Source organism: Rhizomicrobium sp. (assembly GCA_037200385.1).
Lineage (GTDB): Bacteria > Pseudomonadota > Alphaproteobacteria > Micropepsales > Micropepsaceae > Rhizomicrobium.
This window is the reverse complement of record JBBCGL010000001.1, coordinates 3,389,355-3,445,649: the sequence shown is the minus strand read 5'-3', so window position 1 is coordinate 3,445,649 and position 56,295 is coordinate 3,389,355. Positions and strand designations below refer to the sequence as shown.

The 56,295-nt window shown below is 67.1% G+C and carries 55 protein-coding genes (2 of these 55 running past the window's edge); 24 read left to right on the top strand and 31 right to left on the bottom strand.

Features of this window, described 5'->3' with window-relative positions:
• From WDM91_16455 to pssA, 5 genes are all read left to right on the top strand, one after another.
• A protein-coding gene (locus WDM91_16455) for an alcohol dehydrogenase catalytic domain-containing protein (protein ID MEI9996189.1) crosses the window boundary here: on the top strand, positions 1-234 show its end. It extends 792 nt beyond the left edge of the window; only the last 234 of its 1,026 coding nucleotides appear in the window; the start codon falls outside the window, past its left edge; its stop codon occupies positions 232-234.
• 227 nt (positions 235-461) lie between these two features.
• Positions 462-941 carry a PAS domain-containing protein gene (locus WDM91_16450; protein MEI9996188.1) on the top strand — a complete coding sequence of 160 codons (480 nt, stop codon included), beginning with the start codon at positions 462-464 and terminating at the stop codon, positions 939-941.
• A 132-nt stretch (positions 942-1,073) separates the two neighbouring features.
• Entirely contained in the window at positions 1,074-1,370 is a 297-nt protein-coding gene (locus tag WDM91_16445; GenBank protein MEI9996187.1) for a hypothetical protein, read from the top strand.
• A gap of 187 nt (positions 1,371-1,557) precedes the next feature.
• Positions 1,558-2,208 (top strand): phosphatidylserine decarboxylase, encoded by a 651-nt coding sequence (locus WDM91_16440; GenBank protein MEI9996186.1) that lies wholly within the window; start codon positions 1,558-1,560, stop codon positions 2,206-2,208.
• A gap of 31 nt (positions 2,209-2,239) precedes the next feature.
• On the top strand, positions 2,240-3,004 hold the full coding sequence (gene pssA, locus WDM91_16435) for a CDP-diacylglycerol--serine O-phosphatidyltransferase (GenBank protein MEI9996185.1): 765 nt from the start codon (positions 2,240-2,242) through the stop codon (positions 3,002-3,004).
• 3 nt (positions 3,005-3,007) lie between these two features.
• On the opposite strand, the gene WDM91_16430 is transcribed toward pssA, so the two are convergent.
• From WDM91_16430 to WDM91_16400, 7 genes are all read right to left on the bottom strand, one after another.
• Positions 3,008-3,487: a DUF1003 domain-containing protein gene (locus WDM91_16430; protein MEI9996184.1), complete on the bottom strand. Its 480-nt coding sequence runs from the start codon at positions 3,485-3,487 to the stop codon at positions 3,008-3,010.
• A gap of 97 nt (positions 3,488-3,584) precedes the next feature.
• Positions 3,585-4,148, bottom strand: coding sequence for a DUF4337 family protein (locus tag WDM91_16425; protein MEI9996183.1), 564 nt, complete (start codon positions 4,146-4,148; stop codon positions 3,585-3,587).
• Positions 4,149-4,159: 11 nt separating this feature from the next.
• Positions 4,160-5,371, bottom strand: a complete 1,212-nt coding sequence (locus WDM91_16420) for a M20 family metallopeptidase (protein ID MEI9996182.1) — start codon at positions 5,369-5,371, stop codon at positions 4,160-4,162.
• 68 nt (positions 5,372-5,439) lie between these two features.
• Positions 5,440-6,432 carry an alpha/beta fold hydrolase gene (locus WDM91_16415; protein ID MEI9996181.1) on the bottom strand — a complete coding sequence of 331 codons (993 nt, stop codon included), beginning with the start codon at positions 6,430-6,432 and terminating at the stop codon, positions 5,440-5,442.
• 42 nt (positions 6,433-6,474) lie between these two features.
• Positions 6,475-7,176, bottom strand: coding sequence for a uroporphyrinogen-III synthase (locus tag WDM91_16410; GenBank protein ID MEI9996180.1), 702 nt, complete (start codon positions 7,174-7,176; stop codon positions 6,475-6,477).
• A gap of 8 nt (positions 7,177-7,184) precedes the next feature.
• Positions 7,185-8,111: a hydroxymethylbilane synthase gene (hemC, locus tag WDM91_16405; GenBank protein MEI9996179.1), complete on the bottom strand. Its 927-nt coding sequence runs from the start codon at positions 8,109-8,111 to the stop codon at positions 7,185-7,187.
• Positions 8,112-8,381: 270 nt separating this feature from the next.
• Positions 8,382-8,510: a hypothetical protein gene (locus WDM91_16400; GenBank protein MEI9996178.1), complete on the bottom strand. Its 129-nt coding sequence runs from the start codon at positions 8,508-8,510 to the stop codon at positions 8,382-8,384.
• A gap of 241 nt (positions 8,511-8,751) precedes the next feature.
• Here WDM91_16400 and WDM91_16395 point away from each other — a divergent pair, with 241 nt between their 5' ends.
• Positions 8,752-9,546: an exodeoxyribonuclease III gene (locus WDM91_16395; protein MEI9996177.1), complete on the top strand. Its 795-nt coding sequence runs from the start codon at positions 8,752-8,754 to the stop codon at positions 9,544-9,546.
• A 117-nt stretch (positions 9,547-9,663) separates the two neighbouring features.
• Here the strand turns inward: WDM91_16395 and WDM91_16390 are convergent, their stop codons facing one another.
• Positions 9,664-10,203 carry a PAS domain-containing protein gene (locus WDM91_16390; GenBank protein ID MEI9996176.1) on the bottom strand — a complete coding sequence of 180 codons (540 nt, stop codon included), beginning with the start codon at positions 10,201-10,203 and terminating at the stop codon, positions 9,664-9,666.
• 99 nt (positions 10,204-10,302) lie between these two features.
• Positions 10,303-10,773, bottom strand: coding sequence for a PaaI family thioesterase (locus WDM91_16385; GenBank protein ID MEI9996175.1), 471 nt, complete (start codon positions 10,771-10,773; stop codon positions 10,303-10,305).
• Between the two features lie 59 nt (positions 10,774-10,832).
• Here WDM91_16385 and WDM91_16380 point away from each other — a divergent pair, with 59 nt between their 5' ends.
• On the top strand, positions 10,833-11,426 hold the full coding sequence (locus WDM91_16380; GenBank protein ID MEI9996174.1) for a histidine phosphatase family protein: 594 nt from the start codon (positions 10,833-10,835) through the stop codon (positions 11,424-11,426).
• Between the two features lie 41 nt (positions 11,427-11,467).
• Here WDM91_16380 and WDM91_16375 read toward each other — a convergent pair whose 3' ends face one another.
• The 6 genes from WDM91_16375 to WDM91_16350 all read right to left on the bottom strand — a co-directional run bounded on the left by WDM91_16375 (position 11,468) and on the right by WDM91_16350 (position 18,024).
• The gene (locus WDM91_16375; protein ID MEI9996173.1) at positions 11,468-12,400 is read right to left on the bottom strand and encodes a CHAD domain-containing protein; all 933 of its coding nucleotides are present in this window, start codon (positions 12,398-12,400) and stop codon (positions 11,468-11,470) included.
• Positions 12,401-12,414: 14 nt separating this feature from the next.
• On the bottom strand, positions 12,415-13,188 hold the full coding sequence (hisF, locus tag WDM91_16370; GenBank protein MEI9996172.1) for an imidazole glycerol phosphate synthase subunit HisF: 774 nt from the start codon (positions 13,186-13,188) through the stop codon (positions 12,415-12,417).
• A 76-nt stretch (positions 13,189-13,264) separates the two neighbouring features.
• Positions 13,265-14,299, bottom strand: a complete 1,035-nt coding sequence (holA, locus tag WDM91_16365) for a DNA polymerase III subunit delta (protein ID MEI9996171.1) — start codon at positions 14,297-14,299, stop codon at positions 13,265-13,267.
• Positions 14,296-14,793, bottom strand: coding sequence for an LPS assembly lipoprotein LptE (lptE, locus tag WDM91_16360; GenBank protein ID MEI9996170.1), 498 nt, complete (start codon positions 14,791-14,793; stop codon positions 14,296-14,298). Before lptE ends, holA begins: the two co-directional genes overlap by 4 nt.
• 167 nt (positions 14,794-14,960) lie before the next feature.
• Complete coding sequence (leuS, locus tag WDM91_16355) at positions 14,961-17,498, bottom strand: leucine--tRNA ligase (GenBank protein ID MEI9996169.1); 2,538 nt, start codon at positions 17,496-17,498, stop codon at positions 14,961-14,963.
• Between the two features lie 85 nt (positions 17,499-17,583).
• Positions 17,584-18,024, bottom strand: coding sequence for a DUF3576 domain-containing protein (locus WDM91_16350; protein ID MEI9996168.1), 441 nt, complete (start codon positions 18,022-18,024; stop codon positions 17,584-17,586).
• Between the two features lie 225 nt (positions 18,025-18,249).
• Here WDM91_16350 and WDM91_16345 point away from each other — a divergent pair, with 225 nt between their 5' ends.
• Positions 18,250-19,446 carry a hypothetical protein gene (locus tag WDM91_16345; GenBank protein ID MEI9996167.1) on the top strand — a complete coding sequence of 399 codons (1,197 nt, stop codon included), beginning with the start codon at positions 18,250-18,252 and terminating at the stop codon, positions 19,444-19,446.
• A 22-nt stretch (positions 19,447-19,468) separates the two neighbouring features.
• On the opposite strand, the gene WDM91_16340 is transcribed toward WDM91_16345, so the two are convergent.
• Positions 19,469-20,161: a thiamine phosphate synthase gene (locus tag WDM91_16340; GenBank protein ID MEI9996166.1), complete on the bottom strand. Its 693-nt coding sequence runs from the start codon at positions 20,159-20,161 to the stop codon at positions 19,469-19,471.
• On the opposite strand from WDM91_16340, the gene WDM91_16335 reads away from it, so the two are divergent.
• Entirely contained in the window at positions 20,162-20,836 is a 675-nt protein-coding gene (locus WDM91_16335; GenBank protein MEI9996165.1) for a YggS family pyridoxal phosphate-dependent enzyme, read from the top strand.
• On the opposite strand, the gene WDM91_16330 is transcribed toward WDM91_16335, so the two are convergent.
• The 3 genes from WDM91_16330 to WDM91_16320 form a co-directional block, all read right to left on the bottom strand.
• Positions 20,826-21,332: a L,D-transpeptidase family protein gene (locus tag WDM91_16330; GenBank protein ID MEI9996164.1), complete on the bottom strand. Its 507-nt coding sequence runs from the start codon at positions 21,330-21,332 to the stop codon at positions 20,826-20,828. The two genes, WDM91_16335 and WDM91_16330, sit on opposite strands and share 11 nt — an antisense overlap.
• Positions 21,329-21,970, bottom strand: coding sequence for a hypothetical protein (locus WDM91_16325; protein MEI9996163.1), 642 nt, complete (start codon positions 21,968-21,970; stop codon positions 21,329-21,331). The genes WDM91_16330 and WDM91_16325 overlap by 4 nt, the downstream gene beginning before the upstream one ends.
• Before the next feature lie 129 nt (positions 21,971-22,099).
• Complete coding sequence (locus WDM91_16320) at positions 22,100-23,518, bottom strand: M20 family metallopeptidase (protein ID MEI9996162.1); 1,419 nt, start codon at positions 23,516-23,518, stop codon at positions 22,100-22,102.
• Between the two features lie 65 nt (positions 23,519-23,583).
• Here WDM91_16320 and WDM91_16315 point away from each other — a divergent pair, with 65 nt between their 5' ends.
• A complete protein-coding gene (locus WDM91_16315; protein ID MEI9996161.1) occupies positions 23,584-23,823 on the top strand; it encodes an AbrB/MazE/SpoVT family DNA-binding domain-containing protein in 240 nt (79 codons plus the stop codon).
• Between the two features lies 1 nt (position 23,824).
• Complete coding sequence (locus WDM91_16310; protein ID MEI9996160.1) at positions 23,825-24,226, top strand: type II toxin-antitoxin system VapC family toxin; 402 nt, start codon at positions 23,825-23,827, stop codon at positions 24,224-24,226.
• On the opposite strand, the gene WDM91_16305 is transcribed toward WDM91_16310, so the two are convergent.
• Entirely contained in the window at positions 24,223-26,475 is a 2,253-nt protein-coding gene (locus WDM91_16305) for an NADP-dependent malic enzyme (protein MEI9996159.1), read from the bottom strand. The two genes, WDM91_16310 and WDM91_16305, sit on opposite strands and share 4 nt — an antisense overlap.
• A 101-nt stretch (positions 26,476-26,576) precedes the next feature.
• Between WDM91_16305 and mutS the strand changes: the two genes are divergently transcribed.
• Positions 26,577-29,315: a DNA mismatch repair protein MutS gene (gene mutS, locus WDM91_16300; protein ID MEI9996158.1), complete on the top strand. Its 2,739-nt coding sequence runs from the start codon at positions 26,577-26,579 to the stop codon at positions 29,313-29,315.
• Positions 29,316-29,324: 9 nt separating this feature from the next.
• Here the strand turns inward: mutS and WDM91_16295 are convergent, their stop codons facing one another.
• Both WDM91_16295 and WDM91_16290 read right to left on the bottom strand, forming a co-directional pair.
• On the bottom strand, positions 29,325-30,374 hold the full coding sequence (locus WDM91_16295; GenBank protein MEI9996157.1) for a DUF2807 domain-containing protein: 1,050 nt from the start codon (positions 30,372-30,374) through the stop codon (positions 29,325-29,327).
• Positions 30,375-30,512: 138 nt separating this feature from the next.
• Positions 30,513-31,196, bottom strand: a complete 684-nt coding sequence (locus WDM91_16290) for a response regulator transcription factor (GenBank protein MEI9996156.1) — start codon at positions 31,194-31,196, stop codon at positions 30,513-30,515.
• 71 nt (positions 31,197-31,267) lie between these two features.
• On the opposite strand from WDM91_16290, the gene ribA reads away from it, so the two are divergent.
• Both ribA and WDM91_16280 read left to right on the top strand, forming a co-directional pair.
• Entirely contained in the window at positions 31,268-32,365 is a 1,098-nt protein-coding gene (ribA, locus tag WDM91_16285) for a GTP cyclohydrolase II (protein ID MEI9996155.1), read from the top strand.
• A gap of 107 nt (positions 32,366-32,472) precedes the next feature.
• Positions 32,473-32,961: a TspO/MBR family protein gene (locus WDM91_16280; GenBank protein MEI9996154.1), complete on the top strand. Its 489-nt coding sequence runs from the start codon at positions 32,473-32,475 to the stop codon at positions 32,959-32,961.
• A gap of 1 nt (position 32,962) precedes the next feature.
• On the opposite strand, the gene WDM91_16275 is transcribed toward WDM91_16280, so the two are convergent.
• Positions 32,963-33,997 (bottom strand): hypothetical protein, encoded by a 1,035-nt coding sequence (locus WDM91_16275; protein ID MEI9996153.1) that lies wholly within the window; start codon positions 33,995-33,997, stop codon positions 32,963-32,965.
• A 275-nt stretch (positions 33,998-34,272) separates the two neighbouring features.
• On the opposite strand from WDM91_16275, the gene dnaK reads away from it, so the two are divergent.
• Entirely contained in the window at positions 34,273-36,198 is a 1,926-nt protein-coding gene (dnaK, locus tag WDM91_16270) for a molecular chaperone DnaK (GenBank protein ID MEI9996152.1), read from the top strand.
• Between the two features lie 77 nt (positions 36,199-36,275).
• Positions 36,276-37,406, top strand: coding sequence for a molecular chaperone DnaJ (gene dnaJ, locus WDM91_16265; protein ID MEI9996151.1), 1,131 nt, complete (start codon positions 36,276-36,278; stop codon positions 37,404-37,406).
• A gap of 7 nt (positions 37,407-37,413) precedes the next feature.
• On the opposite strand, the gene WDM91_16260 is transcribed toward dnaJ, so the two are convergent.
• Positions 37,414-38,529, bottom strand: coding sequence for an AAA family ATPase (locus WDM91_16260; protein MEI9996150.1), 1,116 nt, complete (start codon positions 38,527-38,529; stop codon positions 37,414-37,416).
• 104 nt (positions 38,530-38,633) lie between these two features.
• Between WDM91_16260 and WDM91_16255 the strand changes: the two genes are divergently transcribed.
• Complete coding sequence (locus tag WDM91_16255; GenBank protein MEI9996149.1) at positions 38,634-39,188, top strand: methyltransferase domain-containing protein; 555 nt, start codon at positions 38,634-38,636, stop codon at positions 39,186-39,188.
• A 40-nt stretch (positions 39,189-39,228) separates the two neighbouring features.
• Entirely contained in the window at positions 39,229-39,849 is a 621-nt protein-coding gene (locus tag WDM91_16250) for a methyltransferase domain-containing protein (protein ID MEI9996148.1), read from the top strand.
• Between the two features lie 54 nt (positions 39,850-39,903).
• On the opposite strand, the gene WDM91_16245 is transcribed toward WDM91_16250, so the two are convergent.
• Positions 39,904-41,514, bottom strand: coding sequence for a phosphoenolpyruvate carboxykinase (locus tag WDM91_16245; GenBank protein MEI9996147.1), 1,611 nt, complete (start codon positions 41,512-41,514; stop codon positions 39,904-39,906).
• A 230-nt stretch (positions 41,515-41,744) separates the two neighbouring features.
• Here WDM91_16245 and moeB point away from each other — a divergent pair, with 230 nt between their 5' ends.
• The 3 genes from moeB to WDM91_16230 are packed head-to-tail and all read left to right on the top strand — an operon-like array spanning position 41,745 to position 44,557.
• On the top strand, positions 41,745-42,530 hold the full coding sequence (gene moeB / locus WDM91_16240) for a molybdopterin-synthase adenylyltransferase MoeB (GenBank protein ID MEI9996146.1): 786 nt from the start codon (positions 41,745-41,747) through the stop codon (positions 42,528-42,530).
• A gap of 59 nt (positions 42,531-42,589) precedes the next feature.
• The gene (locus tag WDM91_16235; protein MEI9996145.1) at positions 42,590-44,317 is read left to right on the top strand and encodes a hypothetical protein; all 1,728 of its coding nucleotides are present in this window, start codon (positions 42,590-42,592) and stop codon (positions 44,315-44,317) included.
• 9 nt (positions 44,318-44,326) lie between these two features.
• The gene (locus tag WDM91_16230; protein MEI9996144.1) at positions 44,327-44,557 is read left to right on the top strand and encodes a hypothetical protein; all 231 of its coding nucleotides are present in this window, start codon (positions 44,327-44,329) and stop codon (positions 44,555-44,557) included.
• 34 nt (positions 44,558-44,591) lie between these two features.
• On the opposite strand, the gene pstB is transcribed toward WDM91_16230, so the two are convergent.
• The 4 genes from pstB to WDM91_16210 all read right to left on the bottom strand — a co-directional run bounded on the left by pstB (position 44,592) and on the right by WDM91_16210 (position 47,808).
• Complete coding sequence (gene pstB, locus WDM91_16225; protein ID MEI9996143.1) at positions 44,592-45,368, bottom strand: phosphate ABC transporter ATP-binding protein PstB; 777 nt, start codon at positions 45,366-45,368, stop codon at positions 44,592-44,594.
• 2 nt (positions 45,369-45,370) lie between these two features.
• On the bottom strand, positions 45,371-46,213 hold the full coding sequence (gene pstA, locus WDM91_16220; GenBank protein ID MEI9996142.1) for a phosphate ABC transporter permease PstA: 843 nt from the start codon (positions 46,211-46,213) through the stop codon (positions 45,371-45,373).
• Positions 46,210-47,202 (bottom strand): phosphate ABC transporter permease subunit PstC, encoded by a 993-nt coding sequence (gene pstC, locus WDM91_16215; GenBank protein MEI9996141.1) that lies wholly within the window; start codon positions 47,200-47,202, stop codon positions 46,210-46,212. The genes pstA and pstC overlap by 4 nt, the downstream gene beginning before the upstream one ends.
• 231 nt (positions 47,203-47,433) lie before the next feature.
• A complete protein-coding gene (locus WDM91_16210) occupies positions 47,434-47,808 on the bottom strand; it encodes a hypothetical protein (protein MEI9996140.1) in 375 nt (124 codons plus the stop codon).
• A gap of 158 nt (positions 47,809-47,966) precedes the next feature.
• On the opposite strand from WDM91_16210, the gene WDM91_16205 reads away from it, so the two are divergent.
• The 3 genes from WDM91_16205 (at position 47,967) to WDM91_16195 (ending at position 52,806) form a co-directional block, all read left to right on the top strand.
• Positions 47,967-50,156: a response regulator gene (locus WDM91_16205; protein ID MEI9996139.1), complete on the top strand. Its 2,190-nt coding sequence runs from the start codon at positions 47,967-47,969 to the stop codon at positions 50,154-50,156.
• Positions 50,153-51,859 carry an MFS transporter gene (locus WDM91_16200; GenBank protein ID MEI9996138.1) on the top strand — a complete coding sequence of 569 codons (1,707 nt, stop codon included), beginning with the start codon at positions 50,153-50,155 and terminating at the stop codon, positions 51,857-51,859. The genes WDM91_16205 and WDM91_16200 overlap by 4 nt, the downstream gene beginning before the upstream one ends.
• A 107-nt stretch (positions 51,860-51,966) precedes the next feature.
• A complete protein-coding gene (locus WDM91_16195; protein ID MEI9996137.1) occupies positions 51,967-52,806 on the top strand; it encodes a GNAT family N-acyltransferase in 840 nt (279 codons plus the stop codon).
• Between the two features lie 691 nt (positions 52,807-53,497).
• On the opposite strand, the gene WDM91_16190 is transcribed toward WDM91_16195, so the two are convergent.
• Positions 53,498-55,438 carry a hypothetical protein gene (locus WDM91_16190; protein MEI9996136.1) on the bottom strand — a complete coding sequence of 647 codons (1,941 nt, stop codon included), beginning with the start codon at positions 55,436-55,438 and terminating at the stop codon, positions 53,498-53,500.
• A 385-nt stretch (positions 55,439-55,823) separates the two neighbouring features.
• Positions 55,824-56,295: the end of a glutathione synthase gene (gshB, locus tag WDM91_16185; GenBank protein ID MEI9996135.1), read on the bottom strand. It continues 476 nt past the right edge of the window; the window shows 472 of its 948 coding nt (coding positions 477-948); its start codon lies off the right edge, out of view; the stop codon is at positions 55,824-55,826.

The following is a 56,295-nucleotide window of genomic DNA, read 5'->3' as shown; positions in this document are numbered from 1 at the left end:
TGCCAGCAGCCCGATACGATCATGCCGCTGATGGGCATCATGAAGGAGCTGGAGATTCAATTCGTGCTCGGCTACCGCCCCGCCGATTTCGATTATGTCATCGCGATGATCGCTTCGGACCGGATCGATGTCGGGCACATGGTGACGGACATCGTCGACCTCGACGGACTCCCGGCCGCCTTCGAGGCGCTGCGCAAGCCTTCGCATCAATGCAAGGTGATGCTGGAGAACTAAGCTGCCCGCTGTTGCGGGCCGCGACGCGTCCGGAAATTGGCGACCGAGCCCGGGCACAATTTGTCCAACAATTATATCGGCCCGTCATAGCGGGGCGTTCAGTCGCAGCGCGCCGAGTCGACGAACTGTTACAAGCGCCACCGCGATTTGCCTCTTGGCAGGGAGTCGCCCTTTTCCGCATAGCTCGAAAGGACACTGCGCGCTTTCGCGCGCGCCCGTGAAGGCCGATGAATGAGACCGGTAACGTCTGCGCCTTGAAGCCCGCCAGCGAGCGGCTCGCCGCCGCCTATGGCGTGTGGTGCGATCTGGCCGCGGGACGCGTCGGACCCAGGCGCGAGGAGATCACGCCGGCGCGCCTGCGCAGCGCGATCGCTGCGACCTTCGTGGTCGACGTGCTCGATGGCGGCAAGGATTTCCGCTTCCGCTTCGCCGGCGACCGCATCATCCAGTTCATGGGACGGCGCCTGGCCGGCAAGCTGCTGTCGGAGCAGCGCGGGACGCCGTTCTTCGACGGCATGCACGGCATGTACACGCATTGCGTCGCGGCGCGTGAGCCGATCCTGGCCGGCCCGATGCCGGTGACCTATCCGGGCAAGGAATTCCTCGAGATCGAAGTGCTCGCCATGCCGCTCAGCGATGACGGGCAGGCGATCACCGCGCTGTTCGGCGCTTTCGACACCTGGCAGCTGGGCACGCACCGGGTGTAGCCGGCGCTATGGAATTGATCCCAAACGGGATTTTCCCGGTACCGTCGCTTTACGTGACGTTATCGTCACCAAAAGCTTGCCTAACGCCGCGCCCCTCTCTTAGATGCGCGGCACATTCAAGGGAGGACAGGCATGTCCGTCGACGGCAAGTGGAACATCACGATCAATTCGCCCATGGGCGCACAGAAGGCGACGCTCGACCTTAAGGCCGAGGGCGGCACGCTGACCGGCACGCAGGCGGCGCAGCAGGGTTCGATGGCGATCGCGAACGGCAAGGCGGACGGCAACAACGTCTCCTGGTCCGTCTCGATCACCTCGCCGATGCCGATGACGCTGGAATTCTCCGGCGCGGTGGACGGCGACAAGATCTCGGGCAATGTGAAGGCTGGCGCGTTCGGCTCCTTCCCGTTCTCGGGCGAGCGCGGTTAAGTTTGCGCGAATGGCTTGGAAGGGGCGGTGCAGGTCGCGCCGCCCTTTTTTCTTTGGGGCGGTGCTGTTCGAGACGCGAACCCTTCGACAAGCTCGGGATGAAGGATAGAGTGGCGCCCGCTCCCGGCTGAGGCCCTCGCCCGAGCTTGTCGGAGGGTGAGTTCGCAGGATCGCAGGACAGACCGTTTTGAGAATTCCCATCCATCGCGAAGGCTGGCGGTTCATCGCGATTTTCGCGCTCTTCAATGCCCTGCTTCTCTGGGTCTGGCCGTGGGCGGCGCTGGGCTTTGCGCCGCTGACGCTGTGGTGCATCGCCTTCTTCCGCGACCCCGAGCGGACGCCGCCGCCGGGCGAGAACCGTATCGTCAGTCCCGCCGACGGCGTGCTGCTGCCGATCGTCGAGGCGGTGCCGCCGGAGGAGCTGGGCCTGGGACCGGCGCCGCGGCGGCGCCTCTCCATCTTCATGAATGTGTTCAACGTCCATGTGAACCGCATGCCGGTGCGCGGCACGGTGATCGCGCTGGGCTATCGGCCCGGCAAGTTCTTCAATGCCTCGTTCGACAAGGCCAGCGTCCACAATGAGCGGATGTCGATGCGGGTGCGGCCCGAAGGCGGCCGCGATCCCGAAGCCGACCTCGCCGTGGTGCAGATCGCCGGGCTGGTGGCGCGGCGAATTGTCTGCGACCTGCGGGAGGGCGAGAAAATCGCCCGCGGGGCCCGTTACGGCATCATCCGCTTCGGCAGCCGCCTGGACGTATATTTGCCCCCCGCGGCCAAGATCGTGGTACAAGACAATTCCGTGACGGTGGCCGGCGAGACGGTCCTGGCGGAACTCTAAGTTCGGGTACGCATCCTTGGCATATCGTAGAATGGATCCGCGCCGCATGGCGGAGCGGCTGGAAGAGCTTTCCGTCGGACGGATCGTGCCCAGCATCCTCACGCTGCTGGGCCTGTGCAGCGGCATCACCGCGATCAAATTCGCCATCGAGTCGGAATGGAGCGCCTCGGTCGCGGCGATCCTCTGCGCCATGGTGTTCGACATGCTGGACGGCCGCGCCGCCCGCTTCCTGGGCGCCGACACGCGGTTCGGGGCGCAGCTCGACTCCCTTGCCGACCTCGTGAGCTTCGGCGTCGCGCCCGGCGTGCTCGTCTATATGTGGAGCCTGGCGCGGATGGGCGATGCGGGCTGGATCGCGGCACTGATCTTCTGCGCCTGCTCGGCGATCCGCCTGGCGCGCTTCAATGTGCAGAGCGTGCGCGACGAAGGCTCGTCGGAGCACAACCCCTATTTCACCGGCCTGCCCACGCCGGCCGCCGCGGGCCTGCTCATGCTGCCGATGCTGGTGAGCTTCCAGATCGGGCATGCATGGCTGCGCGACCCGCTGGTCAGCGGCGCGACGATCATGATCGCGGCCAGCCTGATGGTCAGCCGGCTGCCGACGCCCTCGATCAAATATATGCGTCCCGCGCGGCAGCACCGCCTTCTGGTATGGGGCTTCGTCGGCCTGCTGGCCGGCTTCATGCTGACCTGGCCCTGGCTGACCATGACGATCGGGATGGTGATCTATCTCACCGCGATCCCGCTCGGAATCGCGATGCAGGCAAGACGCGCCCGGCTGCACGCCGCGGATTAGGGCCTAGCCCTGGCTGGCCGCCACGATCTCGTCGATCTTCACGCCCTGGCTCTGCAGCATGGCGAGCAGCATCTCGTTCTGCCGCTCGAGATGGCGCAGGATCACCTCGATCTCCGCCTCCGCCTTGATGTTGACCTCGAGGTCGTGCTCGGCGCGCGCCTCGGAGGCGCGGCCCTGGATGTTCTGGCCGATCATCAGCAGCGGCATCAGCATGATCTGGATCAGGTTCGAGATGAACAGCCAGAACACGAAGCCCATCGGCGGATCGAATTGCAGCGCCGGCGGCGCCAGCAGGTTCCAGCCGAGCCAGAAAACCGTCCAGATCAGGATGAGCAGGAAGAAGGTCATGGTGCCGACATGGTCGGTGATCCAGATCGCGACCTTTTCGAGCTTGCCCATCTCCGCCCTGAGCTCGGCATAGGTGTTGCGCAGCGGATGCAGGCGGCGGATTTCCATCAGCTTGGCGAGCGACGTCGATACCATGGCGATCTTCCCCTCAAATCCGGGCGCGACCATCGCGCGGCGCCCGCATCGTGCAACGCGCGGCACGGCCCCGCCGCCTTAACTCGGCGTAATGCGCCTAGAGATAGGCCACGCCGAGCAGCCCCAGGCCGACGGCGCCGAAGCCGAGCGCGGTGTACCACAGCCAGTTGCGATGGGTGATGATCGCCATGGTCGACAGCGCGATGCCGATCTCGAACAGCGTCGCCGCGCCGGTCAGCCAATGATGGCGGCCTTCATGCGTGGCGCTCTCGGCCAGCAGCCGGTCGCGGTCTTTCTCATTGTCCTTGGCGTCGCCGCGCAGCTTGGACTGGGTGTCGCCATATTCCTTGGAACTCTTGCGATAGCGCTCGGCATTGACGCCGCCGGCGTCGGCGGCGATGCCGTAAATGTGCTTCTTGATGCTGTCGGCCTGGAATTCGTCCCATGTGTCGGTGGCGCGGTCCTGCATCAGCACCGCCTCGCTGGTGGCGTTCAGCGCCCGGCCGCCCTCGACCGTCTCGAGGCTGCCCGCGACCGCCGCGAGCACCGCCAGCACCGCGACCGAGATCGCGACGCGGCTGACGAACGGATCGGCGGCATGCGCGGCATGCTCCGCATGCTCGGTGTGCTCATGCGCTTCCAAAGGGGTGTCGTGGCTCAAGCCCGATCTCCTCATACGCCGGCAAGATAGCGGTCGGCGATGGCCGCGTGCAGCGCGATGCCGTTGGCCATCGCGGCCTCGTCCATCATCATGCGGTTGGAATGGCAGGCATGGGCGTGATGGTGCGGGACGCCCTCCGGCGCGACGCCGAGGAACACCATGGCGCCCGGCATCTTCTGCAGCACATAGGAGAAATCCTCCGCCCCCATGATCGGCGCGGGCATCCGCAGGAAGCCCTTTTCGCCGAACAGGTCGGTGGCGACGGCTTCCGCGAAATCGACGAATTTTCCATCATTGATCGTGACGGGATAGCCGGATACGAGGTCGACGATCGCTTCGATGCCGTGCGCGCTCGCGATGCCGTGGGCGATGCGCGCGATCCCCTCGCGGGCGGCGGTGCGGCTGGTCTCCGAGAAGCTCCGCAGCGTACCGAGCAGCCTGGCACTTTCCGGCACGACATTGCTGGTGGTGCCGGCCTCGATCTTGGTGATCGAGAGCACGACGGGATCGAACGCCTCGATCCGGCGGGTGACCAGGCTTTGCAGCGCGGTGACGATCTCGCAGGCCGCCGGGATGGGATCGCGCGTGAAGTGCGGCATCGAGGCATGGCCGCCCTTGCCCTTGATCTCGATGTGGATCGTGTCGGTCGCCGCCATCAGCGGGCCGGAACGGCTCGCGATCACCCCGGTCGGGATGTTGGGCGAGATGTGGATGGCGAAGGCGGCATTGGGCGCCGGCGCCGCGTCGAGCATGCCCTCTTCGATGGCATGGCGGGCGCCGGCATAGCCTTCCTCGCCGGTCTGGAAGAAGAATTTCACATTGCCGTTCAGCCGCTCGCGATGACGGTGCAGCAGATGCACCGCGCCCACCAGCATCGCGGTGTGGGAGTCGTGCCCGCAGGCATGCATGCGGCCTTCGTTCTGCGACTTGAAGTCGACATCGGTGTCTTCCGGCATGGGCAGCGCATCCATGTCGCCGCGCAGCAGGATGGTCGGGCCCTGGCTGGCGCCCTTCAATGTCACCACGAGGCTGGAGGTCGAGGTGCCCTCGGCGATCTCCACATCGAGGCCGGCCAGCGCCTCGCGGGTGCGGCGCGTGGTTTCGGGCAGGTGCAGGCCGAGCTCGGGGAATTTGTGCAGCTCGCGGCGCAGCGCCACGACCTTCGGCATCAGCTCGGCCGCGCCGTCGCGCCAGAAGCCCAGATCACCGTTCGGATTGTCCATGTGCCGTTCCTGTGTGCCGCCGCCAGTCTTGCAACCGGCAGCGCCCGCGTAAAGTGCGCGCGACGCCGCTAGGGGCGCGTCCCTTCGAGGAATTTGCGCACGTCCTTGGCGGTCTGGTCGGCCAGCTCCTCCATCGGGATGTGGCCGGTCTCGGCATAGACGATCACCTTGGAACCCGGAATGGAATCGTGCCAGGTCGCGGCAGCGGCGACCGGGATCAGGTGGTCCTGCTCGCCCCACAGGATGAGGACCGGCATCTTGAGCGCGCCGACATGGTCCTTCACATAATGCGCGTCCGCCGGATCGAACTCGCCGAAGCGCTCCGCCGTCGCTTCGCGGCTGCCGTCCATCCGCGCCATGTCGGAATACAGATCGATCATCGGCTCGGTCAGCACGGCCTTGCGGACGATGGCGTCGTCGAGGCCTTCACGCACCAGCGGCTTGGGATCGAGATGCCGCAGCACGGGCTGGAGCCAGGACTGGCGCAGCAGCCGGAAGGCGACCGGCGTGTGATCGCCGGCCTTCGACGGCATGCCGGCGGCATCGACGAGGATCAGGGCGCTGACGCGCTCGGGATGCTCTTCGGCGAAGCGCGCCGCGACGCCGCCGCCCATCGAATTGCCGGCGAGCGCGAAGCTCTTCAGGCCGAGCTTGTCGGCGAAGGCGCCGACGAAATTCGCCATGCCCGCCTGGCTGTAGTCATGGTTCGGCGTCGCGCCGGTCAGGCCGTGCGCCGGCAGGTCGACCGATACGACGCGATAGGTGTCGGAGAGGTCCTTGGCCCAGGGCTCCCAGGTGAAGAGCGTGGCGTTGGAGCCGTGCAGCAGGAGCAGCACCGGCGCATCCTTTGGGCCACGATCGCGGTAATGGACATGCGCGGGCGCGCTGGATGCCGCACCACCGGCGAGGGTCGAAGCATATTCGACAGCAATGAATTGCGACGGCGCGGTGGCGTATTTGGCTTCCAGCGTGGCGCGCGGAATGTCCGGCGCGCTCAAATAGTAGAAGCCGGCGCCGAGCAGCACGACGATGATAAGCAGGGCGATCAGCAACCGGCGCATGGGTGTCTCCTTGAGGCGGCGATTATGGCGCGGCGATCGGCGCTAACCAAGGCAATCCAGCAGAGAAGGTTGATTGGGGCGGGCGGCGATGCGGATCTCCGCGAAGGCCAACGCGGCAAGCGGCTTCGCGGCGGCTTCGCTGATGCAGCATGCGATCACGCGAGTGCAGGCGGCGCCGAGGCCGGCCTCTACCACGCAGGCGGCGAACACCTGGGCGCTGCGGGCGGAGAGCAGAAGGATGGCGTCGAGCGTTCCGCTGCGCAGCGCAGCGCGCGCGGCTGGCGGCAGTTCGCCGACCGCCGACACATCATAGAGCACCTCGGTGCGCACGCTATAGCCGGCAGCGGCGAGGGACGCGGCGAGACGGCCTTCGGCCTCCGCCCCGGCGGCGTGCAGCAGTGCGCCCTCCTGCGGCTTGGCCCAGCCCTGCACGGCGGTAGCGAGATCGTCGGAATTGCCGTCGGCGTTGTGTACGTCGCCGAAGCCGGCATCGCGCGCCGCCTGGGCGGTCTGCGTGCCGACGGTGAAGACGGGAAAGTCGCGCCGCGAACTGCGCCGCGCAAAGGCACGCGCGCCATTGACGCTGGTGAAGAGCAGCGCCTGGACACCCTCGAGATGCAGCGGATGGCCGTCGTGATAGCGGACGCCGAGCAGCGGCGCGATCACCGGCGTGTGGCCGCGGGCGCGCAGCAGGGCCGCCGTTTCCCGTGCGTCGTCGGCCGGGCGGGTGACCAGCACGCGCATTCAGGGCCTTACAGCGCGAGCCAATGCTGGACGCTCGGCTTGAGCGCTTCGCCGGCCTGGCGGCCCGCGTCCTCCGCTTCGGCGCGCGGATTGGGGCCGAAGACGAGGTCGAAAGAGGTCGTCTTGGCGTCGCGTCCGTCGGGTGCCAGCACTTCGCCGCGGAAGGACAGCACGTCGCGCTCCACCGTCGCGAGGCCGGCGATCGGCGTGCGGCACGAACCGTCGAGCGCGGCCTGGAAGGCGCGCTCGCAGGTCAGCGCGAGTTCGGTCGGCGTATGGTTGAGCTGGCCGGTGAGCTCGCGCGCCTGCGTATCGGTCTCCCGGATCTCGATGCCGATCACCCCTTGGGCGAGCGAGGGCAGCCATTGCGCGGGATCGAGCACCTCCGTCGCGCGATCCTGCAGGCCGAGACGCTTGAGGCCCGCCAAGGCGAGGAAGATCGCATCCATCTCGCCCGCGTCGAGCTTGCCCAGCCGCGTGTCGACATTGCCGCGCAGCAGGACGATGTCGAGATCCGGCCGGCGGCGCGCGACCTGGGCGTGGCGGCGCACGGAGCTGGTGCCGACCCGCGCGCCCCCGGGCAGATCGGCCAGCGTGCCGGCCTTGCGGGAGAGGAAGGCTTCGCTCGGATCCTCGCGTTCGAGGAAGGCGCTCAGCGACAGGCCCGGCGGCAGGGCGGTCGGCACGTCCTTCATCGAATGCACCGCGAGGTCGATCTCTTCCTTCAGGAGCGCCTCTTCGAGCTCCTTGACGAACAGGCCTTTGCCGCCGGCATCGGCCAGGCTGCGGTCCTGGATGCGGTCGCCCGAGGTCTTGAGGATCACGATCTCGCAAGGCGCGCCCCTGGCCGCGAGCAGGTCCTTGACCAGATTGGCCTGCACCAGGGCAAGTTTGGAGCCGCGGGTGCCGAGGCGCAGAGGCGTGTGTTGCGGCATGATCTGGGACGGGACCGGGGACGACGGCGGAGCTTAGCAAAGACGCAAACGCATTGCGCGCGCGGCGGGTCCTGGATAGGCCGCGCCGGACAGGCGGCCGCCGGCGAATAAAAATACCCCCGCCCAGGGGGTGCCTGGACGGGGGCGGATTGTGGCCGATACGGAGACTACGGCGGTATTGGGGGGATCGCCGGAGGTCCGCTGTCGGCCCCTTGCCGGAACGCCGCTCGGGGGGAGTGATGGCGCGCCGGCGAAGCTGTCGGCCGGGCGTTAGACGTTCGCGAACACGCCGAAGGTCAGGACACCGGCCAGGACCAGGACCGCGAGCGAGAACAGGCTCGAAACGGCGCCGGCGAAGGCGGAGTGCTGGGCGGGGATCTGGGAATTGATGTTGGTCATGACGGCCTCTCCTTGTATGGACGCCGCCGGGTTGACCGATCAGCGCCGCTGCGAATTTCGTTGCCGGCGACCTGCCGACAGGGTGCATATAGGAGGGGGTCCGGAAGGTTTCAATGAATGGATTCGGAAATATTCAGTGTTCAATAATCCGTTTACGATGTATAACTAGTTGTTATAAATCACTATTTGTGCATTGCAGCGTAAAGCTATGCGCTGGGAGCATGGAAGGAATTCGTCTGCCGTGAAGATCGCAACATGGAACATCAACTCGGTCCGGCTGCGGGCGCCGCTGCTGCAGCGCTTCCTCAAGGAGCACCAGCCCGACGCCGTCGCGCTGCAGGAGACCAAGGTGGAGAACGGGCTGTTCCCGCGCGAGGCCTTCGCCAAGCTCGGCTATGTCCACCAGGCGATCCATGGCCAGAAGGGCTATCACGGGGTCGCGGTGCTCTCGAAGCTGCCGTTCCGGAACACCGCGGTCGACGATTATTGCCGCGAGGGCCATTGCCGCCATATCGGCGTGACCTTCGAGAACGGGGTGGAGCTGCACGACTTCTATGTCCCGGCCGGCGCCGACGTGCCCGATCCCGAGGTCAACCCGAAATTCGCCCACAAGCTCGACTTCCTGCGGCGGATGGAAAGCATCTTCGGCAGGCGCAAGGACCGCAGCCGCGCCGCGGCGATCCTGGTCGGCGACCTGAACGTCGCGCCGCTGGAGCATGACGTGTGGAGCCACAAGCAATTGCTCGACGTGGTGAGCCACACGCCGGTGGAGACGAACCTCCTGGGCGAGGCCAAGGCGGCGTTCGAATGGACCGACGTGACGCGCGAATTCGTGCCGCACGATCAGAAGAGCTATTCGTGGTGGAGCTATCGCGCCCAGGACTGGGAGGCGAGCAACCGCGGCCGGCGGCTGGATCACATCTGGCTCAGCCCGGCGCTGAAGGGCGGGCTGAAGAGCCAGACCATCGTGACCAAGATGCGCGGCTGGCAGAAGGCATCGGATCACGTGCCGGTGGTGGCGGAGATTGATATCTAGCCGTGCCGGTCATCCTTCGAGGCCGCGCTTCGCGCGGCACCTCAGGATGACGCTATCGCTTGATCCATCCCCTGTCGTCATGCCGAGGTGGCCGCGCAGCGGCCCTCGAAGCACGCACTATCCCCGCTTCGTCATCGCGCTCAGCGAGCGCGTCTTGAGATAGGCCTGGTAGTGGAACGTGAAGATGCACATCACCATGTTCGCGGTCGCGCCGTTTTCGGAGAGCGGCAGGTAGAGCGCGTCGTAGTCCGGGAAATAGTGCCCGCGCCACTCGCCGCCGCCGCCGGTCACGCGCAGCGGCGTGCGCGAGGCGCAGGTCTTGCGCAGGATCCACAACACGGAGTCGGTCGCGATGCTGCCGGCCTTGGCCGCGCCATAGGCTTCGCGCACCGTATGCCCGGTGGCGTCGGCGAGGAAATAATCGGCGACCCGGCTGCCGATGAGGCGGAAGCGGAAGTCCTCGCGCTCCGGCAGTACGTCGAGGAAGCAGAGCCAGCCGAGATGCTCCTTGAGATCGGCCGGCGCGATGTCGGCGCGCGACGGCATGGCGCGCGTGCCGCGCTTGGCGGCCCAATAGGTCAGGAAGAAATCGAGGATCGGATTGTCGGTCGCCGCCGGATTTTCGGCGATGGTGACCGAGACGGGCTGCGCCGCCATGATGAACTCCTGATAGCCCGAACGCGCGAATCGGCCTGTGCGCATCACGTTAGAAGATCGGGTGCGGCGAACGCAAAATCTCGCGCGGAAAATGCGCGCTCAATCCGTCTTCGGGGCTTGCGGCCGCTTGAGCGGCGCGATCATGATCGTGGCGGTTGCGGTGGCGATGACTTTCCCGTCTTCGCGCGCCAGCGTCGCTTCGAGGAAGTTGATGCTGCGGCCGCGCTTGATGACCTTGGCTTCGGCAATGTGGCGGCCGGCGCCGCCCTGGTTGAGATAGCTCACCTTCATCTCCAGCGTCGGCGCGATCTCGCCCCACTGCGCGATGAAGCCCGCGGCGACCGCCAGCACGTCGTCCATCACGCAGGCGATCGCGCCGCCATGCAGCGCGCCGAAGCGGTTGAAATGCGGTTCGCCCAGGCCATAGGCGATCTTCACCCAGCCGTCCTCGACGTCGATCTCCAGCAGCTCCTGATTGAGCCAGGCCGAGCAGGGTGCGGCGCGCTTGAAGATCGCCTGGACGTTGGGCGGGAAATCCTGCGGCTTGCTCGTGTCGATGGCGCGGCGCATGGCGGTCCGTTTTCTGATATCCGTGTCGTCATCCTGCACGAGGCCTTGGAGACTGCAAATTGCGCATCGCTTTCCTGCGTCATGGACCGACCGACTGGAACGCGGAAGGCCGCATCCAGGGCCGCATCGACATACCGCTCAGCACGGCGGGACGCGCGAAGATGGCGCGGCTCCTGCCGCCCGAAGGTTTCGAGGCCGCGCGCGCCTATACGAGTCCGCAGCTTCGGGCGCGCGAGACGGCGGCGCTGCTGGGCTTTGCGCAGGCGGTCGCCGATCCGCGGCTGGCCGAGCATCATTGGGGCGCCTGGGAAGGGATGACGCGCGAGGAGATCCTGGCGCGCGACGGTGCCGACGCCTTCACGCGCGCGGGCCTGGGCGCGGACTTCACGCCGAAGGACGGCGAGCGCACCGCCGACCTGCTGGCGCGGGTGGCGGATTTCCTGCGCGAGGTGGCGCGGACGCCGGGCGATGCGCTGGCGGTGGCGCATCGCGGCGTGCTGCGCAGCGCCTACACGCTGGCGACCGGCTGGGACATGCTGACGCCGATGCCGGCGACGCTGGACCTGTCGGCGGCCCTGGTGCTGGAGCTGGATGCCGGCGGCACGCCGCAAATCGCGATACTGAACGCGCCGCTGCGGGCGAGAGGGAGATGAAGCCGGTCCACTGTTATGCCCGCGAGGGCGGCGTGACAGCTTCAATCCCAGAACGGCTTGCGCTTGCGGAAATCCTTCCAGCCTTGCATCGCCTTCTTCGTCAGGCGCTTCTCGCGGCCTGCGTGCCAGCCGGCGACGGCGCCGGCGGCGAAGCGCAGGTCGGGGCCCGAGCCGATGCGTGCCAGCGTGTCGGCGATGCCGTGCACGTCGTTCGCCGCGCCCATCCGGTCGAGCAGCACCTTGAGCGCCTTGATGTAGCGCGCCGTCTTCTTCGGCGGATAGAGCGGGGCGAAGAACTCCGCCGCATAGCGCAGCTTCTTGAGCGCGATGCGCAGCTTGTGGGTGCGCTGGTCGTAGGTCTTGCGCACGCGCTTGCCGCGCTTCCTGGCCCGCGCCCAATGCGCGTCCAGCGCACGGCGCCCCACCTTGCCGATCGTCTTCGGCCCCGAGGGCGCCGACTCGGCCGCCGCGGCGACGTCGTTGAGGAATTCGGCGAAATCGGGATTCTGCACCTCGGCCTGCGCATCGTCCCAGGCCTCGCCGCGGGCATGGCGCAACGCCAGCGCGAAGGCGATGAAGGATTCGTCGCCGGCATATTTGTGCATCACCGGCTTGAGCAGCTCGTCGGTGAAGACGTCGAGCTCGCGCGCCGGACCAAAGGCCTCGGCGATGGCGCGGCCGCGCTTGCCCAGCACCTTCAGCTCCGGCGTTTCGGCGCCGAACGAGCCCAGCGCCATCTGCAGGCGGCGCAGGCCGACGCGGATCTGGTGCACGCCGCGCGGATCGCGCGAGCGGATCGCCGGCGCGTTGCCGGCGACCTGGGCGAGGCATTCGAGCATGGTGGCACGGAACGCCTGCTCCACCGGCATGCCTCGCGCCAACGGCACGCGGCGCGCGTTCACGGCCCGGGCGTGCACCGGACCGGGATGCGAGCGATAGGAGCGGACGATGGCGACGCGCGGCGGCTCTTCCATGCGCGCATCTTTGCCTAAGCGGGGCGCACCGGCAATCCGGCTTTTGCGAGCGCCGCCTTGGCCTGCGCAATCGTCGCCTCGCCGAAATGGAAGATCGAAGCGGCGAGCACGGCCGAGGCGTGGCCGTCGCGCACCCCGGCGACGAGATCCTCCAGCTTGCCGACGCCGCCCGAGGCGATGACGGGAACCGGAACCGCATCGGCGATGGCGCGGGTCAGCGGGATGTCGTAGCCGGCCTTGGTTCCGTCGCGGTCCATCGAGGTGAGCAGGATCTCGCCCGCACCGTATTCGACGAGCTTCACCGCATGGGCGACCGCGTCGATGCCGGTGGCGTTGCGCCCGCCATGGGTGAAGACCTCGAAGGGCGGATGATTGTGCGCGTGGCTGCCCTGTTTCGCGTCGATCGCCGCGACGATGCACTGGCTGCCGAATTTCTCCGCCGCCTCGCGGACGAATTCAGGACGGCGCACCGCTTCGGTGTTGATCGAGACCTTGTCGGCGCCGGCCAGCAGCAGGGCGCGGATGTCGTCGAGCGTCCGCACCCCACCGCCGACGGTGAGCGGCATGAAGCAGACATCCGCCGTGCGGCGCACCACGTCGAGGATGGTGCCGCGGTTCTCGTGGGAGGCGGTGATGTCGAGGAAGCAGAGCTCGTCGGCGCCTGCGGCGTCGTAGATCACCGCCTGCTCCACCGGGTCGCCCGCGTCGCGCAGGGATTCGAAGTTGATCCCCTTGACGACGCGGCCGTCCTTCACATCGAGGCAGGGGATGATGCGGATTTTGAGCATTGGCCAGTAGCGAGTAGCGAGTAGCGAGTAGCGAGTAGGGTAGCCACATTCAGCCCTATTCGCTACTCGCTACTCGCTATTCACGCTTCCTGCTCCGCGCCATGGCCGCAATGTTGAACAACGCCCGCGCCGTCACCGTCTCGGCCGGGACCGCCGTGGTCTTGGTCAGCGCCTCGGTCTCCAGCAGAAGGTCGCAGGCATCGAGCAGGCGGGCGGCCTCCCACAGGGCGAGCTGGGCCTTGAACGAGGCCTGGCGCATGAAATGCAGCGGCGGGCGCAGGCGGCGCAGCGCGCCATCGAGCGGCTCGCCCTTCTCCATCTCCGACTTGACCAGTGCGAGGCGCTGGAAATGACCGAGCGCCATGCGGACGATCGCGACCGGCGAGGTACCCGAGACCCACAAGCGCTCCATCGCGAGGTCCAGCTTGCGCAGATCGCCCTGCCCCGCGGCGTCGAGCGCCTCCTCGGCGCGCACCTCGGCCTCGTCGCCCAGCGTGGCGCGGACGTCTTCCAGCGTGATCTGCTTCTGCCCCTGCGCGTAGAGCGCGAGCTTTTCGAGCTCGCGCCGCGTCACGCCGCGGTCCGAGCCCAGCCGCGACGCGGCGTCGGCCAGGGCATCGGGCGCGATACTGAAGCCCTCGGCCTTCAGCGCGCTCTGGATCACATCGGGCAGGTCGCGCGCCGTGTCGCCATAACAGGCGATGGCGGCCGCGTTGTCGGCGCCCTCGAACACTTTGCGCAGGCCGGTACCCCGCGCGAGGTCGCCGCCCTCGACCACGATCAGCGCATCGCCGGCCGGGTCGTCGAGGAAGCGCTCGAACAGCTTGGCGAGCCCGTTGCCCGCGCCGCGCACCCGCACCACGCGACGGCCGCCCAGCATGGCGATCGCCGCCGCCTCGTCGGCCAGCCGCGCCGGATCGGAGGCCAGCACACCGTCGTCGAGATCGGCGATGAGGAAAGGATCCTTGAGGTCGGGTACGACGCTGCGGATCAGTTTCTCGGCCCGCTCGCGCACTAGGCCCTGGTCGGGGCCGAAGATCAGCGCCGCCACCATCTCCTTGGGGAAATGGGAGAGCGCGCGATCGATGCTGGCGCCTTTGATCTCGGTCATCGCCTGACGAAATAGACGTTGAGATCGAGCCGGATGCGTTCGGCGATGTCTTCCGCGGCCCGCTGGTCGGCATCCTGCTGCGCGGCAAGCGTGCCGTAATTGGCGTTCGGATAGAGGCCGGGGCCCGAGGGCAGCACGTTGTAGGCGGAGAGGCCCGTCTCGATGCCGGAGGTGATGAGCTTCCCGCTCATGTCGGTCAGCGTATAGGTGACTTTCAGCGTGTCGTTGTAGCGCGTGATCGACGACGTGTTGCCGCCGCTCTGCAGCGCGATGCCCTGGCTGGTCTGGGTCAGGGAGAGCTTGAGGCGATAGGCGGCGCCCTGGGCGCTGCCCTGGCCGTCGAGCAGGTCGATCATGCGGTTGCGCAGCTCATAGCCGATCTTGTCGGACACCGGCTCGACATAGATCTGCGACAGCGTCGCCTGCATGCGGCCGTTCATCCCGCCGTAGAGCGGATGGAAACCGCAGCCGGCGAGGAGGAACGTCGAGAGCATGATGGCGATCCACCTCCCCGGAACGGGGAGGTCGAAAAACATCGCAGATGTTTTTCGGGTGGGGCTTTTCGAGGCCGGGCGCCTCCACCCGAAAAATCGCTCCGCGATTTTCCGACCTCCCCCGTTGGGGGAGGTAAACCGAAATGCGACATGCAAAGCGCGCGGTCTCATGCGACGATGTTCACGATCCGGCCGGGGACGACAATGACTTTCTTCGGCGTCTTGCCGTCCAGGGCGCGGACGATGCCCTCTTCCGCCAGCGCGGCGCTGCGGACCGCGGCCTCGTCGGCATTGATCCCGATCGTGATCTCGCTCCGGCGCTTGCCGTTGATCTGGACCGCGATCGTGACGGTCTGGGACTGCGTCAGCGCCGCGATGAAATCCGGCCATTTCGTATCGACCAGCAGCGTGGCATGGCCCAGGGCCTCCCAGCAGCTTTCCGCCAGATGCGGCATCATCGGGCCGACCAGCAGCACGATGGTCTCGAGCGCCTCGCGGCGCACCGCGGCGTCGGCCTTCGGCGCATCCTGGATCGCATTGGCCAGGGTGTAGATCTGCGCCACGGCGCGGTTGAAGCGCAGATTCGCCAGGTCGTCGGTCACCGCCGCGATGGCGCGATGCGTCGCCTGGCGCAGCGCCAGCGCGTCGCCGGATGCCGCACCGACCTTGGTGCCCGGCGCAGGCAGGCCTTCGGCTTCGCTCACCAGGCGCCAGATGCGCTGAACGAACCGCCAGCAGCCCTCGGCCCCCGATTCCGACCAGTCGACGTCGCGCTCCGGCGGCGAATCCGAGAGCATGAACCAGCGGATCGCGTCGGCGCCGTAAGCGTCGATCATGCCCATGGGCGCGACGACGTTCTTCTTGGACTTCGACATCTTCTCCGAAGGACCGACCGTCACTTCGGTATCGGTGCCTTTCAGGAACGCCCGGTCGCCGCGCTTCTCGACCTCGGCCGGCTCGATCCAGCCGCCATTATGGCCCTTATAGGTCTCGTGGCAGACCATGCCCTGGGTGAACAGGCTGGCGAAGGGCTCGTCGATCTTCGCCCAGCCCGTGGCGTGCATGGCGCGGGTGAAGAAGCGGGCATAGAGCAGATGCAGGATCGCATGCTCGATCCCGCCGATATACTGGTCCACGGGCAGCCAGTAGTTCACCGCGTCGCGGTTCACCGGATCGGCCGCGAAGGGATCGGCGAAGCGCGCGAAATACCAGGACGAATCCACGAAGGTGTCGAGCGTGTCGGTGTCGCGCCGCGCTTCGCCGCCGCAAGACGGGCACGTCGTGTGCTTGAAGGTGGGATGCGCGTCCAGCGGATTGCCCTTGACCGAGAAGTCCAGGTCGTCGGGCAGCTTGATCGGCAGGTCGCTTTCGGGCGCCGGCACCACGCCGCAGGCGGCGCAATGGATCATCGGGATCGGGCAGCCCCAGGCGCGCTGGCGCGAGGCGAGCCAGTCGCGCAGGCGGTAATTCACCGTGCGCCGGCCCTTGCCCGCCGCTTCCAGGCGGGCGGCGACTTCGCGCTTCGCGGTCTCGACATCCATGCCGTCCAGGAAGCGCGAATGCACCAGCCGGCCGGGGCCGACATAGGCCTCGGTGCTCACGTCCACATCCGCCGCGCCTTCGGGCGCCACGACCGGCAGGATCGGCAGGCGGTACTTGGTCGCGAAATCCCAGTCGCGCTGGTCATGCGCCGGACAGCCGAAGATCGCGCCGGTGCCGTATCCCATCAGCACGAAATTGGCGACCATCACCGGCAGCTTCCAGTCGGGATCGAAGGGATGCGACGCGGTCAGGCCGGTGTCGTAGCCCAGCTTCTCCGCCGTCTCGATCTCGGCCTCCGCCGTGCCCGTGCGGCGGCACTCGGCGATGAAGTCGCGCAATTTCGGATCTGTCTTCGCCAATTCCTCCGTCAGCGGATGATCGGGCGAGAGCGCGACGAAGCTGGCGCCGAACAGCGTGTCGGGCCGCGTCGTGAAGACGTCGAGCGCGGTCAGGTTCGACAGGTCGAAGGCGAAGCGCAAGCCCTCGGAGCGGCCGATCCAGTTCTTCTGCATCAGCCGGACCTTCTCGGGCCACTTCTCCAGCTGGTCCAGGGCGCGCAGCAATTCCTCGGAATAGCGGGTGATGCGGAAGAACCACTGGCTCAGCTTGCGCCGCTCCACGGCCGCGCCGGAGCGCCAGCCCTTGCCGTCGATCACCTGCTCATTGGCGAGCACGGTCATGTCGACCGGATCCCAGTTGACGTCCGCCTCGTGGCGGTAGACGAGGTCGCCGGCGTAGAAATCCAGGAACAGCTTCTGCTGGTGCTTGTAGTAGTCCGGGTCGCAGGTCGCGAATTCGCGGCTCCAGTCGATCGCCAGGCCCAGCGATTTCAGCTCGGCGCGCATCGCGTCGATATTCGCATAGGTCCATTCGCGCGGATTGATGCCGCCGTCGCGCGCCGCGTTCTCCGCCGGCAGGCCGAAGGCGTCCCAGCCCATCGGGTGCAGGACGTTGAACCCTTGCGCCCGGCGGAAGCGCGCGATGACGTCGCCCATCGTGTAGTTGCGCACATGGCCCATGTGCACGCGCCCCGACGGATAGGGGAACATCTCGAGCACATAGCATTTGGGCCGGGAATGGTCGGTCGAGGTGAGGAAGGACTGGCGCGCGTTCCACGCCGCCTGCCATTTCGGTTCCGATTCCTTGGCGTTGTACCGCGCCATCGCTTCGCTCTTCCTCTGCCGCCGCTTTACGATGAGGCCGCTGAGGCCTCCGGCGTGGGATCAGGCTACAGCGATTTGCTCGAGATTAATTGCCTTCGCTCGCAAGTCGAAGCTCGCGGGCACGGGTCAGGATCGCGTCCTCCAGCTTCACGGCGGTGTCGTTCGACACCGTGGCGTCGGCCCAGCCGTCCGCCGCCTTGGTCTGGCGGAACACCGCGACCTTGAGGCCATCGGCGCGCAGGTTGCGGTCCAGGATGTAGACCGTGACCTTCATGCGCTCGGTCGGGGTCTGGGGCGGCGAATACCACTCGGTGATCACCACGCCGCCGAACGGATCGGCCGAGGCCAGCGGCACGAAGGACAGCGTGTCCAGCGTCGCATGCCACAGATAGGAATTCACGCCCAGGGTGCGCGCGCCGGAGTTCGCGGAGATCGCGGTCGCGCCGCTGCTGTTGTCGGGCATCGTGTTGTCCGAGCTGCAACCGGCCAGGATGACGGCCAAGGCCAGGACGGAAAGAACTCGCATGGGACCGCTTTCGTTGTTGGTGCTGCCAAAGACAGCGCGTTCGCGCGTCCTTGGGGAGCCCCTCTTTTACGCCCCCCACAAGGCAGCGCTTATAAAAGGGTCTTACCGGGGGCGCAACCGGGCTTACGCGGCGATTATTAACGTCCTGACAGGCGCTTAACCCGAAATCCGGGATGCTGTGCTATGACAGGCAAAAGGCCGCGGCCGGTGAGGGATCGTTTGCGCATGAGGAATTCGCTGGGCCGCAGGCTGGCCCTTGGGACCGCGCTGGGCGCCGTGCTGTGCAGCCCGGCCGCCGCCGCCTGGGACGATTGGAGCGTGGCGCCGCTGACCGGTTTTGCCGGCGACCTGGCCTATTCGGTCGGCGGGCAGGCCTATGGCAGCGCGTTCGACGCCGACCAGCCGTCAGGGCCGTTCGGCAAGGTCAGCGCCACCGGCGCTGCCGCGCTGAAGGCCAGCCTGCAGCGCGACTATGACAGCGGCCTGTCGCTCGCGGTCAAAGGGACGTTCGAGCTCTATCACGACGATCTCTCGAGCGACAATTACGGCGGCGACCTGCTCGCCAAGCTCTACGGCACGGCGCAGACCGGGCTGGGGCGGATCGATGTCGGCATGACGGACGGCGCGGCTTACGCGCTCGCGGTCACCGGCCCCGTCGTGAACGGCGAGGTCACGATCGACAATCCGAACGCGACCTTCTTCCGCGATCCGTCGACCGGTGCGGCCTTCATCAACGTGTTCGCGCTCAACAGCGCGGTCGAGTCGTCGCTCAACTACGCCAAGGTCTCCTATTATACGCCGCGCCTGTTCGGGGTGCAGCTGGCGGCGTCCTTTACGCCGTCGGAGGGCAAGGACGTCCTGCCGTTCCTCAACAATGGGCCGGCGGGGCCGAACCGGCAGAAGAGCCTGTGGGAAGGGGCGCTGAACTATTCGGATTCCTTCGGGCCGATCACCCTGCAGGCCTATGCGGGCATCACGGTCGGGCATGGCGATCGCAAGACGGTGGGCCATGCCGGGCTGACCGACTGGGGCGCGGGCGGCGAAGCCGACTGGGACATCGACGACGACACCAAGCTCGCGGTCGGCGGCGCCTTCCGCCAGGCCAACACCTATGCCTTCGACATCAACAACGCGCTGGCGTCCGGCGCGACGCGGAGCCTGCATCTGAGCACGGTGCTGTCGCGCGGCGCCTGGTCGCTGGGCGGCGAGTTCGGCACCGGCAATGCCGACGGCGCGCTCGGCCTCGCCGATCTGGGCGTGCATGCCTATGAGATCGATGCGGCCTATGCGGTGAACGCCAATCTGCAGCTCAGCGGCGGCTGGCAGAAGCTGCACTACACGCGCGACATCGGTACGTTCTACAACGGCGCGCCGCGGGTGGAGATGGACGCGGTGTTCCTGCACGCGGTGGTGAATATCTGAACGATCTTTTCCTCCCCCGTTGTTACGGGGGAGGTGGCTCGCCGCGTAGCGGCGAGACGGAGGAGGCGGACCCGATGGCTCCCCCCTCCATCATCGCTGCGCGATGGTCCCCCTCCCCCGTAACCACGGGGGAGGAAAACGCCAGCGCGCCGATCGCCGCGATGCCGGCAAAGCCGTGCAGCCGCTGCGCATTCTGCGCCTCGATGCCGCCAAGCGCATAGACCGGCAGGCCGCAGGCGCGCGCCATCGCGTTGGCGCGGACGGCGCCGAGGGCGGCGCGGCCGGGATGCGAGCGCGTCGGAAAGACCGGTGAGAGGAAGACCGCGTCGAGATATGGATCATGCGCGACCGTGCCATGCGCCGCGGCGGTGATCAGCCAGCGCGGATGGCGGGCGCGCCAATGGCCAGCCTCGCCGGCACGAGCCTGCGGCAGATGCAGGCCATCGGCCTGCGCCGCCAGGCGCGGATCGTCCGCGACGAGGCGGACGAGATCGCGCGGCATCGCGTCGAGCAACGCGGCGCGGCGGGCGGGATCGCGGGCGCGGACGACAATGAGGGAGCCCTTCGGCAGCGCGCGGGCGGCGGCCAGAGGATCGGGCAGGCGCTCGTCATCCGTCAGCAGCGCGAGCGGCGGCAGCAGGCCCGCCATGCCGCACGCGACATTGAGCCGGGCCGCTTGCCTTGCCAGCATGCGTCGCGTGAGAGTGTCGGCCACATGACCCCCGAGCAAATCAACGAGAACCTGTCGGCCATTGTCGCGCGCATCGACGCGGCGCGAAAGGCGGCGATCCGGCCCGCGCCGTCCACCACCCTGATCGCGGTGAGCAAGACGCATGGGCCGGAGGACATCGCGCCGGCACTGGTCGCGGGCCAGCGCGTGTTCGGCGAGAACCGCGTGCAGGAAGCGCAAGGCAAATGGCCGGCGCTGCGCGAGGCCTATGGCGATATCGAGCTGCACCTGATCGGTCCCTTGCAAAGCAACAAGGCGCGCGAGGCGGTGGCGCTGTTCGATGCGATCCACACGCTCGACCGGCCCCGACTGGTCGAGGTGCTGCGCAGCGAGCTCGACCGCAGCGCACGGGCGCCGTTCCTCTTCATCCAGGTCAACACCGGCGAGGAGCCGCAAAAGGCCGGCGTGCCGCCGCGCGAGGCCGATGGGCTGATAGCGCTGGCGCGCAAGCTGGGACTGCCGCTCGAGGGCCTGATGTGCATTCCGCCGGCTGCCGAAGCGCCGGCGCCGCATTTCGCGCTGCTGCACAAGATCGCCGCCGAGAACGGCCTGCCCCTGCTCAGCATGGGGATGTCGGGCGATTTCGAGACCGCGATCCGCTTCGGGGCCACCCATGTGCGGGTCGGCAGCGCGATCTTCGGCGAACGCCCTAAGGGCTGACGCTCAGCGTGTCGCCGGGCGCGAGCCGCGCCAGCACCGCGAGCAGATCGTCCCGCACCAGCGCGATGCAGCCCTCGGTCGCGCCGTAGTCGGCGCGCGCGACATGCAGGAAGATCGCGCTGCCCGCCCCGGCCACGACCGGGGCATCATTGAAGCCGAGCACGGCGACCAGGTCGTAGAGCGGATCGTCGCGCCATAGCGCTTCGTGGCTGGGGGCAAAGGGGCGCCGGATCTGCGTGTTGTAGGCCGGATCGTCCGGCGCATCGCACCAGCCGTCTTGCGGCGTCAACGCGGCGAGCGGCAGGCCGGTATGCGGCGCGACGAGACGATCGGCGCGATAGAGGATGCGGCGGACCGCGAAGCGGCCGAGCGGCGTGATGCCATCGCCCTCGCGCGATTTGGCGCCGATGCCGCCGCGCCCGACGGCGGCGCGGTAGCGCCGGCCGGCACACTCGAGGACGGCTTCGCGGCCGCTTGGCGTAACGCCGAGATTCATTCCGCCAGGCTAGCGCGAAGCGCGGGCGGAGGCACCGGCTGCGGCACGACATTGAGGGAGCGGCGATAGGCTTCCGTGGCGCGCAGGGCGACGCTGAGAGCCGAATCCTTGCCGGCCAGCGCCTGGATGAGCGTGTCTTGTCCCGGCACCATGAGCGTGTCGAGCGCCGCCGGCTGGACCTCGGCGGGTGCGGACAGCGCCGGTGCCGTCGATGCGACCGGCGTGGCGGTGGTGTCGATCGGCTGGGCCTTGGCGGCGGGCGCGGCTTCAGCGACGCCGGTGGCCGGCGCTGAGGAATCGAGCAGGTGCTGCGCATAGGCGAGCGCGGTGTCGCCGAAGCTCTTGCCGGTGATCTTCGTGAAGATCGAGTCGGCCAGCGAACCGGCAAAGCCCATCGCGCCGCCATAGAGCGTGTCCCCCGCGAGCTTGGGGAAGGTCTTGATCTGATCGCCGGTGATCTTGCGGTAGAGCGTGCTGACGACCGGGATGTGCTGCAACGGATTGACGATGTCGAGCGCGTCGGCGAACGAAAAGCCGTGATCGTCCGGGTCCGTCGACGCGGCCGCGCTCGCCGCCGCGGCGGCAGGGCCGGCGGCGGTGGGATTGACCGCATGGGCGGAGAAATTGACGAAGGCCATGCCCGGGAAAGAGCAAGAGCCTTGCCAGCGGCAAAGCCGCCGGATGCCGGTGTCCCGACACCCGCGGCGGCAGATATTGCCGGGCAGAGGCCGCCGGCTCCGCAAACGGAAGACGGAATCGGCGCGGCGTCAGCCCGCCCGCGCCGCGTGGTCGGCGAGCACCGCGGCGATGCAGGCGCTGACCCTCTTGGCGGTCGGGATGTGGAGGAATTCGTTGGGGCCGTGCGCGTTGGAGTGCGGCCCCAGGACGCCGGTCACCACGAACTGCGTGCCGGGAAATTTCTCGCCCAGCATCGCCATGAACGGGATCGAGCCGCCTTCCCCCATGAACGCCACCGGCTTGCCGAAATGGCTTTCGCTGGCGCGTTTGAGCGACGCCGCCAGCCAGGGCGCCAGCGCCGGCGCGTTCCAGCCCGTCTGGCCGGCATCGGCGTCGAACCGCACCTCGGCGCCATAGGGCGCGTCGGCTTCGAGTGTGCTCTTGAGCGCGTTGATCGCCGCCTCGGCGTCGCAGGTCGGCGGCAGGCGGACGCTGAGTTTCGCGGTAGTGTAGGGCAGCAGCACATTGCCGCCGTTCTCGGGCAGCGGATAGCCGTCCATCGCGGTGACCGCGAGCTGCGGCCGCCAGGTGCGGTTGAGGATCAGCTCCGTCAGGTCGCTCGCCATCGGCTTGGTGCCGCCGGCCAGCGGCATCTTGGTGTAGACCGCGTCGCCCAGGATCTGCGCCGAGGCGCGCGCCTGTTCGAGGCGGTCCGGCGGCACCTGCACATAGAGCTCGTCGAGCTTGATGATGCCCGTCGCCTCGTCCTCGATGCGCGACAGCAGGCCGCGCGCGATGCGGAAGGAGGAGGGCACGATGCCGCTGGCATCGCCCGAATGCACGCCCTCGGTCAGGACCCGCACGGTGAGATTGCCCATCGCGATGCCGCGCAGCGACGTCGTGAGCCAGAGCTGGTCGTAATTGCCGCAGCCCGAGTCGAGGCAGACGACGAGGTCGGGCGTGCCGATGCGGTCTGCGAGATGATCGATATAGAAAGGCAGGTCGTAGGAGCCGGATTCCTCGCAGGCCTCGATGCAGATCACGCAGCGCGCATGCGCCTTGCCCTCTTCGCGCAGGGACAGGATCGCCGCCAGCGAGGCGAACATCGCATAGCCGTCATCGGCGCCGCCGCGGCCATAGAGCTTGTCGTCCTTGGTGACGGGGGTCCACGGCCCGGTGCCTTCGGTCCAGCCCTTCATCTCCGGCTGCTTGTCGAGATGGCCGTAGAGCAGCACCGTGCCTTTCGCCTCGCCCGGGATCTCCATGAAGATCAGCGGCGTGCGGCCCTTGAGGCGCACCACCTCCAGCGCGGCGCCCGCGATCTTGCCGAGCTTCTTGTGGGCCCAGGCTTCGAACAGGGCGACGGCACGCTCCATGTGGCCGTGCACCTCCCAGTCGGGATCGAAATGCGGCGACTTGTTGGGGATGCGGATGTAGTCGGTCAGCGTGGGGAGAATGTCGTCTTCCCAGATATGTTCGAGGAAGGCCGGAATTTTTGCGCTGGTCATGAGGTGCCGCGTTTGTCCGTTTGCCGCGATAGTATTACTTTGGCAGGTAAGAAAAGGAAATCGCCATGCGCATCACCAGCAAAGGCCAAGTCACGATCCCGGCGCGGGTCCGCGAAGAAGGCGGGTTCATGCCGAACACCGAAGTCGATTTTGTCCGCAATACCAAGGGCAATTTCGAAATCGTGCCGGCGAAGGACCGCGGCAAGGCGAAAAGCCGGGGGGAAAAACTCATCGAGCAGATGAAGAAAGGCCCCCGGATCACCGGCATGACGACGGAGCAGATCATGAAGCTCACGCGCGGCTGACGTGCCTTCCATCCTGGTCGACAGCAGTATTCTGATCGATGTCCTTGCGGTGCAGTCCGTATGGGCGGCGCAATCCGACAAGGCCCTGCGGGACGCCGCAAATCGCGGGCTGTTGGTGATCAATCCGATCATCTTCGCAGAAGTGTCCGTCGGATTTCCCCGGTTCGAAGACGCGCATATCGCCATTCCCGGCATATTCGCGCGCGAGGAGATTCCTTACGAGGCCGCGTTCCTCGCCGGCAAGGCCTATCGGACCTATCGCAAGAATCGCGGCGAGAAACGCTCGCCGCTTCCCGATTTCTTCATCGGGGCGCATGCCGCGATCCGGGGCTACGATCTTCTGACCCGGGATCACGCCCGCTACAGGACCTATTTTCCGTCGGTGCGCCTCGTCGCCCCTTAAAGCGCCGCGACCACCGCGGCGTTGTAGATCTCGCTCATCTTGGCGCCGAGCGGGGCGATCTGGACCGATTTCTCCAGGCCCACCAGCAGCGGTCCCATCATCGTGACGCCGCCGAGCTGCGACAGCAGGCGCGTCGAGATCGCCGCCGAATGGATCGCCGGCATGATCAGGACGTTCGCCGTGTCGGTCAGGCGGCAGAACGGGTAGAGCAGCATCTTCTCCCGGTCCAGCGCGACGTCGACCGCGATCTCGCCGTCATATTCGAAATCGACGCCGCGGTTGTCGAGGATGTGCACCGCCTCGACGATGCGCTCCGACCGCTCGGAGCGCGGGAAGCCGAAGGTCGAAGAGGCCAGCATCGCGACCCGCGGCGTGAAGCCGAAGCGCCGCGCCACGCCGGCGGTCTGCACCGCGATGTCGGCGAGCTGCTCGCTGGTCGGCATTTCGTGCACCGAGGTGTCGGCGACGAACACCAGCCGGCCGCGCGCGAAGATCAGCATCACGCCGATCGGCCGCTCGCCCTTGGGCGGATCGAGCACCAGGCGCACGTCGTTGAGCGCCGCCGCATAGTTGCGCGTCGCGCCCGTCACCATCGCATCCGCATCGCCCATGGCGAGCATCGAGGAGGCATAGACGTTGCGGTCGTTGGTCACCATGCGCACCGCGTCGCGATAGAGCGTGCCGTTGCGCTGCAGCCGCTTGTAGAGGAATTCGATATAGGGCTGCGCCTCCTGCGCCGAATGCGGCACGCGGATCTCCAGCGTATGCTCCTCGATGCCGGCGCGGCGAATGCCGCTCTTGATGACCTCTTCGCGGCCCACGAGGATCGCCTTGCCGAGGCCGGAATTCTGGAATGCCGCGGCGGCGCGGATGACGGATTCCTCCTCGCCTTCCGCGAACACGACGCGCTTGGGATTGGCCCGCACGCTGGCGGTGATGCGCTGGAACAGCGCCGCCGAAGGATCGAGCCGCGCCGAGAGCTGGAAGGAATAGGCGTCGAGATCCTTGATCTCGCGGCGCGCCACGCCGGACTTGATCGCAGCCTCGGCCACGGCGCGCGAGACGCGGCTGATCAGCCGCGGATCGAACGGCACCGGGATGATGTATTCGGGACCGTATTCCGGGCGTGCCCCGCGATAGGCGGCGGCGACCTCGTCCGGCACGTCCTCGCGGGCCAGCTCGGCCAGCGCCTCGGCGGCGGCGATCTTCATTGCCTCGTTGATGGTCCTGGCGCGCACGTCCAGCGCGCCGCGGAAGATGTAGGGAAAGCCCAACACATTGTTGACCTGGTTGGGATAGTCGCTGCGCCCGGTCGCGACGATGGCGTCGGAGCGCACCGCCTTGACGTCTTCGGGCGTGATCTCGGGATCGGGATTGGCCATGGCGAAGATGATCGGCGCCTTGCGCATCGTCATCACCATCTCCTGCGTCACCGCGCCCTTGACCGAAAGGCCGAGGAACACGTCGGCGCCCTTCATCGCGTCTGCGAGGGTGCGCGCATCGGTGTCGATGGCATGGGCGCTCTTCCACTGGTTCATGCCGTTGGTGCGGCCGCGGTAGACGACGCCCTTGGAGTCGCAGAGGATCGCGTTGGCGTTGGGCAGGCCCATCGACTTGAGCAGCTCCAGGCAGGCGATGCCCGCCGCGCCGGCGCCGTTCACCACCACTTTGAGATCGTCGATCTTGCGGCCCGTGAGGTGCATCGCATTGATGATGCCGGCGGTGGAGATGATCGCGGTGCCGTGCTGGTCGTCATGGAACACCGGGATGTCCATCATCTCGCGCAGCCGCTCCTCGATGACGAAGCAGTCCGGCGCCTTGATGTCCTCCAGGTTGATGCCGCCGAAAGAGGGGCCGAGATAGCGCACCGCGGCGATGAAGGCGTCGACGTCCGAGGTGTCGACCTCCAGGTCGATGGAATCGACGTCGGCGAAGCGCTTGAACAGCACCGCCTTGCCCTCCATCACCGGCTTGGAGGCGAGCGCGCCGAGATCGCCGAGCCCGAGGATCGCGGTGCCGTTGGAGATCACCGCCACCAGATTGCCTTTGGAAGTGTATTCATAAGCGAGGTCCGGATTCTCGGCGATCGCCAGCACCGGCACCGCGACGCCGGGCGAATAGGCGAGCGACAGGTCGCGCTGCGTCGCCATCGGCTTGGTCGGCGTGATCTCGAGCTTGCCGGGCTTGCCCTGGGAGTGGAAGGCGAGAGCCTCCTCCTTGGTGAAAGAGGGGCGTTTGCTGTTTGACATGTTGTTACCGTTGAAACCAATCCACAGAATATCCCCCTTTGGGGGCAGGCATTTCAATGCCTGATACTGGGTGAGCGATGCGGCATGATAATGTCAGTGCCATGAACGAGCAGTCCCCCGACACGCAGGACGGTGCATCTTCGCCACATGGCGCGCCTGAGGGCGCATCTTCGCCACATGGCGCGCCTGAGGGCGCGACACCCATGATGGCGCAATATCTGGCGATCAAGGCCGCCCAGGCCGATTATCTGCTGTTCTACCGCATGGGCGACTTCTACGAGCTGTTCTTCGAAGACGCGGTACGGGCGTCGGAAGCGCTCGACATCGCGCTGACCAAGCGCGGCAAGCACCAGGGCGACGACATCCCGATGTGCGGCGTGCCCGTTCACGCCGCGGAAGCCTATCTCGAGAAGCTGATCCGCAAGGGCTTCCGCGTCGCGGTCTGCGAGCAGATCGAGGATCCGGCCGAGGCGAAGAAGCGCGGCGCCAAATCGGTGGTCAAGCGCGAGGTCATCCGGCTGGTGACGCCGGGCACCTTGACGGAGGATTCGCTGCTGGAGGCGCGGTCGGCGAACACGCTGGCGGCGCTGGGCCGGGCGGGCGGCGCCTTCGCCATCGCGGCGGCCGACATCTCGGCCGGCACGTTCAGCGTCGCGGCGGTCGAGCCGGGCGAGATCGCCACCGAACTGGCGCGCGTGGCGCCGCGCGAGCTGCTGGTGCCCGACGCGCTGCTGGCCGACGAGACCCTCGCGCCCGTCCTCAAGGCGTTCGGTCCGGCGCTATCGCCGCTGCCGTCGCTCAAATTCGACTCCGGCACGGGCGAACGCGCCCTGAAGGCGCACTACAAGGTACAGAGCCTCGACGGGTTCGGCGCGTTCGGCCGCGCCGAGCTGTCGGCGGCGGGCGCGTTGATCGCTTATCTGGATCTGACGCAGAGGGGCAACCTGCCGGCCCTGCGCACGCTGTCGCGCATCGCGCCGCGCGCCTTCATGGGGCTGGACGCGGCGACACGGCGCAATCTCGAACTGACGCAGACCCTGGCGGGCGAGCGCAGGGGCAGCCTCCTTGCCGTCGTCGACCGTACCGTCACCGCCGCCGGCGCGCGCGAGCTGGGCACCCGGCTCGCCGCCCCGCTCACCGATGTGGCGGCGATCGCGGCGCGTCACGATGCGGTCGCGTTCTTCGCCGAGGACGCGGAGCTGCGCCGGGTGCTGCGCGACGATCTGCGCCGCGCGCCCGACATCGCGCGCGCCCTGGCGCGCCTCTCGGTCGGCCGCGGCGGCCCGCGCGACCTCGCCAACCTGCGCGACGGCATACGCTGCGCCCGCGCCCTGCGCGCCCGGCTCAAGCTCGACGACCCGCTGAAGCCCGCGCCCGGCGAATTGCGCCAGGCCTGCCGCGACCTCGCCGAGGGGGTCGCCGACGCCTCGCGCCTGACCGACCAGCTCGACCTTCTGCTGGTGCCCGAGCCGCCCTTCCTCGCCCGCGACGGCGGTTTCATCGCGGGCGGCGTGCATGCGCCGCTGGACGAGGTGCGCAAGCTGCGCGACGAATCCCGCCGCGTGGTCGCGGGCCTGGAGGCGCGCTATCGCGACCAGTCGGGCGTCGGCCAGTTGCGCATCAAGCACAATGGCGTGCTCGGCTATTTCATCGAGGTGACGCCGCAGCATGCCGACAAGCTGCAGGCCGGCGACAACCGCGCCCTGTTCCGCCATCGCCAGACCATCGGCAGCGCGGTGCGCTTCACCACCGACGAGCTCGCAACCCTTGCGACGCGCATCAGCCAGGCCGCCGACCAGGCGCTGGCGCTGGAGCGCGAGCTGTTCGACCGCCTGGTGACGCTGGCGGTGGACGGCGCCGCCGCGCTCGGCACGGTGGCGAGCGCGCTGGCGGTGATCGACGTGGACACCGCGCTGGGCGAGCTTGCCGTCGCCGGCCGCCATGTCCGGCCGACGATCGACGGCAGCGCCGCGTTCAAGATCGTCCGCGGCCGCCATCCCGTGGTCGAGGCCGCGCTGGCCGGCGATCACGCGCATCCCTTCGTGCCCAATGATTGCGACCTGTCGCCGGGCGGCATCGGACGGCTATGGCTGGTCACCGGTCCGAACATGGCGGGCAAGTCGACCTTCCTGCGGCAGAACGCGCTGATCGCGATCCTCGCCCAGGCGGGCGCCTTCGTCCCGGCCGACAGCGCACATATCGGCGTGGTGGACCGGCTGTTCAGCCGCGTCGGGGCGGGCGACGATCTCGCCGCGGGCCGCTCGACCTTCATGGTCGAGATGGTGGAGACCGCCGCCATCCTCAACCAGGCGACGGAGCGCAGCCTCGTCATCCTCGACGAGATCGGGCGCGGCACCGCGACCTTCGACGGCCTCGCCATCGCCTGGGCCAGCGCCGAGCACCTGCACGAGAAGAACAGGAGCCGTGCGCTGTTCGCGACGCATTATCACGAGATGACGGCACTGGCCGAACGCCTGTCGTCGCTCGCCTGCGTGACGATGCGGGTCCGCGAATGGAACGACAGCATCGTCTTCCTGCATGAGGTGGCGCGGGGCGCCGCGGACCGCTCCTACGGCATCCATGTCGCCAAGCTCGCGGGGCTGCCGCCGGCGGTGGTCGGCCGCGCCGAGGAGGTGCTCAAGGCGCTGGAGGACGGCCGTGAGGGCCACAAGCCGCTCGCCCGGATCGACGACCTGCCGCTCTTCTCGGCCTCAAGCGCCGAAGCCCGAAAAGAGACGAGCGGCGTGGAGGATGCGATGCGCGCCATCGAGCCGGACACGCTCACGCCGCGCGAAGCGTTGGAGCAGCTCTATGCCCTCAAGAAGCTGCTTGCCCGTTAGCGAATGGCTTCAATTGTCGTCGTCGTCATCGTCGCTGTGATGCGCCGGCGGTGCGGGCGGTTGGGCGGCGTGACCCGGCACGGGCGGGACCGGGGGAATGCCGGGGACGGGCGGCATCGGCGGCACCGGCGGAATGCGGTCGCCGATCATGACGCTCGCCATGCCGTCATTCGACAGCTTGCCGCGATAGGCCTTGATGTGGACGTTGCCCGAGCCCAGCGCGCTGATCGACGGATTGACCGCGACGCCGCCGAAATACAGGTCGCCCGCGCCCGCGATATCGACCCGCAGCGGATCGGCGACGCCGTCGGCGATCTTGACGTTGCCCGAGCCCGCGATGTCGATGCTCACCGGCCCGTTGACCCTGGCCGCCGTAAAGTCGCCCGAACCGGCGATCTCGATATGCACGCCGCCGGTGATTGAGCCGACCTGCGCATCGCCCGAGCCGTAGATCTCGGCCCTCACGCTGCCGGCATGGCTGGCGGTGACGTGGCCGGAGCCCGCGATCTCCAGGCGCAGATCGCCCGCGACATCCGCGATCGACGTCTTGCCCGAGCCGGCCATCATGACATGCGCCTCGCGCACCCGCCCGACCGTGGCGTTGCCCGCGGTGGTCTCCAGCCGGATGACGCCATAGGTGTCGCCGACCGTCGTGTCGCCGATCATGTCCTCGACCCGGACATCACCGCCCTTGGGCACGGTCACCTTGATGTAGAGCTTGCCCGAGTGGTCGTCATGGATGTGCGAAAAGTCGAACCAGCTGCGCCAGTCCCACACATTGTAGCTGTCGGTCTCGTTGCCCGAGATGCGCAGCACATTGCCGTCGGCGCGCACCGAGACGCCGCTGATCAAATTTTTGGGGCCCGAGACGTCGACCTTCATCGGCCCGTTCTGCACATTGACCCGGACATTGCCGATGATGTCCTCGACCCGCAGCGCGGTCGTGGGAAAGCTCTTGGTGGGCCAGGTGACCCAGCCCGGATCGCCCGCCGCGGCCGGGAGGACCAGGAGCGCGGCCACCGCCGCACCGATCAGCATCGAGCTTGTCTTGTTCCGCATGGCACTCGCCCTCCAGGGGCGTTGTTGTCGTCTCAAGGGGACACATAGGGTGTCCCCATTAGTGGCGCATGAACGTTATTTTTGCGAGGCCGCCCTGCGTGGACGGAAGGGGAACAAACTAGTCCTAAGTGTCCGTTTTCACGGCATCAGGCGATAGCCGCCGCTTTCGGTCACCAGGATGCGCGCCTGCCCGGGATTGGCCTCGATCTTCTGGCGCAGACGGTAAATGTGGGTTTCGAGCGTGTGGGTGGTCACCGCCGGATTGTAGCCCCAGACCTCATGCAGCAGCGTCTCGCGCGGCACCGTCTCCCCCGAGCGGTAGAGGAATTTGAGGATATTGGTCTCCTTTTCCGTCAGCCGGATCTTCTTCTCCGCCGGGTCGAGCAGGACCTTGGCGCTGGGCCGGAAGGTATAGGGGCCGATGCGGTAGACCGCCTCCTCGCTCTGGCCATGGCTGCGCAGATGCGCATGCACCCGCGCCATCAGCACCGCGAAGCGGAAGGGCTTGGTGACATAATCGTTGGCGCCGGATTCCAGGCCTTCGATGGCGTCGGCATCGCTGTCGGCGGCCGTCAGCAGGATGATCGGCGCGGTGACCCCGCCGTCGCGGAAGCTGCGGCATAAGGCGCGGCCGTCGCCGTCCGGCATGCTGACATCGAGGATCATGAACTCGTACAATCCCTCTGCCGCGCGGTCGCGTGCCTCCGCGCAGTTGGACGCCTCGACGATGGTGTAGGGGCCTTCACTGGCGAGCTGTTCGGCGAGCGAGCTTCGCAGCATCGCATCGTCGTCGACCAGAAGAACGCGCTTGGCGCTGGGCATGTCCGTCCGAAAGGTAAGCGGGGCGGCAGGACTCTACCCGGTTTTGCGGACCGGGTGTATGTGGAAAGCAGATGAAGCCTTCGTCACGCCCGTCCAAAACCCCGCCCTCCTCGCCCGTCGACCGCGTGATCGTCGCGGTCGATGCCTTCCGGCGCGGCCGCCCCGTCGCGATAAAGGGCGAAGGCGGCGCCGTCCTCGCCCATGCCGTCGAGACCCTGGCCCCGAAAACGCTGAAGGCGCTGCAGGCTGGGCGGCCGCGCCTGGTGCTCTCCCATGCCCGTGCCCGGACGTTGAAGATCCGCCTCTACACACCGGACGTGGTCGCGCTGGGCGTGCCGCCGGAAATGGACCTCGCAAGGTTGCGCGCCATCGCCGATCCGACCGAAGACCTGAGCTATCCGTTGAAGGGGCCGTTCGAGGCCATCCGCGATGCCCTGCCGCGGGCCGCCGCCGCGTCGGTGAAGCTGGCCAAGCTCGCCGGCCTCCTGCCCGCGGCGCTGATCGTCGGTCCCCGCAATGCGCCGAAGGACGTCGTGACGCTCGGCGCCGCCGACATCTTCGCCTATGACGACGAGATTGTGCGCACCCTGAAGATCGTCGCGCGCGCCCGTGTGCCGCTGGAAGGCGCGGAGAAGACCGAACTGATCTCGTTCCGCCCCGAGGATGGCGGGCCGGAGCACTATGCGATCGTGATCGGCGCGCCGCCGACCGACAAGCCCGTGCTGACGCGCTTGCATTCGGAGTGCTTCACCGGCGATCTGCTGGGCTCGTTGAAATGCGATTGCGGCTCGCAGCTGCGCGGCGCCATCGACGCGATCTCCAAGGCAGGCGGTGGCGTGCTGCTCTATCTGGCGCAGGAAGGCCGCGGCATCGGGCTGATCAACAAGCTGCGTGCCTACCGCCTGCAGGATCAGGGGTTCGACACGGTCGAGGCCAATGAGCGGCTCGGCTTCGCGGCGGATGAGCGGCAATATGGGCTCGCAGCGCAGATGCTCAAGCTGCTCGGCTACCGCTCGGTGCGGCTGCTGACCAACAATCCCGACAAGGTCGCGGCGCTGAAGGCGGCCGGTGTCGCGGTGACCACCCGCGTGAAGCATGCCTTCCCGGAGAATGAGCACAACCGCGCCTATCTGCGGACGAAGGCCGAGAAGGCAGGTCATCTGCTCTGAGTGTGCCGCTGGCGGCGGACATGGCGCGGCTCGGCGATATATCGCGCCGGCGCTGCCACTCTCTCGCACGAGCCGCGTTCAACATGAAGGGACGCGGAGAATACGGCATGACCTTCATCGATCATGCGCCGGACCGGCGTCGGTATGGCGTCCTGGCGCTCTTCGCGTTATCGACGCTAGGCGTCGGTGCGGTCGCGGGCATCGTCACGGCGCCCGAAGTGACGGGCTGGTATGCGACGCTGACCAAGCCGAGCTTCAATCCGCCGAACTGGGTGTTCGGGCCGGTCTGGACGCTGCTCTATCTGATGATGGCCGTGGCGGCATGGCGTGTGTGGCGCGTCGCCGGCGGCCGGTCGCGGCCGCTGGCGCTGTTCTATGTCCAGCTTGCATTCAACCTCGCGTGGTCGTTCCTCTTCTTTCGCGCGCATGCGACCGGCGCCGCCCTGATCGAGATCTGCGTGCTGCTGATCCTGCTGTTCTGGACCGCCGCGTCCTTCGCCCGCTACGACCGCATCGCGACATGGCTGATGGTGCCTTATATCGCCTGGGTGAGCTTCGCCGCGATGCTCAATGCCGCGATCTGGGAGCTGAACTGAGCTAGCCTCGCCCCACCGACAGCAGCAGCACCGAGACCGCGGCGGCGAAGAACGCCACATGGACGGCGAGGCTCCGCCGGTCGGTGCGCATCACGCGCGCCTCGGTGATCGTTTCCTTCCTCTGCCACAGCGCCATCGCCACGACTTGCGCCAGGGTCGCGACCACCAGCAGGTAGGCAACGGCGTAGATCTTGTCCATCAGCACCAGCGTGCCGATCTCCGGCAACTCGTCGGAATAGGATTTCTGCAGGAAGACCAGGGTGAGCAGCGAGGTCGCGGTCAGCGCGGTACGGACGTCGACCAGGTCGGGCTTGACCAGGAAGGCCAGCCAGTTGGCGCACAGCACGATCAGCAGCGGCAGGAACAGCTTCCAGAGGAAGAAACTCGCGCGGCGCTCGATCGCGATGGCGAAGCGCAGCCCCGCATGCTGCGTCCCGCCCGCGATCTCCGGCGCGCCGAAATGCGTCGCATAGTCCTGCACCGTCGCTTCGGAGCTCCAGCCCAGCATGCGCCAGCCCGGGACCTGCAGCGCCGCGCCGAAGCCGGAATCCTTCAGGTCGGGGACATAGACGATGCGGTGGCGGGCATTGATCTCGTCCTCGACGGCGATGGTCAGGGTCTGCCGGTCGAAAGGAAAATCGACCAGGCTGAAGGGCTGGAAGAAGCGGCCATGGATCTGCAGGAGCTGGTAGGCGCTGCCGTCGGCCAGGCGGCGCGGCGCCGCGAACAGCTTGTGCTGGACGAAATTCTGCCGCTCGCTGGCATTGGCGAATTCGAGCCCGTCGGTCGGGTCGAGCGGCCCCTTCCAGCGCAGCCAGACATAGGCGACCACGTCATAGGTGCTGGCCGCGATGTTGAGGTCGTCGACCACGGTCGGATAGACGCCGACGGTCACGACCTCCGCGCCGGGCGGCGGGCGGTCCAGCGGCGCGATGGCGGCCTGGGGCGGCATGGCATGCAGCGCCGGCGCAGCGGACGTCGGCGGCCAGGCGGCAAGCGCCAGAACGACCGTCAGCAGACTGAACACCCTTGCCATGACCGGTCGCACACCCCAGATTTCGCCTGTCGTTATGCCGAAAACCTCAAGGATTAGAAGCCCTTTGAAGGCCTTGGAATTTCCGGCTCGCAGGCAACCGATGGCGAATCAGCTTGTTCCGTCTCTTGCCGTACCGGAGCGCCGTCCCTATATAGCCCCTGACACGGTAAGGGCCTTTTTCCAGGCTTTCGCCGTGGTTTTCCAGTTCAGGGGACGGCCCGGAGGGCGCTTCTTAGGAAGGCCAGGAAAACCGTCCGCCACAAAGGAAGGAACACATGGCTAAAGTTATCGGTATCGACCTCGGCACCACGAATTCGTGCGTCGCGGTCATGGAGGGCAGCGCCCCCAAAGTCATCGAGAATGCGGAAGGCGCGCGCACCACGCCCTCCATCGTGGCCTTCGCCCAGGACAGCGAGCGCCTCATCGGCCAGCCCGCCAAGCGGCAGGGCGTGACCAATCCCGAATTCACCTTCTTCGCGATCAAGCGCCTGATCGGCCGCCGGTTCGACGATCCGATGACCCAGAAGGACATCGGCATGGTCCCGTACAAGATCGTGAAGGCCGACAATGGCGACGCCTGGGTCCAGGGCCGCGACGGCAAGAAGTACAGCCCGTCGGAAGTCTCCGGCTTCATCCTGCAGAAGATGAAGGAGACCGCCGAGGCGCATCTGGGCGAGAAGGTCACGCAGGCCGTGATCACCGTCCCCGCCTATTTCAACGACGCCCAGCGCCAGGCGACCAAGGACGCCGGCAAGATCGCGGGCCTCGAAGTCCTGCGCATCATCAACGAGCCGACCGCGGCCGCCTTGGCCTATGGCATGGACAAGAAGGGCGCCGGCCAGACCATCGCGGTCTATGACCTGGGCGGCGGCACGTTCGACGTGTCGGTGCTGGAGATCGGCGACGGCGTGTTCGAGGTGAAGTCGACCAATGGCGACACCTTCCTCGGCGGCGAGGACTTCGACCAGCGGCTGGTCGGCTATCTGGCCGACGAGTTCAAGAAGGAGAACGGGATCGACCTGCGCCAGGATCGTCTCGCCCTGCAGCGCCTGAAGGATGCGGCCGAGAAGGCGAAGATCGAGCTTTCGTCCGCGCAGCAGACCGAAGTGAACCTGCCCTTCATCACGGCGGACGCGAGCGGGCCGAAGCATCTCACCATCAAGATCACGCGCGCCAAGCTGGAAGCGCTGGTCGACGACCTGATCCAGAAGACGGTCGGGCCGGTCAAGGCGGCGCTGAAGGATGCCGGCGTCACCGCGAGCCAGATCGACGAAGTGATCCTGGTCGGCGGCATGACCCGCATGCCCAAGGTCCAGGAAGTCGTGAAGCAGCTGTTCGGCAAGGAGCCGCACAAGGGCGTCAACCCGGATGAGGTGGTCGCCATCGGCGCCGCGATCCAGGGCGGCGTGCTGAAGGGCGAGGTCAAGGACGTCCTGCTGCTCGACGTGACGCCGCTGAGCCTCGGCATCGAGACGCTGGGCGGCGTGTTCACCCGGCTGATCGACCGCAACACCACGATCCCGACCAAGAAGTCGCAGATCTTCTCGACCGCGGAGGACAATCAGACCGCCGTCACGATCCGCGTTTTCCAGGGCGAGCGCGAGATGGCGGCCGACAACAAGATCCTCGGCCAGTTCGACCTGATGGGCATCCCGCCCGCGCCGCGCGGCGTGCCGCAGGTGGAGGTCACCTTCGACATCGACGCCAACGGCATCGTGTCGGTGACGGCCAAGGACAAGGCGACCAACAAGGAGCAGCAGATCCGCATCCAGGCCAGCGGCGGCCTGTCGGACGCCGACATCCAGAAGATGGTCAAGGAAGCCGAAGCCCATGCCGGCGAGGACAAGAAGCGGCGTGAGGCGGTCGAAGCCAAGAACCAGGGCGATGCGCTGGTCCATTCGACCGAGAAGGCCCTGTCCGAGCATGGCGACAAGGTCGGCGCCGAAGAGCGCACCGCGATCGAGAACGCCATCGCGTCGCTGAAGGAAGCGCTGAAGGGCGACGACGCCGAGGACATCAAGGCGAAGACGCAGGCGCTGGCGACGGCTTCGATGAAGCTGGGCGAAGCGATGTACAAGGCGCAGCAGGCCGGTGCCGCCGCGGCGGATGCCGCGGCCGACGGTGCCGGGAACAAGGCCGACGACAATGTCGTGGACGCGGAGTTCTCCGAGGTCGACGACAACAAGAAGGACGACGCGTAAGCGTCTGATACCAACGGGGCCCGGCGTGTCGCAGCGCCGGGCTTCTGTTTTAACGGGGCGAGTGTGCTGGGTCGGGCATGAGCAAGCGTTGCTACTACGAAGTCCTGGGCTGCCAGAAGGGCGCCGCCGTCACGGAGCTCAAGGCCAGCTATCGCAAGCTGGCGATGGAGCTTCACCCCGACCGCAATCCCGGCGACTCCACCGCCGAGGTCAAGTTCAAGGAAATCAACGAGGCTTATGACATCCTGAAGGATGATCAGAAGCGCGCGGCTTATGACCGCTTCGGTCATGCGGCGTTCGAGAACGGCATGGGCGGGCGCGGCCCGAGCGGCTTCGACTTCGCCTCCTCCTTCACCGATGTGTTCGACGACCTGTTCGGCGAGTTCATGGGCGGACGGCGCGGGCGGCGGCAGAATCGCGGCGGCGACCTGCGCTACAATCTTGAGATCTCGCTGGCCGAGGCTTTCACCGGCCGCAATGCCGAGATCAAGGTGCCGAGCGCGGTGGCCTGCGAAGGCTGCGGCGGCACCGGTGCGGAAGCGGGCAGCAAAGCCGAGCAATGCCCGACCTGTTCGGGCATCGGCAAGGTGCGGGCGCAGCAGGGCTTCTTCACCATCGAGCGCACCTGCCCGACCTGCCGCGGCAATGGGCGGGTGATCAAGAATCCCTGCAAGGCCTGCAAGGGCAGCGGCCATGTGCAGAAGGAGCGCACGCTGTCGGTCGACATTCCGCCCGGCGTCGAGGAAGGCACGCGCATCCGCCTCTCAGGCGAGGGCCAGGCGGGGATGAACGGCGGCCCGGCCGGCGACCTCTACATCTTCGTCTCGGTCAGGGCGCATGAGATGTTCCAGCGCGAGGGTCACGACCTCTATTGCCGCGCCCCGGTGTCCTTCGTGACCGCGGCGCTGGGCGGCGCGATCGACGTGCCGACGCTGGACGGCGGGCGCGCCAAGGTGACCCTGCCGGAAGGCGCACAGACCGGCCGCCAGTTCCGCCTGCGCGGCAAGGGCATGCCGGTGCTGCGCGGCGGCGGGATGCACGGCGATCTTTACGTCGAGGTCGCGGTCGAGACCCCGGCAAAGCTGACGAAGAAGCAGAAAGAGCTGCTCAAGGAATTCGAGAAGCTGAGCGACGCCGGGACCCACCCCGAAAGCGAAAGCTGGCTCGCCAAGGCGAAGAGCTTCTTCGCCGGCGAGACGAAGAACTGAAACGGACCTAGTCCTCGTCCTCGGCGAATTCGCCCGACAGTTTCAAGCCTTCGATCCTGGTTTCCCCGTCGAGCTTGACGACACGGCGGGGCTTTGCGCCCGCTTCGGCCTCCAGCGCGTCCGCAAGCACCTGCGAATGGGTGACGATCCAGACCCGCGTCCGCTCCGCCGCGCGCGCGATCATCCGGGCCAGCGGGGTGAGCAGGGCGGGGTGCAGGCTTGCTTCCGGCTCGTTGAGCGCGATCAGCGTGGGCAGGCGGTAACCCATCAGCGCACCCAACAGGCAAAGATATTTCAGCGTCCCGTCGGAGAGCTCGCGCGCCCGGAACGTCCGCTGCGGCATGTCGGCGAACGCCATGCCGAGATCGCACCAGCTTCCGCGGTCGCGGGCAGTGAGCGTCGCGCCCGGAAAGGCGTCGTCTATCGCCCGGCGCAGCTCCACCACATCTTCGCGGACGACGGAGAGCGTGGCGAGAACGGCCGCAAGATCGCTGCCGTCGGCCGAGAGGGTCGGCGTGGTGATCGCGTAGCAAGGCTGGCGCACCGGCGCGGCGGCATCGGTGCGGAAGTCATGGTAGAGCCGCCAATCGAGCAGTTCGCGGCGGACGATCTCCAGTTCGGGATAGCGCGCCGCATCGCGGAACGCGGCGAGGGCGCTTTCCGACGGCAGGACGGCATCCGGCAGGGTTTCGCGCGCGCCGTCGGCGTTGCGCAGCATGACGACGGCATTCTTGCGCTCCATCATCACGACGTCGCGCCGGCCCTGGCGCAGGACGAGACGCTCTTCCTTGATGCGCGGCTCAAGCGCGAACGCGGCTTCGGTGAAGCCCGGCAGGCCGATCTCGATCCCGTACGCGATCGAATCGAAATGCGCGCGCAGGATGAGCCGGACGGGCTTGCCCTTTGTGCGCCGTCCCGCCCAGAGGACGGAGTCGACGCCGCCCTCCTGCGCGATGGCGCGGGTGATCCCGCCTTGGGCCGCAGCCTGCAGAAGGCCCAGCGCGTGGTAAAGATTGGTCTTGCCGACGCCATTGCCGCCGATGAAGACCGACAACTCGCCGATCGTCAGATAAAGACGGCGGACGGAGCGATAGCCCTCGATGGAAACGGCATTGAGCCGCATTGCACGCCTCCCTCGTCGCGGCAAGCGTGCCACGGTCCGGTGACAGCGTATACGTGGGTCGCGCGGCCGTCTTATAGTGCCGCCGGTCCCACTGCCGGAAATCCATGCTTGATGCGTTCCGTTTCATCGGCCGGCTGATCGCCAACCCCCGCAGTACCGGCGCGGTGGCGCCGTCGGGGCGCGCGCTGTCGCGTGCGATGGCGGCGCAGATTCCGGACGGCGCGAGCGGCCCGGTCCTCGAACTTGGGCCGGGCACCGGCGTCGTGACCGCGGCGATGATCGCGCGCGGCATCGCGCCGGAGCGCATCACGGCCATCGAATACGACCGCGACTTCGCGGCGATGGTGCGGGCGCGGTTTCCGCGTGTGCATGTCGTCAACGGCGACGCCTTCGCGATGCATGCGACACTGGGCCGCCAGGCGGACACCACATTCGCCGCGGTGCTTTCCAGCATGCCGCTGGTCAACTTCCCGGCAGCGATGCGCCTGGCGCTTCTGGCCGATGTGCTCGACCGACTCGAACCCGGCGCGCCCTTCGTGCAGTTCTCCTATCGCCTGCAGCCGCCCATCGCGGCGCCACTGGGCGTCACGGTCAGGCGCGCGGCCCTGGTCGCGATGAATCTGCCGCCGGCGCGGGTCTGGGTCTATCGCCGCCGCTAGCGGCACGGAACGCTTCGCCGCGGCAGGCATTGCCAGAGGCATGCCGTCCTCTCCGGAAACCCTTCTTCGCGATCCCCTTCCGCGTTCGCCGCCTTCGGGCGGCTTGCGGGAGAAGCTCGCCTTTCTGCGCGGCCTGCTCGCCAGCCCCAAGGGCGTGTCGGCCATTCTGCCGTCGAGCCCGGCACTTGCCGCGGCACTGGCGGCGCAGATCGATCCGTCGGCGGGGGCGCCCGTTCTCGAGCTCGGTCCCGGCACCGGCGCGGTGACGCAGGCCATCGTCGCGCGCGGCATCGCGCCCGGCCGCATCACGGCCGTGGAATTCGATCCGCGTTTCGCGCAGATGCTGACGGCGCGCTTTCCCGGATTGCGCGTCGTGCGCGGCGACGCCTTCGATCTCACAGCCACGCTGGGCCCGCCCCGGCGGGAGTATGCCGCGGTGATGTCCGGCCTGCCCCTGATCAGCTTTCCCGTCGCGGCCCGCCGGGCGGTGATCGACGATGCGCTTGCCCGCATGCCGCCGGGCGCGCCGTTCATCCAGGTCTCCTATCGCGCCGCGCCCGCCCTGCCGCCGTCGCCGCAGATGACGGTGACGCGCGCCGCTTTCGTCTGGCGCAACGTCCCGCCGGGTTATGTGTGGGTCTATCGGCGGCGGACCGCATGAAAGAAAAAGGGCCGCGACGATATCGCGGCCCTTTCGAATTCGATGCGGGAACGCCTACTCCGCCGCTTCCGCAAGCAGCGGGGCGGCGTCGAGGACGTCGCTTCCGACATGCGCCTCGAATTTCTTGAAGTTCTCGCGGAACATGGTGACCAGCTTGCGCGCCTGCGCGTCATAGCCGGCCTTGTCGGCCCAGGTGTCGCGCGGGTTGAGGATCTTGCTGTCCACCCCCGGCACCGCGACCGGCACCCGGAAGCGGAAATGCGGATCGACCCGCATCTCGGCATTGGCGAGGCTGCCGTCGAGCGCGGCGGCGAGCAGCGCGCGCGTGGCCTTGATCGGCATGCGCGAGCCCGTTCCGAACGCGCCGCCGGTCCAGCCGGTGTTGACCAGCCAGCAATCGGCCTGGTGCAGGCCGATCAGGTCGCGCAGCAGGTTGCCGTATTCGCTCGGATGGCGCGGCATGAAGGGCGCGCCGAAGCAGGTCGAGAAGGTCGGCTGCGGCTCCTTGCCCAGGCCCTTCTCGGTACCCGCGACCTTCGCCGTGAAGCCCGAGAGGAAGTGGTACATCGCCTGGCTCGGGGTGAGCTTGGCGATCGGCGGCAGCACGCCGAAGGCGTCGGCCGTCAGCATGATGACGTTCTTCGGATGGCCGGCGCGGCCTGTCTCGGACGCGTTCGGGATGAAGTCGATCGGATAGGCGGCGCGGGTGTTCTCCGCATAGTGCGCGCTGTCGAGATCGAGGACGCGCGTGTCGGGATCCATCACGACGTTCTCGAGCACGGTGCCGAAGCGTTCGGTCGTCGAGTAGATTTCCGGCTCGGCCTCGCGGCTGAGCTTGATCACCTTGGCGTAGCAGCCGCCTTCGATGTTGAAGACGCCATGCTCGGACCAGCCATGCTCGTCGTCGCCCACCAGCGTGCGGGTTGCGTCGGCCGACAAGGTCGTCTTGCCGGTGCCCGAAAGGCCGAAGAAGATCGCGCTCTTGCCGTCCTTGCCGACATTGGCCGAGCAATGCATCGACATCACGCGCTTGGCCGGCAGCAGGTAGTTCATGATGGTGAAGACGGACTTCTTCATCTCGCCCGCATAGGACGTGCCGCCGATCAGGATCAGCTTCTTGGTGAAGTTGACCGCGATGACCGTCTTGCTGGCGCAGCCATGCTTGGCCGGCGTCGCCTCGAAACTCGGCAGGTCGATGATGGTGAACTCGGGCGTGAAATCCTCCAGCTGCTCCGCGGTCGGGCGGATCAGCAGCTGATGTACGAACAGCGAGTGCCAGGCATATTCGGTGACGATGCGGACGGGCAGGCGGTGGCTGAGATCGGCGCCGCCGAACAGGTCTTTGGCGAACAGCTCGCGGCCTTCGGCGAAGGCCATCATGTCGGCATGGAGCGCATCGAAATGCGCCGGGGACATCGGCTTGTTGTTGTCCCACCAGATCTGGCTCTCGGTGTTGTCGTCGCGGACGACGAACTTGTCGGACGCCGAGCGGCCGGTGTGCTCGCCGGTCAGGACGACCAGCGGGCCGTCCTTCGCCAGATGGCCTTCGCCGCGCGCGATGGCGATTTCGTAGAGCTGGGCGGGGGTGAGATTCCAGTTGACCGCCGTGAGATTGCGAAAGCCTTGATGCTCAAGGCCGTGAGCGCTCGGCCCATTCTTCGACATGTGTGAACCTCAGAAAAAGACCCGTGAGTGGCCTGCGTCGGACGCGGCTCTCTTATGCAAGGGAAAATAGAGGCTGCCATCCCCGCCAGCAACGCCAATGGTCCCATCGGGGCCCTCAAGAAATATTACTGATTTCAGTGACTTAGAAATGACACCGGTGACAATTCCGGGCGTCACTCCGCCGCGTCCCTGGGTATTTGCGACAGTCGGGATGGGCTATGACGCGATCCATGACACTTTCGGACGACGAGATCGACCGTTACGCCCGCCATCTGGTGCTGCGCGAGATCGGCGGGACCGGCCAGGCGAAGCTCAAACAGGCCCGCGTCCTGGTGGTCGGGGCCGGGGGGCTGGGCAGCCCGGTGATCCTCTATCTCGCGGCGGCCGGGGTCGGGACCATCGGAGTGGTGGATTTCGACACGGTGAGCCTGTCGAACCTGCAGCGCCAGATCGCGCATCGCAACCAAGACATCGGGCGCGCCAAGACGGAATCGGCACGCGACGCGGCCCTGGCGATCAATCCACATGTGGCGGTCGTGCGCCACGATGTGCGTCTCGCGGCCGACAATGCGCCGGCGCTGATCGGGGGTTACGACATCGTGGCCGACGGCTCGGACAATTTCGCGACGCGCTTTCTGGTCAACGACGCCTGCTATTTCGCGAAGAAGACGCTGGTCTCCGCCGCGGTGACCGAATTCTCGGGCCAGCTCTCGACCTATAAGGCGCATGAGGCGGGTTGCCCCTGCTATCGCTGCCTGTTCCCCGAAGCGCCGCCGCCGGGCACCGTTCCGTCCTGCTCGGAGAGCGGCGTGCTGGGTGCCGCGGCAGGCGTCATGGGGACGCTGCAGGCCTTGGAGGTGATCAAGGAGATCACCGGCGCGGGCGAAAGCATGGCGGGCCGCCTGCTGGTTTACGAGGCTTTGACCACGCGCTTCCGCACCGTGACCTTCAAGCCCGACCCCGCCTGCCCCCTTTGCGGCCAGGCGCCGGCCATTCGCGCGCTCGCGCAGGCTTAACCGCGATTTAACAGGAAAAACCCCAAAGTCCGCCTTCTGACGTCCGGATGCGGAGCGGCATGGCCCAGTCGATCCATTACGAGATCTTTTCACGCCAGGGCGCCCGCGGCGGCTGGACGATGCTCGACGTGCGCACCGAGCGCGAGAGCGCGCTGGAATTCGCGCAGACCCTGATGGCCGAAGAGAAGGCCACCGGCGTCAAGGTCGTCAAGGAGACCTACAACGAGGACACCGGCGACTACCTCACGCTCAAGATCTTCGAGGCCGGCCATAACCAGGTGAAGACCGCGCCGGCGCAGGAGGACGTGCCGCACGCCCTGCCCTGCTTCAAGCCGGACGACCTGTATTCCTATCACGCGCGCACGACGATGACGCGGCTGATCCCCGAATATCTCGCGCGCAACCGGATCACGATCACCGAGCTCAGCCACCGCGCCGACATGCTGGAGAAGCTCGAGGCCACCGGCACGCTGCTGCAGCATGCGATCCAGAAGATCGCCGTGGCGCAGGCCGCCTCGACCGCCGCGCCGGTCGCGCCCATCATGAAGAGCCTGAACGAGCTCATCGCCAAGGCGTTCGCACGGGTCTATCGCGACGAGCGCAACAAGCTCTTTCCCGATGTGCCGGCGGGCGGCTTCAAGGCGCTGGCCGGCAAGCTGGCGGCGCAGCCCGACGGGCTTTACGTGCTGAACGGCGCGCTCGCGCGGCATCTGCGCGATGCCAAGGGCTGGGACGAGAAGGTGTTCCGCCTGCTGGCGCTGATGCAGGACGCGCCGGCGGAAGGGCCGGGCCGCGCGCTGCTGCTCAGCGCCATCGATTCGCTGCTGGCCGAGGTGCTGACCGGCTCGGCGGCGCTGCACGAATTGATCGGCGCCAGCGAGACTCTCGGGCAGGCGCTGGCCAGCCTGGTGCAGCTGTTCCTCGGCCAGGAAGCGGCGGGCGCGCGCGCCGGGCTTCTGGCCCTGACCCAGCGTTTCGCGGCCGACGACCTTCCCGAAGCGCGTACCGCCATCGCCAACCGCATCCTTGCCGAATTCAAGAGCGCCAAGCGGCTCTGCCCGGCCGCGCTGGACGAGGAGTTCAAGACGCTGCGCCAGATCGCCAACCGCGTGGTGCTGGGGATCGGCCGCTATCTGAGCCACGAAGACCTGATCGCGGCCTTCACGCTGCGCTCCAAGCGGCTGGTCACCCATGAGACGCTGGGCGAATACATGGCGGGCGCGGCGGCGCCGGACGAAAAGCTCGAGCGCCTTCTCTTCGTCGAGGAGAACATCATCGGGGCGGAGAACAAGCGGCAGCTTGCGACCTTCGTGATGCCGCTGCTGACCGCCAGCAGCTTCGAGGCGCATTTCTCCGGCGCCAAGACGCCGGCGATGGCGCGGCTGCAGCGCATCGCGCAGCTCCAGGCACGGGTGCGCCGCTCCGGCTTCCCCGAGAACCGCCGGCAGGAGATGGCCGAGCTGCTCGACAAGCTCGCGAGCGACATCGAGATGCGGGCGAAGATCTTCGAGACCATCGAAGCCAAGCCGGGCAGCCCGGTCGAAAAGGCGACGACCTTCCTGCGCCTGATGACCGGCGGCATGCTGACCGAGGGCCGGCTGTCGCGGCGGGCGCGCGAACGCGTGCTGGACCATCTCGGGCGGCCCGGCTTCCTCACCGGCTACATCGCGCAATCGGCGGCGGACGGCGCCGCGCGCGACGCCGATGCGATGATGGCCGACCTGATGCGGACACTGGGCAAGGCGGGGATCACGACCGAGACGGGTTTGCGCAACATCGCGGCATGAGGCACGGCCATGAACTACATCGTGACGCATGAAGACGGCGACGCCCCGGCGCTCGACCTGGGCGACGGGACGAAGCCCTTCGACCTTGCCGGCGCCATCGCCTTTGCCCGCCAGCTGATCGCGGACGGCAAGGATTTCGTCACCATCGACGACGGCAACGGCAACCGGATCACCGGCGCCGCCCTCGCCGCGGTCTGCGCCGGCGAGAAGACGCTGACGGCGGATCTGCGCGCGGTCTAGCGTCGCGATTCAGCTCGAATTGCCGGACAAATCCCTAGCCGAAGCGGCCGGTGATGTATTGCTCGGTATGCTTCTTGTCGGGCGCGGTGAAGACCTTTTCGGTCGGACCGAATTCGACCAGTTCGCCCAGATACATGAACGCCGTGTAGTCGCTGGCGCGGCTGGCCTGCTGCATGTTGTGGGTCACGATCACGATCGTGTAGTCGGCCGAGAGCTCGTCGATCAGCTCTTCGATCTTGGCGGTCGAGATGGGATCGAGCGCCGAGCAGGGCTCGTCGAGCAGGATCACTTCGGGACGCGTCGCCACGGTGCGCGCGATGCACAGGCGCTGCTGCTGGCCGCCCGAGAGCGACAGGCCGGATTCCTTGAGCTTGTCCTTGACCTCGCCCCACAGCGCGGCGCGCTGCAGCGCGTCCTCGATGCGGCCGTCGAGCTCGGAGCGCGGCATGCGCTCATAGAGTTTGATGCCGAACGCGACGTTGTCGTAGATCGTCATCGGGAAGGGTGTCGGCTTCTGGAACACCATGCCGACGCGGCTGCGCAGGAGATTGGTGTCGATGCGGGTCGACAGGATGTTCTCGCCGTCGAGCACGACTTCGCCTTCGGCGCGCTGGTTGGGATAGAGCTCGTAGATCCGGTTGAGGATGCGCAGCAGGGTGGACTTGCCGCAGCCCGACGGGCCGATGAAGGCGGTCACCTGGCGGTCATAGAGCGGCAGCGTGACGCTCTTCAGCGCCTTGGTGCCGCCGTAGTAAAAGCTGAGGTCCTTGATATCGACCTTGACTTCCTTCGGCGCGATGCTCGCGTCCATGACTAACTCCGTTTCGGTTGAAGGAGACGCGCGATGATGCTGAGCGTCAGCACGGTCGCGGTGATGAGGAGCGCGCCGGCCCAGGCCAGGCGGTGCAGGTCCTCATAGGGGCCCATGGCGTAGTTGAAGATGATCGCCGGCAGGCTGGCCATCGGCCCGTTGAGATCGGTCGACCAGAACTGGTTGCTGAGCGCCGTGAACAGCAGCGGCGCGGTCTCGCCCGAGATGCGCGCGACGGCGAGCAGGACGCCGGTGACGATGCCGGCACGCGCCGCGCGCCAGGTCACCGCCCGGATGACGCTGCTGCGCGGCGCGCCGAGCGCCGCGGCCGCTTCGCGCAGGCCGTTGGGGACGAGCAGCAGCATGTTCTCGGTGGTGCGCACCACCACGGGGATCACGATCACCGCCAGCGAGGCGGCGCCGGCCCAAGCCGAGAAATGGCCCATCTTCAGGACGATGATCTCATAGATGAAAAGGCCGGTGACGATGGAGGGCGCACTGAGCAGGATGTCGTTGACGAAGCGCACGAAGAAGGCGAGCCGGCCATAGCGGCCATATTCGGCCAGATAGGTGCCCGCGAGCAGACCGAGCGGCGTACCGGCCGCGACGGCGATCGAACTCATCAGCACGCTGCCGAGGATGGCGTTGGCGAGGCCGCCCTTGTCGCCCGGCGCCGGCGTCATCTCGGTGAAGACGCTGGGCGAGAGGCTGGAGAAGCCGTTGTAGAACAGCGCGCCGAGGATGAAGCCGAGCCACACCAGGCCGAAGCCGGCGGCGAGCGTCGACATGATGAGGAAGAAGCCGTTCCAGAGCTTGCGGCGGCGATAGAGCGAGCGATTGATCATGACGCGCTCCCGGCGCGGCGTTCCAGCGCGCGCAGCATGAGCTGGGCGGCGGCGAGCACCACGAAGGTGATGAAGAACAGGATGAGGCCGAGCTCGATCAGCGAGGAGAGATAGAGGTCGCCGACCGCCTCGGTGAACTCGTTGGCGATGGTCGCGGAGATCGTGGTCGCCGGGGCAAACAGCGATTTGTGGATGTGATGCGCATTGCCGATCACGAAGGTGACCGCCATGGTCTCGCCCAGCGCGCGGCCCAGCGCCAGCATCGCGCCGCCGACGACGCCGGCGCGCGCGAAGGGCAGCACGACGCGCCACATCACTTCCCAGGTGGTGCAGCCCAGGCCGTAGGCGGCCTCCTTCAGCATCGACGGCACGGTCTCGAACACGTCGCGGGTGACGGCGGAGATGAAGGGCAGCACCATGATCGACAGGATCAGCGCCGAGGTGAACAGGCCGATGCCGTAAGGCGGGCCGCCCAGATAGTCCTGCAGGTAGGGGATGTTGGCGACCGCGTCGACGATCGGGGTCTGCACATGTTCCTGAAACCAGGGCGCAAAGACGAACAGGCCCCAGATGCCGTAGATGATGGAGGGAACGCCGGCGAGCAGCTCGATGGCGATGCCGATCACGCGGCGCAGGGAGCGCGGGCAGATCTCGGTCAGGAAGATCGCAATGCCGATACCGACAGGCACCGCGACGACCATCGCCAGAATCGACGTCACCAGCGTGCCGTAGATCGGGGCGAGAGCGCCGAATTTCTCCGTCACCGGATTCCACGTCTCGGTCCAGACGAAGGGCAGGCCATAGGCCTTGATCGCCGGGAGCGAGCCGACGATCAGCGCGGTCATCACGCCGCCGAAAATCGCCAGGACGAGAAGCGCCGCGGCAAGCGTCAGATAATAGAAGCGGACATCGCGGGCGCCGCCTTTGCGGACGGCATCGGCCCTCTGCGGGATGCTGTTCATCTGTTCGGCAACGGAAATATCGGCCATGCGTGGGCGCCGTTCCTGGACGAGAGGGTTTGGCGGCCAAACGGCCACCGCAGAGAGATCACTGGAAACCCATCCCACCGGGGTTGCGCGCAAGGACCATCACAGTTTTGCAAAGGTTTTGTGACGGCGAACGGCTTCAAACCGTCAACCTTGGGCAAGCCATTGGAAATCATGGAAAAAAGCGCGGGGCCGCCGATGGCGGCACCCGCGCGGCAAATTGGTCTATACGGTTCAGCGACCCGCCGACATCACGACATCGAAGCTGTCGCCGGACGAATTGGTGACGCTCCAATGCTCGCCCAGGGCATGCACCGCGAGCGGCGAGCAGCTTTCGGGCGCGTTGGGAAGACCCGGCTGCAGGCAAAGCGTGGCGCCGTTGTCCTTGGTGGTCCATTTGCCGGGATAGGTCGCGGGCTTGCCGTCCGGGCCGGTGCCGTTGGCGCTATAAGTGCCGTCGGCGTTGAAAAGCAGCGTGCCGACTGCGCCGGTCTTGCTGTTCTTGGTCGTAATGGTGTTGCCGTAGGTGGCCGCCATCGGATCGTCGGCATAAGCGGCCGTCATGGCGAGCGCGAACAGGCCGGCAGCCGCCAGCATCGAGAAACGCATGAAATCCTCCTTGGAAAATACCCCTGGACGCCGGCGCTCTATAGCCCGGCCCGGCGATATTAACCCTTTCTGAACCCTGCCGGAACCGGCGGCTTTAAAGGTTTTCGAAGGCAGTCCAAGCCTAGGCTCGGGACAGGGCTTCACCGGATCGACAGGGCTTGCGCGCACTTCGCACGATATTGGGATTGATCGCCTTCGCGCTGCTCATCGTCGCGTTCGGCGACGTCATGCTGCACGGCCGTTTCACCCTGATGGCGCCGAGCCTGTTCGCCGTGCTGTTTGCGCTCGTGCTGGGCTTCCTGCTGCACGAATTCGTCGATGCGCGGCGGCGCACCGAAGTGCTCGACCGCCAGGCCGTCCAGCTGAAATCGGCGGGCGCGCGGCTGGAGCAGTCGCTGGCCGCGGCGGCGGCGTTCAATGCGCGCCTGAACCAGAGCGAGGCGCGCTACAAGGGGCTCGTGGACGCGCAAGGCGACGCGATCCTGCGCCGCGCCCCGGACAGCCGGCTCACCTATGGCAACGAGGCCTTCTTCAAGCTGTTCGGACTGCATCCGCAGCGCGCCATCGGGCAGCCCTTCGCACCGGAACTGCATCCCGACAGCCGTGCCCCCGCCTTCGGCAGCTTCGCGCGGCCCGGTGCCGCGCGCAGCAGCGACCGCTACGACCAGAATCTGCGCACCGCCTATGGCTGGCGCTGGATCGCCTGGGAAGACTATGCGGTGCGCGATTCCTATGGCCGCCTGGTCGAAGTGCAGAGCGTCGGGCGCGACATCACCGAGCGCAAGGCGCTGGAAGACGCGATCATGGTGGAACGCGACAAGGCGCAAGCGGCGAGCCGCGCCAAGTCCGGCTTCCTCGCCACGATGAGCCACGAGATCCGCACCCCGATGAACGGCGTGCTGGGCATGGCGCGGCTGCTGCGCGAGACCGAGCTGCGGCCCGAGCAGCGCACCTATGTCGACGCCATCACGCAATCGGGCGAGGCGCTGCTGACGCTGATCGGCGACATCCTGGACTTCTCCAAGATCGAGTCGGGCACCTTCGCGCCCGAGGAGGACGAGGTCGAATTGCGTCCGCTGATCGAAGGCGTGGTCGAGCTGTCCGGTCCCCGCGCGCACGACAAGGCGATCGAGCTCATCGCCCATGTCGACGCGGCAGTGCCGCAGATCATCCGCAGCGACGGCGTCCGGCTGCGCCAGGTCCTGACCAACCTCGTCGGCAATGCGGTCAAATTCACCGAGCGCGGCGGCGTCGAGCTCACCGCGCGGGTCGTGGAGGCCCATGAGCGGCGCTTCGTGCGCTTCGACGTGCGCGACACCGGCGTCGGGGTGCCGAAGGAAAAGCGCGACGAGATATTCCGCGAATTCGTCCAGGCCGATTCCAGCCATGCGCGCAAATTCGGCGGCTCGGGACTCGGCCTTGCGATTTCCAAGAAGCTGGTCGAGGCGATGGGCGGCGAGATCGGCATCGAGGACGCGGCCGGCGGCGGCAGCCGGTTCTGGTTCGCGTTGCCCGCCGTCGTCGTGAAACCCGCCCCGGACGCCGCGGCGATGCCGCTGGCGACCCTCAACGTCGCGATCGTCACGCGCAACGCGATCCTGCGCGAAGGGCTTGCCGCACAGCTGCGCGCCGCCGGCGCGAGCGTCGTCGCGGAAAACGATTCCGGACAGCCGGCCGACGTCATGCTGGTCGACGCGGGAACCGATTCCGAGCCGAATCCGCCCGGCGCGCCGGGCCGCGGCGTCCGGGCGCTGGTGCTGCTGACGCCCGCCGCGCGCGCGCAGCTCGACGCGATGCGCGACCAGGGCTTCGCCGGCTATCTCGTCAAGCCGGTGCGGCAGGCGACGCTGGTGGCGCGGCTGCGCGATCTGCAGGACCGCCGCGAGGCGCCGGCGCTGCATATGCAGGGCCATGCCCGCGCCGCTCCGGCCGAACTCGCCGGCGGGCGGCAGATCAAGATCCTGCTTGCGGAGGACAACCCGATCAACCTGCTGCTGACGCGCGAATTGCTGCGCCGGCGCGGGCACAGCGTCGTGGAGGTCACCTCCGGCGAAGCCGCGGTCAAGGCGATCCAAAGCGACAGTTTCGACATCCTGCTCACCGACATCCATATGCCGGGGATGGACGGCATCGAGGCGACGCGGGCGATCCGCGCCCATGAAACCGCGACCGGGGCACGGCGCACGCCGATCGTCGCGCTGACGGCCGACGCGCTGGAGACCGGCAAGCGGGCTTGCAAAGACGCCGGGATGGATGGTTTCCTGACCAAGCCCATCGACCCCGCCCAGCTGGACGACATGTTCGCGATCTTCTTCCCGGCCGTGCCTCTCAAAAATGCCGCTGCATGAGCGGTGATGACGCGCCGCCTCGCGCGCGCGGTCTTTTCTCGGCCCTTGCGGTTTTCGCGGAACGCCGCACCGTGGTCATGCTGGCGCTGGGCTTCGCGGCGGGGCTGCCCAACCTGCTGGTGTTCGACACGCTGTCGGCCTGGCTGCGCGATTCGGGGCTGTCGCTCGAAGTCATCTCCTTCTTCAGCCTGGCGACGATCTCCTATTCCTTCAAGTTCCTCTGGGCGCCGCTGATCGACCGGCTGGCCGTGCCCGGCCTGACCGGCTGGCTCGGCCATCGCCGCTCCTGGATGCTGGTGGCGCAGGTCGCGATCACGCTGGGGCTGCTGGCGGTGTCGACCTCCGACCCGAAAGGCAACCTCGCGCTGGTCGCGGTGTTCGCCGTGTTCACCGGCTTCTCCTCGGCCACCCAGGATATCGTGATCGACGCCTGGCGCATCGAGGCGGCCGACGTTTCGCGCCAGGGCGCGATGGCGGCGGCCTATCAATGGGGCTATCGCATCGCGATCATCGTGGCCGGTGCCGTGCCGCTGATCCTCGCCGACCGGCTGGGCTGGAATCTCTCCTATGGCCTGATGGCGGGGCTGATGCTGATCGGCATGCTGGCGGTGCTCGCCGCGCCGCGCGAGCAGGCGCATGTCATCAAACCGCTGCCGACCGATGGCGGCAAGGGTTCGCCGCTGCTCGAAGGCCTCGAATGGGCAGCGCGCTTCGCGCTGATCGCCGCGGGCGCGTTGTTCCTGGGCTCGGGCCTGATCGCCGATGCGGGCATCCTGCAGAAGCTGCTCGGGCTTGCCGGCTTCGGCGATGCCGGTGCTGCACTGCAGGCGGCCTGGACGGCCAAGCCGAACGGCATCTGGCTGCAACTTGTCGGCGTGCTCTGCGGCTTCGCGGTGATCGGCCTGGCAGCCTATCCGCTGCCGCATGTGAGGACGCGGCCCGGCACCTATATCAGCCATGCGCTCGGCGATCCGCTGGCCGATTTCTTCGCGCGCTTCGGCAAGGTCGCGTGGCTGATCCTGGCGCTGATCTGCCTCTATCGGCTGTCCGATTTCGTCCTCAACATCATGACGCCGTTCTATCTCGATCTCGGCTTCTCCAAGACGCAGATCGCCGAGGCCCGCAAGGTGTTCGGGGTGGCGATGTCGATGCTGGGGGTGTTCGCGGGCGGCTGGTCCATCGCGCGGTTCGGGATCATGCGCGCCCTGGTGGTGGGCGCCTTCGCGCTGCCGATCACCAACACGATCTTCGCCTGGCTGGCGACGCAGGGGCCGGACATGACGGCGCTGTTCATCGCCATCGGCATCGACAATGTGGTCTCGGGCTATGCCGGGACCTGTCTCGTCGCCTATATGTCGAGCCTGACCAGCGTCGGCTTCACCGCGACGCAATATGCGCTGTTCTCCTCGCTCTATTCCCTGCCCGGCAAGCTGATCGCCTCGCTGTCGGGGCGGATCGTCGAGAGCGCCGCGGCGGCCTCGGAACATGGCGGTCCGCTCGCCTTCCTGCAGGGGCTGTTCGCGCACACCCCGCCCGCGGCCTTCGCGGGCGCCATGGTCAAGTCGCATGTCGCGCCGGCGGCGCTGGGCTCGGGCTATGTCGTATTCTTTTTATATTCGGGACTGGTGGGCGTGGTTTCCATGATCCTGTCCGTCCTGGTGCTGCGTTACCAGCCGGCCAGGCCGGCGGAACCGGCCGCCTGAGGCGCAGACGGTTTGCCTGTGCGGGGGCGCTTGCGGTAAAATGGCTGGAGGAGCGGGCCAGCTGGCTGCAGAACAGTCGGCGCCTTCCCGATAGGATTTTTCGCTTGGTGAACATTCACGAGCCTGGCTCTTTCGAGCGCAGACTTGCGCAATGGCCCGTCCTTGCGACCGCGGGCGCGCTGGAAGTGCGCCTGGCCGAGACCGAGGGCGAGGTCGAACAGGCGCAGAAGCTGCGCTATCACGTCTTCTATGAAGAGATGGCCGCGGTGCCGTCGCCGCAGATGCGCGAGGAGCGGCGCGACTTCGACAAGTATGACGAGGTCTGCGACCACCTCCTGGTCGTCGACCGCAGCGCGGTGGGCGAGGACGGCCAGCCGCTGGTCGTCGGCACCTACCGCCTGACCCGCGACGTCGATGCGGTGCGCGCCGGCGGCTTCTACACTGCGGGCGAGTTCGACATCTCGCGCATGCTGAAAGGCCATCCGCCCGGCTCGCGCTTCCTGGAGCTCGGCCGCTCCTGCGTGCTCAAGGCCTATCGCAACCGCACTACGACGATGCAGCTCTTGTGGAAGGGCCTGCTCGCCTATGTCGCGCGCTTCTCCATCGACGTGATGTTCGGCTGCGCCTCGATCCCCGGCACCGATCCGGACGCCATCGCGCTGCCGCTGTCCTACATGCATCACTTCTATCCAATCCCGGCGGGCTTCGAGGTACGGGCGCGGCCCGAGCTCTATGTGCCGATGGATCGTATCCCGAAGGACCAGATCGATCCCAAGGAAGGGCTGCGCGCGGCCCCGGCGCTGCTGAAGGGCTATCTGCGCGCCGGCGCCTGCATCGGCGACGGCGCGGTGATCGACAAGCAGTTCTCGACCATCGACGTCTTCATCTATTTCCCGCTCTCGGGGATAGACCCGCGCTATCGCAGCCGGTTCGGGCTGGCGGAGTAGAAGTCTGGCTTGAAGAAGATGCCGAACGCTCGCCTCATGGCGGTGGCGATCTGAATTTTCGCGGAAGGAATGCCGCGCTCTTGCGCGACAGCAATGCACCGATTATCGGCGATCCTGGCGCGCGGCAGGCGCCGGCGGTCGCGTCGTGTCTTGGGTCGTGTTGCCGGTGTTCCTTCGCGCCGGGCGCTTGGGAGCGGTATGCTGCTGAGACGGCGCAGCGACGTCGTTGATGATCTCTTCCATGAGACGGTCGCGATAGTCAGATAGTGCGATTGAAAAATCGCGATTCATCCGAAGCATTGCATTCCTCGCTCGCACACCGCCGAGCCCGCCTGCGGTGTTTCCCCCTCCGAGGAGCGACCGCAGCCGATGGCCGATGTCGCTACGGAACCGTCATGGCAGGTGAGGCTAAAGTGAACCGCAGAACCGGTCAATCCGGCCCGTTGGCGGCAACGCTTAGCACCTCCCGGGAGCGGGAGGAAGGGACTATGCGCCAAGAAGTCTAATTGCGCGTAAATGACGTTTTCCATTCCAGGGCAACCACTTAACAGAGATAGGCGCAAAACGCGATTCTGCAACCCGCAGGCCGTCACGTTGCCGTGCGCCCTTGCCAAACGCGCTTCGTCCCGGGTGGGTTGCGGCCGCGGAAAGATGACCGGCACGTCACGCTTTTGCGCCGCTCGCCGGCCCATCATTTCGGCTGGAATTCGCAAGCATGATCGATGGCGATGTGGTCCGAATACACCCACCGCCTTGCCGTGAAGCCATCGCTGCGACCGTCGACCGTGAACTCGTTCACGCGTTGACCGGAAAGCGACAGCACCACGGCGCAGGTCCCGGGCGCGACCACGATCTCGCGCGTGTCGCCGGTCTCGTCGCGCCACAGGCCGATGCTGCGCCGCGGTTCGACGCCCGGCGGAGGCCTATCGACGGCACGGTTGACGATGCCGAGCGACGACAAGGTCAATACGGAGCATCCCGGATCGTCGGCCAGGCCCATCGCATAGCGTCCCGGCCAGCGCGCCGGCACCTGGGGACCGTCCATCAGAAGCGCAAAGACGATGGTCGGCCCGATCGAACGCACCAGATCGTGGACGGGCTCGAGGCGAGCGAGGTCCTCGCAGATCAACGGAATGAAGGTCGAGCCGCGGCGGAAAACGAAGGTGCTGATCCGGCGGCTGAGCAGCGGGACATTTTCCCACCAGGTGACGCCGGCGGTGAGGCTTGAGCCGATGCCGTAGGTGGCGACCTGCCGCGCGTCGATCCGCCAGCGATGATGCTTGGGCTGGAGATGAAGGATCGAGAGACGCGTCAGGTCGAGCGAATCCTTCTTCCGCGTCGGCCGCGAGAAGATGCATGCCGCGGCATAGTTGCCCGCCTTTCCCAGCGAGTTCGTTCGCACGCCGGCGACGAGGAGCTCGATGTCGTAGAATGCGTCGTTGGGATCGGTCGCCTCTTCGATCAGCTTCCGGATCGCCTTGAACGTGTCGTAGGTGATCGCCATCTCGGGCAACACGATGCCGTGTATCGGACCCGCCTTCTTCGCCCCCACCTCGGCGAGCAGCTCGATATGCTTGGCAAGCTTGCGTGGATTCTCGGGAAGGTCCGGGCCCCAGTTCTGCCGCACGCCGAACCAGCCCCAGCGATGGTTCGGATCGTCGTTGAAGGACGTCTCGGGCTTGAAACTGGACGCGGGAAGATCGTAGGGCCACGGCACCAGCAGCAGGTTCAGGGGCTCGGTATCGTCCCGCAGCTTGAAGATCTCGGCGGGCGGCGCGATCCAATAGGCGCGCGCAAGGCCGCGAGGCGGAACGAGCGCCAGATGATGCGACAACGATCTCAGCGTGCACCCGACTTGTGCCGTCCGCGATTTGGGAAGGACACAGGCGATGTCAGGTGAGATGGTCGAGAGCGTATAGCGGCCCGTCGCGGGATCGGTGTCCGACTCGGTCACGTGCTGATCGTCGTTTTCGGCTTCTTCCTCGGCACGCTCTTCCTCGACGGACTCCTTTTCATTCGACGCGAGATACGCTTGATAGAAAGCCCACAGCTTGCTGCGCGAGTTTTCCGATCCCTGAAAACCCAAGCTGAGCGCCGCCTCGTCGGCGATGACGAATAGCTCCAGGGTGATGGTCCACCAGTCCGGCGTCTTCTCGCCGGGCTTGAAGACCTTGAAAACGGGCTGCGGCCACGCCGAAAGAAGCTCTCTCCATTTCTCGGCAATGAACGGAGGAAACTCGTCGCGCCCTCCGACCTTCATGTTGCGCCAGTCCGCCGCAACCTTGGGCAGGACGCTGCGCGTCTCTTCCGACAGGACGATCGAGCGATGCGCCGGGTGGGCGCCCGCCAACTTGTTCGGCGAACCGGTGTGGTGCACCGCGCCGCTGAGATTGAGCAGCAGGCCGCAGATCGCAAACAGATCGGGGGGAAACCGCGGCGCTTCCTTCCAAGACGGTCCCGCGGGTCCCACCACTTTTTCGATGCGAAGTCCGGACTCGTCCGTCAGCACCTCGATTTGCGTGCCCTCCGGAAAGCAGCGAACGATGAGATCGCCGACAGTGACCGGCGACGCCACGAACTGAACGCCCGCATTCTCCGTGGAGATGTGTGAAGTGCTTTTCTTCCGTGGCATCACGTCTTCCTGCCGCAAACTGCGCCGAGGGAGAGTGCTTTGCGGATGAAGGCTGGTGGCAATACAGCGGCGGCTTCTGCCTGTCGGCAGAAGTCCCGTCTCTGACGGCCGGAGCTATGCCCGAATCTCCCCCCTCGGGCGGCGCAACCTTACCGAGCCGTATTTTTCAATACAACCACTCAATCGAATGCGGGCATACCTGCGGGGATGTAGTTCAAATGGGAGCCGGACCGACTCGGTTCAAGGGCCGCGCGAAATTTTTTCGCCGCACGCTTATCCCCGCGAACATGGCGGCAACACACGCAGATCGCCTGGCGAAATCCATAGTGGAGCGTGGATAAGGCTTCGCGTGCATCGCGGCGGACGATATTTTGTTAGCCGGAAATTATTTTTCCAAAGCCTTCCGTCTCTCGATCGCATCCCACACCAGCCCCGCGATGTCGGCGCCGCCGAAGCGCTTCACTTCGTGGATGCCGGTGGGGCTCGTGACGTTGATCTCGGTCAGGTAGTCGCCGATCACGTCGATGCCGGTGAAGATCAGGCCGCGCCGCTTCAGCTCCGGGCCGATCGTGGCGCAGATGTGCTTCTCGCGCGCCGTCAGCGCGGTCGCCTCGGGCCGGCCGCCGACATGCATGTTGGAGCGCGCCTCGCCCGCCGCAGGCACGCGATTGATCGCGCCCACCGGCTCGCCGTCGACCAGGATGATGCGCTTGTCGCCCTGGCGCACCTCGGGCAGGTAGCGCTGCACGATGATCGGCTCGCGGTAGAAGGCGGTGAACATCTCCAGCAGGCTGCCGAGATTCTCGTCGTCCGGCTTGACGCGGAAGACGCCGGCGCCGCCATTGCCGTAGAGCGGC

Coding starts and splice junctions, on each gene's coding strand:
- pstA (MEI9996142.1), bottom strand. CDS start 46,213: ATGATCAATCGCTCGCTCTATCGCCGCCGCAAGCTCTGGAACGGCTTC.
- hemC (MEI9996179.1), bottom strand. CDS start 8,111: ATGCCGCAACACACGCCTCTGCGCCTCGGCACCCGCGGCTCCAAACTT.
- leuS (MEI9996169.1), bottom strand. CDS start 17,498: ATGGCGCGGTACAACGCCAAGGAATCGGAACCGAAATGGCAGGCGGCG.
- WDM91_16255 (MEI9996149.1), top strand. CDS start 38,634: ATGCTTGATGCGTTCCGTTTCATCGGCCGGCTGATCGCCAACCCCCGC.
- WDM91_16375 (MEI9996173.1), bottom strand. CDS start 12,400: ATGGAAGAGCCGCCGCGCGTCGCCATCGTCCGCTCCTATCGCTCGCAT.
- WDM91_16350 (MEI9996168.1), bottom strand. CDS start 18,024: ATGCGAGTTCTTTCCGTCCTGGCCTTGGCCGTCATCCTGGCCGGTTGC.
- holA (MEI9996171.1), bottom strand. CDS start 14,299: ATGACCGAGATCAAAGGCGCCAGCATCGATCGCGCGCTCTCCCATTTC.
- WDM91_16450 (MEI9996188.1), top strand. CDS start 462: ATGAATGAGACCGGTAACGTCTGCGCCTTGAAGCCCGCCAGCGAGCGG.
- WDM91_16325 (MEI9996163.1), bottom strand. CDS start 21,970: ATGGCCTTCGTCAATTTCTCCGCCCATGCGGTCAATCCCACCGCCGCC.
- ribA (MEI9996155.1), top strand. CDS start 31,268: ATGAAGCCTTCGTCACGCCCGTCCAAAACCCCGCCCTCCTCGCCCGTC.
- WDM91_16320 (MEI9996162.1), bottom strand. CDS start 23,518: ATGACCAGCGCAAAAATTCCGGCCTTCCTCGAACATATCTGGGAAGAC.
- WDM91_16290 (MEI9996156.1), bottom strand. CDS start 31,196: ATGCCCAGCGCCAAGCGCGTTCTTCTGGTCGACGACGATGCGATGCTG.
- WDM91_16280 (MEI9996154.1), top strand. CDS start 32,473: ATGACCTTCATCGATCATGCGCCGGACCGGCGTCGGTATGGCGTCCTG.
- WDM91_16345 (MEI9996167.1), top strand. CDS start 18,250: ATGAGGAATTCGCTGGGCCGCAGGCTGGCCCTTGGGACCGCGCTGGGC.
- dnaK (MEI9996152.1), top strand. CDS start 34,273: ATGGCTAAAGTTATCGGTATCGACCTCGGCACCACGAATTCGTGCGTC.
- moeB (MEI9996146.1), top strand. CDS start 41,745: ATGACACTTTCGGACGACGAGATCGACCGTTACGCCCGCCATCTGGTG.
- WDM91_16210 (MEI9996140.1), bottom strand. CDS start 47,808: ATGCGTTTCTCGATGCTGGCGGCTGCCGGCCTGTTCGCGCTCGCCATG.
- hisF (MEI9996172.1), bottom strand. CDS start 13,188: ATGCTCAAAATCCGCATCATCCCCTGCCTCGATGTGAAGGACGGCCGC.
- WDM91_16260 (MEI9996150.1), bottom strand. CDS start 38,529: ATGCGGCTCAATGCCGTTTCCATCGAGGGCTATCGCTCCGTCCGCCGT.
- WDM91_16275 (MEI9996153.1), bottom strand. CDS start 33,997: ATGGCAAGGGTGTTCAGTCTGCTGACGGTCGTTCTGGCGCTTGCCGCC.
- WDM91_16305 (MEI9996159.1), bottom strand. CDS start 26,475: ATGTCAAACAGCAAACGCCCCTCTTTCACCAAGGAGGAGGCTCTCGCC.
- WDM91_16235 (MEI9996145.1), top strand. CDS start 42,590: ATGGCCCAGTCGATCCATTACGAGATCTTTTCACGCCAGGGCGCCCGC.
- WDM91_16430 (MEI9996184.1), bottom strand. CDS start 3,487: ATGGTATCGACGTCGCTCGCCAAGCTGATGGAAATCCGCCGCCTGCAT.
- WDM91_16385 (MEI9996175.1), bottom strand. CDS start 10,773: ATGCGCCGCGCCATCGACACGAGCAAGCCGCAGGATTTCCCGCCCAAC.
- WDM91_16315 (MEI9996161.1), top strand. CDS start 23,584: ATGCGCATCACCAGCAAAGGCCAAGTCACGATCCCGGCGCGGGTCCGC.
- pstC (MEI9996141.1), bottom strand. CDS start 47,202: ATGGCCGATATTTCCGTTGCCGAACAGATGAACAGCATCCCGCAGAGG.
- mutS (MEI9996158.1), top strand. CDS start 26,577: ATGAACGAGCAGTCCCCCGACACGCAGGACGGTGCATCTTCGCCACAT.
- lptE (MEI9996170.1), bottom strand. CDS start 14,793: ATGCTCTCGACGTTCCTCCTCGCCGGCTGCGGTTTCCATCCGCTCTAC.
- WDM91_16420 (MEI9996182.1), bottom strand. CDS start 5,371: ATGGACAATCCGAACGGTGATCTGGGCTTCTGGCGCGACGGCGCGGCC.
- WDM91_16330 (MEI9996164.1), bottom strand. CDS start 21,332: ATGAATCTCGGCGTTACGCCAAGCGGCCGCGAAGCCGTCCTCGAGTGT.
- WDM91_16410 (MEI9996180.1), bottom strand. CDS start 7,176: ATGCGCGTGCTGGTCACCCGCCCGGCCGACGACGCACGGGAAACGGCG.
- WDM91_16335 (MEI9996165.1), top strand. CDS start 20,162: ATGACCCCCGAGCAAATCAACGAGAACCTGTCGGCCATTGTCGCGCGC.
- WDM91_16245 (MEI9996147.1), bottom strand. CDS start 41,514: ATGTCGAAGAATGGGCCGAGCGCTCACGGCCTTGAGCATCAAGGCTTT.
- pssA (MEI9996185.1), top strand. CDS start 2,240: ATGGATCCGCGCCGCATGGCGGAGCGGCTGGAAGAGCTTTCCGTCGGA.
- WDM91_16190 (MEI9996136.1), bottom strand. CDS start 55,438: ATGCCACGGAAGAAAAGCACTTCACACATCTCCACGGAGAATGCGGGC.
- WDM91_16390 (MEI9996176.1), bottom strand. CDS start 10,203: ATGGCGGCGCAGCCCGTCTCGGTCACCATCGCCGAAAATCCGGCGGCG.
- WDM91_16415 (MEI9996181.1), bottom strand. CDS start 6,432: ATGCGCCGGTTGCTGATCGCCCTGCTTATCATCGTCGTGCTGCTCGGC.
- dnaJ (MEI9996151.1), top strand. CDS start 36,276: ATGAGCAAGCGTTGCTACTACGAAGTCCTGGGCTGCCAGAAGGGCGCC.
- WDM91_16250 (MEI9996148.1), top strand. CDS start 39,229: ATGCCGTCCTCTCCGGAAACCCTTCTTCGCGATCCCCTTCCGCGTTCG.
- WDM91_16200 (MEI9996138.1), top strand. CDS start 50,153: ATGAGCGGTGATGACGCGCCGCCTCGCGCGCGCGGTCTTTTCTCGGCC.
- WDM91_16230 (MEI9996144.1), top strand. CDS start 44,327: ATGAACTACATCGTGACGCATGAAGACGGCGACGCCCCGGCGCTCGAC.
- WDM91_16400 (MEI9996178.1), bottom strand. CDS start 8,510: ATGACCAACATCAATTCCCAGATCCCCGCCCAGCACTCCGCCTTCGCC.
- pstB (MEI9996143.1), bottom strand. CDS start 45,368: ATGGACGCGAGCATCGCGCCGAAGGAAGTCAAGGTCGATATCAAGGAC.
- WDM91_16295 (MEI9996157.1), bottom strand. CDS start 30,374: ATGCGGAACAAGACAAGCTCGATGCTGATCGGTGCGGCGGTGGCCGCG.
- WDM91_16445 (MEI9996187.1), top strand. CDS start 1,074: ATGTCCGTCGACGGCAAGTGGAACATCACGATCAATTCGCCCATGGGC.